Below are 57,671 nucleotides of genomic sequence, written 5' to 3'. Positions count from 1 at the left end.
CTTGCATTTTTTGATTACGGCGATGCAACCTATTCGGCGGACAACTACTATAACCGCATGTTTGGTCCAAAAGATGCAGATGGGAATAGCTATGATATAGCTGATTGGCGTCGTCGTACAGTAGAAGCCGGCGGACGTAGCACTTCCCATGAAACAGACACTTTCCGCACCGTTTTGGGTATTAAAGGCCTATTCACCAACGGTTGGGGGTGGGAACTTTCATACAACTACGGTAAGAGTACTGCCGATACATATGACACTGGTTATTACAACCTTGATCGAGTAGCTGAAGCCGTGGGCGATACCGCTTGGGTTGATAGCGATGGTGCTATCGTGCCAGAAGGAACTGAAGGCGCTAGCTTAGCCTGTGCTGATGCTGATGGTGCGGTTATCGGTGGCTGTGTGCCGTTGAATATCTTCGGTGAAGGTAGTATTGACCAAGCAGTGCTGGACTACATTTCAACGCCATATAACACCTTGTCTGATGGTTACAATGAGCAATCAATTGTTCAATTCTTGATTGACGGTGAAGCGTTTGAATTGCCCTACGGTACCGTAGGGTTTGCTGCTGGTATGGAGCATCGCGAAGAAGAAGGTGGCCAGACATACGACGCGTTGGTTCTCGGCGGCACCACAACTGCTGGTGAATCTCAGAACACTAATGGCGCATATCGTGTTGACGAAATGTTTGTGGAGTTCAATATTCCACTTCTAGACGGCGTTACTGGTGCAGAATTGCTGGAAATGGATGTTGCTTATCGTTATTTCGATTACAACACCTTCGGCAGTGATGATACTTATAAAGTAGGCCTGCGTTGGAAGCCAATTGAAGATGTGATGCTTCGTGGTACGATCTCAGAAGCATTCCGCGCTCCAAATGTTTCTGATTTGTATGCTGGGGAATTCATTACATTCCCAACAGCTGCAGATCCTTGTGTGGACCCAGCTGCGTCCGCGGCTGCAAATGGTCTGACAGAAGCGGAAGTGTCTGCTAACTGTGTTGCTAGCGGCGCGCCAGGTGGTGGCTACGACAACGGCGGTAACACGCAAGTTCGTACTTTGGAAGGTGGATATTCTGAGCTAGAACCTGAAACTGCGGATATCTACACTATTGGTTTAGTGTATGAACCTGAGTTTGTTGAAGGCTTGGCAATTACTTTAGATTACTGGAATATCGAGCTTGACAATGCAATCTCTCAAATCGGTACTCAAACGACGATGGACCAGTGTGCGTTAGCGGGTGATTTAGAAGCTTGTGACCGAATTGTTCGTCGTGCTGATGGTAATATTTCTCAAGTTGAGAACCTAAACACCAACGTTGGTTCAGTGAAAACTGACGGTATTGATTTTGAAATTCGTTACAACATGGATCCAACAGAGTATGGTGATTTCATCTTCACCGTTGGTGGTACTCAATTAAGATCTTACGACAAGACTTTGTCTGATGGCTCTACGATTGCTCACAAAGGCCGTCATGAGCAAGACAATGATGGTTTCTTTGCTGAGTGGCGTGTTAATACGACCTTAGACTGGAGTTATGACGATTACTCTGCAAATTGGCAGATGCGTTATATCTCAGGAATCGATGAGAAAGTTGAAGATGGTACAGCGATCTTTGGTGATGGCGCCTATGATTTTGAACGTTCAACAAGCTCCAATATTGTTCACGATGCGCAGTTCAATTGGGCGTTCTTGGATAATGCGACTTGGACGCTAGGTGTGAACAACGTGTTCGATAGAGATCCTGAAACAGTTTATAGCGGTTTCAATGCTAACACTGTAACGGAAGCATATGATGTCGTTGGACGTTTCTTCTACTCAAGCGTGAACTTCAAGTTCTAAAGTTGAGTTAGAATGTTTGGAGCCGCTGATTTATCAGCGGCTTTTTTGATCTTAGCCTTGTTGTCGCAAATCAAGCTTTACAGTTACTGTCAGTCGTCATTTATCGATTGGCATGTTTTATTGACATTGATGGCAAGATCTAAGAGGATTTGTCAGTTGTTGTGCGCTGTATGCACACGCTAATAATAAGAAAGACAATAGCCAAAAAAATCCCATGATCCGTCATGGAAATTCTAACGCCAATAGTTGGTTGGGAACTATGTCCAGAGTATTAAAGAAAAGCCTTATCGCTTCTGCGTTGGCTGGGGCTTTTGCCTTCGCTACCGTGAGCGCTACAGCGGAACCACTTTCTGATGTCCAGGCAGAATCGGTCCGTATTCATAAAGAAGCTGCAAAGTCACAGGATAAGATCGATAGCCTGTTCGAGCAGAGCCAAGATCTGCTTGTTGAGTATCGTGAAGTCGTCGACCAGACTGAAAATTTAAAAGTTTACAACGATCATTTACAGCGCCTTGTCAATGATCAAAATGCCGTTCTTTCTTCGCTTCAAATGCAAATAGATGGTATCGAAGAGACCCGCCAAGGTGTTGTTCCACTGATGTATCGCATGATCGATACGCTGGAACAGTTTATTGCTCTCGATGTGCCGATTCTGCTCAAAGATCGTACTGAACGTGTTGAGCGCTTACGTGATCTTATGGGACGTTCTGACGTTACCACTTCTGAGAAATATCGCCAGGTGCTAGAGGCTTACCAGATCGAAAACGATTACGGTAACAAGATTGCATCCTATCAAGGTGAACTAGAGCTTGATGGCTCCGTTGTCACTGTTGATCTTTTCCACTTGGGTCGTGTGGTTTTTGTTGCTCAGTCACTAGATCAGAAAAATGCTTGGGTTTGGGATAACGACGCCCGAGCTTGGCAAGTGCTTGGTGATGAATATCTGAATCCGATTACTCAAGCGATTCGTATGGCACGCAAGCAGGCTGCGGTCGATTTGATCAAACTACCTGTTAAAGCAGCGGAGAGTGGAAAATGAGAAAAGTTCTAGTAAGTATCTCAGTTGCTGCCGCTGTACTTTTCACAGCCTTACCAGCATCTGCAAACGTCGCGAGCCTTGACCAACTGCTCAAACAGGTGAAGCAAGATCGCATCAGCGAGCGCAAGCTGAATAAGGAACGCGAGCAAGAATTCCTTGATGAGCGAGCAGACAAACTCTCTCTATTGAAAAAAGCTAAAAGAGCGCAGGCAGCAGAAGAAGCTCGCCAAGTTAAACTGCAAAAGCAGTTTAACGCGAATGAATTAGCTTTAGTCGAAAAAGAGACTGAGTTGGAGAATGCCAAGGGTACCTTGGGTGAGATGTTTGGTGTGGTTCGCCAAGCAGCCGGTGATACCGTTGGCCGTATTTCTACTTCTATCGTTAGCGCTCAATACACAGGCCGAGGCGAGCTGCTGTCTAGATTGGCTGAAGCTAAAGAGCTACCAACCCTGAAAGAGTTGGAAGATCTTTGGTTTGCTCTTCAGACTGAAATGACAGAATCAGGCAAAGTGGTTAAATTCAACGCCGAGGTTGTCGAACTTGAAGGTGGTAGCACCGAGCAAACCGTTACTCGTGTCGGTACTTTTAACCTACTAGGTGAAGATAAGTACCTGTTGTTTGGTTCTGATACAGCAACAGTGCAGCCATTAGGTCGTCAGCCTGACGGCTACATCGTTGGCGCAGTTTCTACGTTCAATCAAGCAACTTCAGGCTTCGAACCATTGTATATCGATCCATCACAGGGATTGATTTTAGGTTTACAGACAGCGAAAGCGACGATTACAGAGCGTTATCATCAAGGTGGTTTGGTTGGTTACATTATTACCGGCGTGCTAGCGCTTGGTTTCTTGATCGCCATTGAACGCTTTATTACCTTGGGATTGATTGGTGCCAAGATCCGTCGTCAATTAAAAAATACTGATGTGCCTAATGAAGGCAACCCTCTGGGTCGTATTCTTAAGGTATATCAAGAGAACAAGGCTTCGGATACCGAAAATCTTGAACTCAAACTTGATGAAGCTGTGCTACGTGAGACTCCTAGAATCGAACGTGGTGTAGCCATTATCAAAATCTTAGCCGCAATTGCCCCACTATTGGGTCTGTTAGGTACTGTAACGGGTATGATTAAAACGTTTGAATCAATCACACTGTTTGGTACTGGCGATCCTAAAGTGATGGCAGGCTCTATCTCTATGGCATTGGTAACAACGGCTCAGGGCCTAATTGCTGCACTGCCATTGATCCTTGTGCATAGCTTGGTTGCTGCTCGCAGCAAGAGCATTGTTCAAGTACTTGACGAGCAGAGCGCTGGAATTGTGGCCGCTCATGCGGAGCAGGAGAAAGCCTAATGATGATTTACCTGATGGAGCTTTGGGAATCTGTCAGGAACTTCATCGCTACTGGCGGTGACGTCCTCTGGATCGTTGCGGCCGCGCTTTTCCTAATGTGGGTACTTATGATCGAAAGATATTGGTTCCTCTACGTTGAGTTTCCTCGTGTTCGCAACGCTATCGTTGCGAATTGGGATGCTCGCGCAGATACCACTTCATGGTACGCACACAGGATCCGTGAGGCCTGGATTTCCGAAGCGGCTGAAAAGCTGAATGCACGCATGCTGTTTATCAAAACGCTGGTGGCTATTTGTCCACTTATCGGTTTGCTTGGCACCGTTACAGGTATGATCGCGGTATTTGAGATCATGGCTGTTCAAGGTACGGGTAACCCACGTTTGATGGCATCAGGTATCTCGATGGCAACTGTCCCTACAATGGCAGGAATGGTTGCTGCATTATCAGGCGTATTTTTTAGTTCACGCCTTGAGGCCAAAGTAAAAGTGGCCCGCGAGAGTCTGATAGACAGCTTGCCGCATCATTAAAGAGAGATTTTGAGATGGCACGTAAACATAGAAGCCAAGAAGAGGAAGCCGGCATTGATATGACGCCGATGCTCGACATCGTATTTATCATGCTGATCTTCTTTATTGTGACGACCTCCTTCGTTAAGGAGGCGGGTATTGAAGTTCTTCGTCCAAAAGCATCAACTGCAACTAAGCAGAAGAATGCTAACATTTTTATCGCTGTTCGTGAGAATGGTGAAATTTGGATGGACAAGCGTATGGTTGATGTAGAGCGTGTTGGCGCTAATATCGAACGTATGCTGGCAGAGCAGCCTACTGATACTGTGGTTATTCAAGCTGACGTCGAAGCCAAACATGGTGTCGTTGTTAAAGTGATGGACCAAGTGAAGCAGGCAGGTATCGACAAGATATCGGTTGCCGCGGAGAATAACTAACTATGGTACGGTTACTGATTTCCCTATTGTTGGGCGTAGCCGTCACCTTCGGTCTGTTCGTATTTATGGCTGCTCTCATTGGAGGGGGGCCTAAACGGCACGAAGCGGGTGCTCCAACGCCCGTGATCGATATCGTGATGGATAAACCCAAATCGTCGGTACAGGAACGTCGTCGTGTTCCGCCACCGCCGCCACCGCCACCTAAACAGCCGCCTAAAGCGCCGCCAGTTGAGCCTGATCCTGTCGATAATTCTGCACCGGGTATATCGCTAGATGTACCAGCTGTTGATATATCGTCTGACGCAGGCGGAATGGGGTCGCTGAATATGGCTAAGAAGGAAGGGGACGCGACACCTAAGGTGCGCATTCCACCTGACTATCCACCTGAGGCAGCTCGAGATGGTGTAGAAGGCTGGGTTAAGCTGACTTTCACCATTGGTACCGATGGTCGTCCGAAAGATATAGAAGTGATTGAAGCCAAGCCAAAGCGCGTGTTTAACAGAAATGCTAAACGTGCTTTACGCAAGTGGGTTTACGATCCCAAATTTGAAGACGGTAAGGCAGTGGAACAGCCAGGTATTACGGTGCAACTCGACTTTAGCCTAGAGGGAGGTAAGTGATGATAAATCGTAAAACATTACTATGTGCTTTCACTCTAGTTTTTAGCTTGGTACTGACACTACCGTTAAGCCAGACGGTTTATGCCGCAGAAAAATCTGATCCTGTTGCAGAGAAGCATAAGAAACGTAAAACGTATCTTCTGTCTCCTAAAATAGGTAAAAAGGTGACTAAGGCTTTTGACGAGTATTCTACGAATAACAATATTCCAGAAGCCATCAAGATTCTTCATGATTTAGCTGAAAGGGCAAAGAAGGATTACGATAAAGCTTATGTTGACCGGTTTCTAGGCAACATGTACGCCTTGCAAGAAGGGGGCGCTGCGAAGGCGATCAAGCACCTTAAGGCTGCGGCTGAGCTTGATGTGTTAAACACATCAGAGCAAGCACAGACTTTACGCTTATTAGCTGACCTGCAAATGCAGCAGGAAAAGTTTGCCGATGCGATTAGCTCCTACGATGCATGGATGGACTTTACTGGCAAGCAGGAAGTTTCTGTCTATCTTCGTAAAGCGCAAGCGTATTATCAGATTGGTCGTTATGCCGAGATGATTGCACCCATTGATCAGGCTATCGCAGTTTCAGACAAGCCAGAGAAAAACGCCTACGTTTTGAAGTTATCAGCATATTATGAGCTGAAAGACTATAAACGTAGCGTTAAGGTGTTGGAGCAGTTGGTTAGCTTGTTCCCCGAGGATCGTCGCTGGTGGGCGCAACTCGGTATGTTCTATATGATGATTGATGAATACGGTAAGGCATTGGCTACCATGGAGCTTGCTTATAAGCAGGAACTGCTGGAGAAGCCAAATGAGATAAAAGCCTTGGCGCAGTTGTATGCGACTAATGGCATGCCGTACAAATCTGGCGTGATTCAGGACAAGTACCTTAAATCAGGTCTTTTGGAACGTAACGAGCAGAGTCTCTCAACCCTAGCGAACACTTGGCATGCTGCGAAAGAGATTGATCGCGCTGCTGAGTACTACAAAGCTGTGGCTGAGTTAACTGACAAAGCAAGTTATTGGCGTAAGCTAGCGAATCTTCAGCTGCAAAATCAAAACTATTCAGCTGCTGTCGAAGCGTACAATAAGGCATTGGAGTTGGGAGCGAAAGATCCCGGTCGTATCTACATGTCTTTAGTCGAGGCGTTCCTTTACCAAAACAAATACCGCGATGCATATGCTAGCGTGTTGAAGGCTAAGGAATATCCCAATACTAAGAAGTCAGCTACCAGCTGGACTGCTTATATTCGGGAAAAGGCAGGACGTAACGGCGTTAAGCTTTAGAATGAACGGCTTCTTCGGAAGCCGTTTTTATTTCTATTTAGTGTCTCATCGCGTGTATCGATAAACGTTCCAGTTCAAACTGGTTTTGCCCTTTTTGTTCTGCGGCGTTCGTTAATCTTTGTAGTTCAGCGAATAAAGAGTCGATTTCAATACCTGGCGATGGCAGGACGTTCAAAGCCCCGATGGCAATGTTTACTGGGGTGCCGTTTTCCTCGCTTTGGCTGATCTGCAATTGTTCTAACATAGCAAACAGTCGGTTCAGTACGGTCTCTGTACCGGATTCATTGAGATTGAAAAGGCATAGTGTAAATAGCATGGGATCGATTCGGGAAACAATGTCGGTAGCCCGATAAGTGCTGTCTTCAAGTAATCTGGCTAGCTTGTTTAGTAAAAGCTTTTGTTGTGCTTGTGGCGTGTGCGGTAGATGTGGGTCAATGAGTAAAAGCGAAAGCGATTGCTGCTCTCGAAGCTGTCGTTGCCATTCGCGTTGAAACACCTCTAAGAAGTAGGCTTTGTTGTATAAACCTGTAATAACGTCCCTAAATGCACTATTTCGATAGGAAAAAATCATAACAATCGGCTCTGAGTTTTATTATCGTAGTTAGTCCAAGTATAGAACGCAGTCGATGGATAGGTTGGAAGTAAGTGATGCAACGAATTTTTTTTACCATAGTCTTTGTACTTTTTTTATCAGGTTGTGAACCCAAATCTGACATAACTGTTCAGTCCGCTAAATCAGCTGATGAAGCCGTCACAACTTTGGTTGATGGTTACTTAGATGAAGCGCTAGCGTTAGATCCTTTGTATGCCCCATTCATGGGGGAGTATCAGTATAATGGTGTGCTGGGCAACGATCTTACCGACGCTTATTTACATGCTAGGCATGAGTTGAATGCCAGCTATGAAGAAAAGGCCGAAGCGATCCCTAGGGATAAGTTATCTGCGGCACGAAAGTTAACCTTGGATATATTTCTGTACGATCGCCAAGTCGATCTCGCAGATGAAACGTTTCCACAGCGTTTTATGCCGATTAATCAGTTCTATTCTCGCTACAGCACATTTGTGCAACTTGGCAGTGGGGAGAGCGCACAACCCTTTACTACAGAAAAAGACTATCGTGATTTTATGGCGCGCATGGCCGGCTTTGAACTTTGGGTTGATGATGTCATCGTCAGGATGCGAGAAGGGGCCGAGAGTCGCGTTGTGTTGCCGAAGATATTAGTTGAGCGAATGCTTGAGCAGATATCGTCACAACTGGTTACCGATATAGACACCAGTACTTTTGTACAGCCACTTAAGCAGCTTCCTTCATCGTTGAGCGAAGAACAACAGCAACAGCTCCAGGCGGATTATCGCAAAGCAATTTCTGAACTCGTGATCCCTTCATTTACTAAGCTCTACCGCTTTTTGAACGATGAATATCTTATGTTAGCGAGAGGCTCTGATGGGATGTGGGATCTGCCGAACGGCGCGACCTGGTATCAACATCTGGCCAATCGTCATACAACAACCGAGATGCCAGTGGAAAAGATCCACCATATTGGTTTAGGGGAAGTTGCTCGGATCCGGAATGAGATGGAAGCAGTGCGTCAACGAGTAGGGTTTACTGGTGATCTTTCAGCATTCTTGCAGCACCTGGCATCTGACCCAAGTTATTTTTTTAGTGACAAAAGTCAGCTGATCGCAGGCTATAGTGGCTTAAAAGCGCAAATCAATGCTGTACTCCCTGCCTATTTTGACGTGATGCCTAAGACCGACTATGAAGTTCGGCCCGTTGAGGCATTCAGAGAGCAGTCTGCAGCGGGAGCCTCTTACGAGCCTGGCTCTCCTGACGGTTCTCGTCCGGGTGTTTTTTATATCAATACATACAATTTGCAAGCGCAACCTAAGTGGGGGATGACCACCTTATCGTTACACGAAGCTGCCCCTGGGCACCATTTTCAAATCACTATTCAGCAAGAGTTGGACGATCTGCCTGCCTATCAGAGGTTTAGTAGTGCGACAGCCTTTGTTGAGGGGTGGGCGCTCTATGCGGAATATCTTGGAATGGAGATGGGCCTGTTTAAAGATCCCTATCAATACTTTGGAAAGTTGAGCGATGAAATGTTGCGCGCGATGCGCTTGGTTGTCGACACAGGTCTACATGCCAAAGGGTGGAGTCGAGAGCAAGCCATCCAATATATGCTGGATAATTCCGCCATGGCGAAGTCTGACGTCGTTGCTGAAGTTGAACGTTATATGGCGATCCCAGGCCAAGCCTTATCTTATAAAATTGGCCAGCTGAAAATCATTGAGCTAAGGGAGAAGGCTGAAGCTGCTTTGGGTGAGCGATTCGAGCTGCGTGAATTCCACAACCAAGTATTGCTCGATGGCAGTTTGCCGTTGGCAGTACTTGAAGAGAAGGTGAATAATTGGATTAACTCTTTTTCTTGAGTTGAAGTGGCCGCACTGGTTCAAGTGCGGCCATTTATCTGAGGTTCACTTAGAGCCAGACTCGTTTGCTACTGGCTGATAATTGGTTGAATTTCGCTTCACAGATGCCACAACGCTGCTGGGAAGGCTCCTGCAGTAAGCGTTCTAGAGTAATTGGGCTTTCGCAATCAGAGCAGATCCCGTATAGACCCAGCTCAATTTGCTGCTGTGCGGCCGCAATGCCTTCAAGTTTTCTTCTTATCTGGAAAGAGGCATCGTCATTGCACTGATAGAGAAAGTCTATCCAGTGGTCGATGCTGTTGGGCTGTTTGATATCGCCATTGGCTGCCAATGCTTGTGATGAAATGTGCAACGCCTGTGCTTGTTTACACAGGGCATCAGCTTGTTGCGATAGCATATCTTCAAACTTCTCTTGGTGCTGTTTGCTCAAAGGGCTACACATGTAAGCTACCGTTTTGACCTAATAAAAATACAAAATGTGATGTAGCTATCATAGGTAACGGCTTGGCTATTTCGGATGACCTAAATCAAATCGCTTGAATGCTGCCAAAGAACTCTGACTATTTCTTGATCTGACGTCAATTTGCGGATCCTGTTAAAGGCTTCTTTTGCTTTGGGGTGACGGAGGCCTAATTGCGCCAACCATTGCTTAGTTCGATTGGCAAAATAGGCTCTATTGCGTGAACGCATTGTCAAACGGTAGAAGTAACCCAGTTCAATTTTTATTGCTTCCCAATCATCAGGGGGGATCTTAACGCCTCTATTGGCTCCCTTTATTTGTGCTGCCAAATTGGGCATACGCAGGGCTCCACGACCTAACATGATGTCATCACAACCACTTTCGTCTCGACACTGGCGGTAATCATCAGGGCTCCAAATGTCACCGTTGGCTATTACAGGTATTTTAAGGTGCGAGCGGATTTTTCCTATGCGTCGCCAGTCGGCAGGCGGCAGGTAGCCTTGTGCTTTGGTTCGGCCGTGAATGATGAGACTGTTAGCGCCTGCGCCTTCTATCGCCAGCGCATTATCTTCCGCTAGCTGGCAATCTTCCCACCCTAAGCGAATTTTTACCGACAGTTGACTACTGGAGGGGATAGCAGCTCTAACGCTGGCAACGATACGTTCAATCTGTGCTGTGGATTGTAAAAGTATTGCGCCTCCGCGGCTTTTATTCACGGTTTTGGCTGGGCAACCAAAATTCAGGTCGATCCCTTGCGACCCTAGTGAAATTGCTCTGGCGGCGTTTTCTGCTAACAGCTCGGGATCTTGACCCAAGAGCTGTATTCTCACCGGAGTACCGCTCGGTGTCTTGCCCCCTAATGCGAGCTCAGGGCAGTAACGGCGAAAGACTCTATTCGGTAATAGACCATCAGAAACCCGAACAAACTCCGTCATGCAAAGATCGAAATTACCCCGCCTGGTCAAGAGATCGCGCATGACGTCATCCATCACGCCTTCCATTGGGGCCAAATATATTTGCATGGGTAGAAGCCGGCTTCTGTTGTTCAATTCGCAGCAGTTTAATCGCTTGTTTTAGAGGCGTCACGCGGTTCTACCTTTCTTGTTCTAAACTATGTTGATCAAAATCATTGAAAAAAAGTGAAATAAAAATCTGGCCGGTAAGGTCTTATCAAATACATCGGGGCTGTGGCTGAAGCAACGACTCGATATTAACCACAACAAAATTGTTAAATACGTAAAAAGGAAATCGTTATGAACAAGATTAAGAAGACTAGCGTTGCAGCAGCTCTGGGTGCGGTTGTTATTGGTTCATTAGCCGCTCTGCCGGCACATGCTGAAGCAAATCCATTTGCGGTGCAGGATCTGGTCGCTGGTTATCAACTTGATGGCGCTGAAGGTAAGTGCGGCGAAGGCAAGTGTGGTGAAGGTAAGAAATCAGCCAAAGAAGGTAAATGCGGCGAAGGCAAATGTGGCGGCGAAAAGAAAGCCGCTAAAGAAGGTAAGTGCGGCGAAGGTAAATGCGGTGGCGAAAAGAAAGCCGCTAAAGAAGGCAAGTGCGGCGAAGGTAAATGTGGTGGCGAAAAGAAAGCTGCCAAAGAAGGTAAATGCGGCGAAGGCAAATGTGGTGCTAAGTAACTACTAATTTTGCTGGTGGAAACGCCATGGCATACAGCCAGCAGCTGCTGGCTGTAGTTGTTTCTGGGCATTGAGAAGTTCGGGGTAGTAAGATGAAGCCTGTTGACGAAATTAAAGGCGCCGGCTTAGGGCTGCGCAGAGAAATGCTGGATGATGCACTCGCTAAGTCAGCCAATGAGGTCGATTTTTGGGAAGTCGCTCCAGAAAACTGGATGCGATTGGGTGGTAAATTCGGCAAGCAATTTCGTCAGTTAACTGAGCGTCATCAGTTTTTATGTCATGGGTTGAGTTTGTCGATTGGTGCGCCACAGCCGTTGGACTTGGAGTTTGTTCGTCAGGTCAAAGCTTTTTTGGATGCACACCAAATTTCTTTGTATTCAGAACATCTCAGCTACTGCTCCGGTTACGGTCATCTTTATGACTTGCTTCCAATACCGTTCACAGAAGAAGCCGCACTCTATGTCGCGGATCGTGTAAAACAGGTGCAAGAGATATTAGAGCGCCCATTGGTTCTCGAAAATGTCTCTTATTATGCCGCGCCCGGCCAGGAGATTAATGAGCTCGATTTTATCAATCGAGTATTGGAAGAAGCGGACTGTGAGTTACTGTTAGATGTTAATAATATCTATGTGAATTCAGTTAATCATGGCTATGATCCGGTCACTTTTTTGCGCGGACTGCCGAGCAAACGGATCTGCTATATCCATGTCGCCGGGCACTATAACGAAGCCGATGATTTAATCGTTGATACCCATGGGGCGGACGTGATTGACCCGGTCTGGAATTTATTAAAGGAGGCGTATCGATTTCATGGGGTACTTCCGACTTTATTAGAAAGGGATTTTAACTTACCGTCGATGAAAGAGTTGCTGCTAGAGGTTGATAAGATCCGCCAGATCCAGCAGAGCATGGCTGTTGAGCCCGAGGTGTTGATAGCATGAGATCATTTCAGGTTATTCAATATGAGTTGACTGAGCATATTCGTCAGCCACTCGATAACAAGCCTCCTAGCGGTATCGAAGAGCGTCGACTGAAGGTATACCGGGAACTTTTTTTTAATAATGTCAAAGGCTTCATTGATTCAGCATTCCCTGTGCTTCATTCGCTTTATCATGAGGATGAGTGGCTCTTATTGGTGCGTCAGTTTTTTGCTTGCCATGATTGCCGATCTCCCATTTTTCTCGATATCTCCAATGAATTCGTGACCTTTCTTGCTGATGAATATCAGCTTGGAGATGCCGATCCGGCATTTATGCGCGAGTTGGCCCATTACGAATGGGTTGAGCTTGCTGTGTCTGCTGCATTAGATACTGAGTCGGACGGATTTGTTGCTACAGCCCCTGAAACCTCTGAGCGACTAACGTTGGCTAATACCGCGATGGTGGTCAGCTACCGGTACCCTGTGCACCATATTAGTGTTGAGTTCCAGCCTGCAGCTGTGGGGGAACAGCCAACCTATTTAGCGGTGTATCGCGATCGTCAGGATGAGGTGTGTTTTCTAGAACTTAATGCGATGACTGCTCAGTTATTGCAAATGTTGAGTGAAACACCGGGTGGCACTATTACGACTTTAGCTGAACAGCTAATTGCTGTTGCTCCTCAGTTCAATATTGAGCAGTTAACAGGTGGAGTTGCGCAGATAGTTGCTCAGTTATCGCAGCGTGGAATTATTCGTCATTTTCATTCTGACTAATGCTTGTGACCGAGTGACTTTTTCAGTAGCATGCGCGCTTTGTTTTGATCTAGATCAATTTGATGGTGTCGTATGTCTGAGCAACCGTTTAAAGAACCCTTTAATTTTGCCTACTTTTTGGGCTTTTTAGCTGTCCTGTTAATCCCTACCTTACCTGCCACTTTGACGTGGTTTAAGCTCGTAGGTTAAACACTGTCGAGGCTTTCACAACGGTGTTAGCCTTTCCCTTTGCTGTGCCTTCCTATATTCCTCTTGCTAGTTATTTTTAGCTTCTTTTTGATGAAACTTATCTGTTCAGGGATAGGTCATACCAAGTAGTCAATGTCGATCTGTACCGATGTATTGACGTAATTTATCGATTTTGTGATGGCTGTTTTACGTTGTTGCGGCATAGAGGCTAGCGATTAGAGGTGTTTTCTCTATAATGCCCCGCGATCGCCGCTCGTAGTCACCAGATAAGGACGTGAGGCAAATGGAACAAACAGTATTGTTAGTGGATGACAACATTAAAGTGCGTAAGGCCTTAGCCTTGCAGCTTCAAATGCTCGGTGTCTATATTGAACAAGCCGGTGATGGCTTGAGTGCATTAACTTATGCACGAAAACGTAGCTTTGCGGCGGTGGTTATCGATCAACGTATGCCTATTATGGATGGTATGACGTTGGCGAAAAACATTCGTCGGCTTCCTGCCTACAGTAATACCCCTATTCTGTTGTTGAGCACGGATAGCCATTGCGAATATGATCGCCAGATAGTTGATGGCGTCCTATCCAAACCGATAAACGGTGACCTATTGCTGGAAACAATAAAGCAGTGCCACCGCTCGATGGCTGCCTAAATCTCCCTTCTGTGATGCAAGCCGGCGTGTGACTTTTTCTGCATAGTGACGTTCTATGGTAATCTTTGTTCCAATGTTTTCCTAACAACAGATTTCCATGGATCTGCAGAACCTCGCCACTATTCGTAACAATATTAAAACCATTCCAGATTACCCCAAGCCGGGGATCCAGTTTAGGGATGTCACCTCACTGATCGAGCACGGAGAGGCGTTTTCTCTGGCCATCTCTCTGTTAACTGAGCCCTTTAAAAATGCGGGTATCACCAAAGTTGTCGGTACCGAGGCTAGAGGTTTTATCTTTGGTGCTCCTGTCGCTCTTGCGCTAGGGGTTGGCTTTGTGCCGGTAAGAAAACCAAATAAGCTACCTCGCGAGACGATTGATGAGACCTATGAGCTCGAATACGGTATGGATACGTTGGAATTACACGTTGATGCCATTGAGCCAGGTGACAAAGTGCTGTTAGTTGACGACTTACTGGCGACAGGCGGCACCATTGAGGCCACGGCTAAGCTGGTTCGTCGTATGGGGGGAGAGGTTGTTGGTGCGAGTTTTGTTATCTCTTTGCCTGATATCGGTGGCGAGCAACGTTTAGTCGAGCACGGAATTGAGTGTCACTATCTATGTCAGTTTGAGGGTGATTAACACAGATGAGCTATCAGGCGTTAGCACGTACATGGCGGCCTCAAACCTTTGCTGAAGTTGTTGGCCAACCTCATGTTGTTCAGGCGATAAGTAACGGTATTGCACAACAGAGACTGCATCATGCTTTTCTCTTTAGTGGTACGCGAGGGGTGGGAAAAACCACCATCGCAAGGCTACTCGCAAAGAGTTTGAATTGTGAGCAGGGACCGACACCGACACCTTGCGGTGTATGCAGCGCCTGTATGGAGGTAAAGCAGGGCAACTTTGTTGACTTGATTGAAATTGATGCGGCGTCGCGTACCAAAGTCGAAGATACACGAGAGTTATTGGAAAACGTGCAGTATCGGCCGACTCGTGGGCGCTATAAGGTTTACTTGATTGATGAAGTGCATATGCTGTCTAAACACAGTTTCAATGCGCTGTTAAAAACTCTGGAAGAGCCGCCGCCCCATGTGAAATTTTTGCTGGCCACCACTGATCCGCAAAAATTGCCTATCACTATTTTATCCCGCTGCTTGCAGTTTAATCTTCGTAGTCTGTCGGTGGATGAGATATCAAATCATTTACGCTCGGTACTCAGTGCTGAGCAGATCCCGTTCGACAATGATGCGCTGATTGAGATCGCCCGTGCTGCTCGAGGTAGCATGCGGGATGCGCTTAGTTTGACCGACCAAGCGGTTGCTCACGGCAATGGCTCTGCGGCTTACCTGACGGTATGTCAGATGTTGGGTACGGTGCAACGTGAACAGCTGACGCAATTATTAGCCGCCATAGTCAAGGGCGATGGTTCCGCCGCGATGGCGCAAGTTGCCCACTTGGCTCAATACTCTCCTGATTTCGATAAACTGCTTTCCGAGTTGTCTGATGCGTTGCATCGTATTGCGATGTTGCAACAGATAGGTATGGATGATTCCATCGCACAGTCTGCCCTATGGCAGGGACTACCTGAATTAGCCGGTGGTATAGCCCCTGAGATGGTTCAGCTTTACTACCGTTTTATGGTCGAGGGACGTAGAGAGTTGCCACTTTCTCCTGATCCGCGGGTGGCTTTGGAAATGACGCTGTTACGTTGCCTTAGCTTTCGCCCAAAGGGAACTGAGCAGGGCGTTGAACCCAACAAGAGTGTCAGCACTTTGAGTGCTCATGCTGATAGTGTGGTAACAAGCAGTGCAGAGCCGGAAGGGGAACCCCCGGTAGCGATAGTCGAACCTAGTGCCAACAAGACCACGCCGAAACCGGTAGAGCCTTTGAATAGGCAGTCAGATCTCCCTGTCTTGGATCCACAACCGCAAGCGGTTGCCGATGAGCCGGAAAAGCCTCCGCAGCAGCCCCATGGTAGCAGTGTTCCAGTGGCAGCCTCTGCTGAGGCAGGCTCAAGTGTTGGCGTTGGTCATGACGAGCTAGAGGCGTCACCCGAGAGCGTAACTGCGCCGCTTGTGGTAGCGCCTGCGGTCATCGAGTATTCCACCACCGATAGTCATGCTGAGACAGATAACCAGAGTGGTGATGAGGAACAGTGGTCATCAAGTGACTCCGCCGCATTAAGTATGCAAGACGCACTGGTTAGGGAGCAGGAGCATATTATGTTGACTGCTACCGAGCATGGTTATTCGGGCGGTCAGCAAACATCAGCACAGCAAACCGCTGTTCAGGATGTGGCAATTCAAGATGCCCCAGCACCGAATACCGACGTTCAGAGCGGGGCGGGTAAGGCTATTGCCGCAAGAAATATTCTGCGTAGCCATAAACTGAATTTGGAGCGAAGCGGAAAAAAGCCTAAAGGGTTGGGCGCAACATCACCCAACCCGGTGATGTTAAACAGGGCACAGCCTAGCGAAACAAGTCAGCAAGAGATCACGTCACAACAGCAAGCAGTGAATGTGAATACAGCGGATGCTGATAGCGGCGGACAAAGCTCAATACCGACAAACTCTGTTAATCAAGCCGCTTCAGTGCCAGTTACGGCTGATTCGGTAAGCAAAAAAGCGCCATCAAAACGCAAATTACTGCCTACCGATGATGTGTGGAGCAAGTTGATTGAGCTTTGCGAACTCGGTGGGATCGTGCGGCAACTTGCTATCAACTCGGTACTAATTGAGCAGGGAGATGTTTGGCGTCTGGGGTTAGTGGCAGAACAAAAGCACCTGGCAACGGAACGCTTACAGGCACAGTTGGTCGAAGCATTAAGTGATCTGTCTGGGCAGCGTGTCTCTTTAGTCATCGACCTGGCTCAAGAGGACGCAGATGAAACTCCTCGGCAGATACAGCAGCGTTTAAAAAACGAGTTGTTGGAGCGAACGAAACAGATCATCAACGCCGATCTGAATGTTCAGTTTTTCGTTGAGCAGTTCGATGCCAGCGTTGATGATGATTCTATCAAGCCATTAACTTGAAATATTGAGTCGCCCTGAGTATGTTGGCGGCATCAAAAGTTCATCTGTAATGATGATAAAAATGAGGAAAGAACGATGATGAAAGGTGGCTTAGGCAACCTGATGAAACAGGCGCAGCAGATGCAGGATAAAATGCAGAAGCTGCAGGAAGAGATCGCCAATATGGAAGTCACCGGTGAAGCCGGTGCTGGTCTTGTTAAGGTCACCATGACTGGTAGTCATAGCGTACGTCGTGTTGAGATTGATCCTAGCCTGATGGAAGATGACAAAGAGATGGTGGAAGATCTGGTGGCTGCAGCCGTCAATGACGCCGTTCGTCGTATCGAGGAAACCAATAAGAGTAAGATGGCGGAAGCCACTGGTGGTATGAAATTACCTCCAGGTATGAAGATGCCTTTTTAGTAAAATACGCTCTTTATAAATCAGCCGCTTCATTGCGGCTTTTTTGTCTGTTTGATTTGCCTCACAGATTCTTATTTTCACTTTTGATCCTGATTAATTTTTGTTAAGCAATGGTTAAATTAGTGTTGTTGATTTGATACCCTGCTGCTGAATTTCCCGCCTCTGCGAGTGAGTTGGACGCTCCGTATTTCGCTCTAAGGGTTTTTACATTTCCATTGAACAGTGCAAAGGATCAGCAGTAATGATGCTAACAAAGAGTAAACTGGCTGCAGCCATAGGTATGGCTGTTGTACTTTCTGCGTGTGGTGGCGGAGGTGGTGGTAGCTCTACTCCCGTCAATCAAGCGCCAACAATCTCAGGCTCTCCAATAACGACGATCGATGAGGGCAGCAGTTATAGCTTTCTGCCTACAGCTGCTGATGCAGAATCATCACCACTTACATTCTCTATTACAGGAATGCCAGCGTGGGCTGTTTTTGATGAGCAAACGGGTCGCTCCCACGGCCACAGATCTTGGTACAACCTCTTCTGTTGTTATCTCTGTTACTGATGGCTCGCTTAGCGCGAACTTGCTGGCTTTTGAAATTACGGTTAACAATGTTGCTCCGGCTATTTCAGGTGCACCCGTGGTTCAGGTCGATGAGGGAGTGGATTACTCTTTTACACCTGTCGCGATGGATGCTGGTGGTGCGCCGCTAACATTCTCTATTGAAAATAAGCCTGATTGGGCTGAGTTCGATACGAACACTGGAGCTATTACTGGCGTCCCTGAAAGTGACGACAGCGGTGTTGTTACTTCGGTTGTCATTTCAGCCTCTGACGGAGTGGTATCTTCGTCGTTACCTCCTTTTGATATTACAGTCACAGACTTAATTACGTTAGACGGCAAAGTTATTGATGGCTATGTGTCTGGTGCTGTGGTTTTCCTCGATAAAAATCTCAACGGTCAATTGGATGAAGGGGAACCTCGTGCTGTGACCGACAATACGGGGAGCTATTCACTCGTATTGACCAGTGATGATGTGATGTTAGCAACGCAAGTTCCGTTACGAGCATTGCTGGGTGACGGTGCGGTTGATGTTGATACTGGTGAAGATTTCTCGTCTAACCCCGTTGTGTTATCCGGACTTCCGTTACCTGAGTTAGATTTTGCACAGGCTCAAGCGGAAGCGGGTGTTGTCACGCCATTTACTACCTTAGCTGTTGATGAACTGGAAGATACCTTGCACCTTGCCTTGACTGGTACAGTGACTAGCGAACAGCTCAAACAAGAACTGCTAGCGGCGAAGGCGACAGTTTCCACTTCGTTGGCTCAAAGTGCGGATGATGCGCTGTTGTTTGGTGACTTTCTTGATGATGCCGTTGCTGATGAGTTCAAATCTGAATTGGCAAAAGCTGCGATTGAGAGAACCGACGATCTGCAGGCCGCTAAAGCCAAGGCCGACGAAATAGCTCAACAACTAGAAGATAACCAAACGGTTAAAGCTGGAAAACGCCGTTATAGTTTTGTCGATTGGCATACCTCGGAGCTTCTTTACCTGGTTGAAGAGTACTCAGAGATCATCACAAAGGGTGATGCTCGAATGGTAGAGGGCGAGGCGGTTAAGTACTTCGCAGATGCTCATTACAATTTGATACTCGAAGATGGCGAGCCAGTTGCGTATGAAACGGCGCAATGGAAGGAAACTTTCTCTAGCGATGGTACTTTTGTAAGCATTTCTTCATGGCAGGTCGATAAAGACCGTGATGGTGTAATGAATTTCAAGGGGCAAAGTTACCGTGTTGGTAACTATGATGACGCCGCGCAATCTAAAGAATACATAGAGTACTTTGATGAGAGCTCACCTTCCGTTGAAGGCGCACGCGACAATGGCCGAATATTTGATGATGTTGATTTAGTTGCTGCAGTCGCTGAACAGGATTTTTCTGCGGTAGATATGGTTCAGCATCGGGTTGAATCGAAGCAGTTTAGTGAAGATGGTTTGGTTCATTTAACTCAATTTGATGAGTTCGAACCCACTGATCTTGAAACAGCCACATATAGTGAAAGTCGCACTCGCACTACCAGTCAAGCGGGCATTGTGACTCACGTCATCGAGAAAGATTGGAGCGCAGATGGCTCCGTCAACGAAGTTATTACCGAAGTTGTATCTCCTGACGGGACACGTGTCGAGACTAATGCCAAGCCTATATTTGCCAAAAGCGGTGATAGAGAACTGGAAGAGTATGCCGATTTCCGTTGGGATGGTGGTGAGCTCACCAGCTTCTGGGATGAACGTTCTGAAACTACCCGTTTGGTTGATGGTAAACGTATCACGGAATTGTCTGGGGCACGTTATGTGTTAGATCCAGAGTCTTTAACACCGGTATTTGACCTTGATGGGAATAAGATCAAATTCCAGGATTGGACAACTGTTTTTCGTACATTGAGTGACGAACGAACCACTGACTTTACGACGTACCATCACTATGCGTTACCTGCATATCCGTTTACTAAAGCTGAAGACGACATCGGCCAAGTTTTACGTGTCTGGGAGCGTGGTGAAAACGGCCTTTGGGTTGGACACGAATATCCAGAGTGGGGTACTCAAGATGTTGTTGAACTAGAGTCTCAAGTCCTTCAAGCGTTGGTAGATGATTTTTCCTTCGCAGAAATAGATGAGTCTCAGATCCCGGGGCTTAGCGGCTATAACGTACTTCGTTTTAGCGAAAGCTTCTTTGTTGACGCCGATGGACAAACGCGTACTTGGTTTTTGGTCAACAGATTTGAAGATGAATGGGTCGTGACTGAGACTGCTCTAAATGAGCTGCCTAATGGTTGGAAACTCAGACTTGTGCCTGGTGGGGTCGTTGTTCAAAAAGGGTTGTATTACTCAAGTATTCCTCTTGATAGTGTTGATACTGAGTTAGGTACATTTAGTTCTCGCATGGACTGGAACCAAGATAATGTATTCCATGGTTTCCTGAATGAAGCTGATGCAGAGAGCAAACTTGAACAGATTATTATCGCGGAAGAGGCGGCGAGACCTCGTCAAACGGTTACCGTACACTTTGCATTGCCATTGTCGATGACATATGACTTAACGGATGCCGAGGTGTTCGAACTTTACCAAGACTATGAGCTGTATGCTTGGAATGACGATAGTTGTGATGCGGTGACGGAAGTATTTGAGAAGACTATTTCTATGGACAGCGGTGTTCGTGCTGCGACAGTGGGTGACTACGGTGGCGTGTATGAAGTGTCTGCGTACACTGATAGCTCTGACTGCTTTAAGTTCCTTGTTCATGACAACTACGAAAATGCCATTGCCGGTGACTTAGTGTTTGATACCACGGAAGGTGCTGCCGGATATGTAAACTATGGTGAAAACGTTATTGCGTATGAAGCGCCGCCACTGGTTTTTGAGCCTAATGATCCGTCTGCACCAGAGGCTCCGCCGCTGGCCGAGCCTGTTGATTGCAACGCGGCAGCAACCGGTGAAGTTGGACCTATCGGACAGGATATGTGGATCCGGGGGAGTTATGTGACCGGTGATAACTTTGCTGCCACACCAGACACTCATAAGTTTGAGTATGTTGGTGATAACCGTTATCAAGTAAAAGTTGCAGAGCCTATGGCTACGGACTTTACCTTTAAGTTTGCCAGTGCTGATTGGGCCTTTGAGTATGCAGCAGGCGGTAGTGTGACGGTCGATCAAGTGACGTATCTTGAAGTGGCATCTGGAGCGCAAACTGAGAGTGAAATAAGCATTCCAGCGGCAGGTGATTATGTTTACTTGTTTGAAGTGAATGACAATCTGGATGAAGGTAATCTTTTAGTTGCGACCTGCAACTAAATTTTAGCCGTTGTCGTTAAAAAGGCCGCTATGAATAGCGGCCTTTTCTATTTCAGCAGCTTGATAATAGCTTGTTGAAACTCTTCTGACTCCGGTGCTGTGGTTGGCGGGAAGACCTGAACTGAACCATCTGTATCAACCAGGTATTTGTAGAAATTCCATTTTGGTGCACTGCCGCTGCGCTGTGCTAGTTGTTTAAAAATAGGATCGGCATCGTCGCCTCGCACACTGCTGGTGGCCAGCATGGTAAATGTAACGCCGTAATTGATGTAGCATACTTCGGCCGTGTCTTTTTCTTTATCTTCTTCCTGCCAAAAATCGTCTGAGGGTACTCCGATGACGACCAGACCCTGTGCTTGATATTGCTCGTGTATCGCCTCTAGTGTTTTGAAATGAGGAGTAAAACCGCAATGGCTCGCTGTATTAACGATAAGTACCGGCTTATTACTGGTGAGGGGGCATAGCTCAATAGAAGCGCTGCTATGTAACTTCCGGCGTTCTTGTCCGTCAAACAGGCTGTCACAGGTCGCAGCATAAAGCTCTACTGAGCAGATCAGAAAGGGTAGAATCATCCATTTTTTCATTGCGGCACTCGTTGAGTGTTTGTTATAGCTGCAGTATACGTGGCTATCGACGACAGTGATCACCTGAAAAGGAATGTTGTAAGGATCTCGACAGCAACAAGCTGCCACTGATAGATTAGCCTCCTTGTTTACAACGGTTGGTTTTATGAAGTTTTCACCGCTATTAACAGAATTAATTGAAGCTCTGCGCTGTTTACCTGGTGTGGGGCCAAAAAGTGCACAGCGTATGGCGTTTCATCTTTTGGAGCGAAACCGGCGTGGCGGAGCTGTACTTGCTGATGCTCTGCAACAAGCGTTAGATAAAGTAGGCCATTGTCAGCGCTGTCGTACTTATACCGAGCAAGATGTTTGTGATATCTGTGCCAGCCCTAAGCGTCAAGCCAGTGGTGTGCTGTGTGTTGTGGAAAGCCCCGCGGACATTGTTGCGGTTGAGCAAAGCGGCCAGTTTCATGGACGCTATTTCGTGCTAATGGGGCACCTGTCTCCCCTCGACGGGATCGGGCCTGCTGATATCGGACTGGATCAGTTACAGCGGGCATTTTCCGCAGGCGATCTGAAAGAGGTCATTTTAGCAACAAATCCGACAGTAGAAGGCGAGGCTACTGCGCACTATATTGCTGATATGGCTAACAGCTGTGGTTTACATGCGAGCCGAATCGCTCATGGTGTGCCGGTTGGTGGTGAGCTAGAGAGTATTGATGGCACGACGTTAGCCCATTCATTTGCTGGTCGTAAGCGGGTTGAGTAATGATTTGCAATTTCGTGATGTTTCATGAGAGTAAAAAGGCCGCGTAGCGGCCTTTTTCTATTTTTGTCTGGGGTTATTTTTTTATTGGAACATCAAAAGCGATCTTTGCACTGTTCGCCTCGACCGTTTTTACTCCTATCCCTTTAACCGCTTCTAGCGTCGCTAACGAGGTAAATGGGCCATACATGTTTCGATAGTCGACTATCGCTTGGGCTTTGTTCATCCCCACACCCTCCAAAGCATCAGCGATCTCTTCGGCGCTGGCTTGGTTTATCTGAACGGTTTGCTGACTGCTGCTAGCAGTAGAGCTATCGATATCGGCATCTTTTGCGATAACACTCAGACTCGTGGTGGTTAACAGGGCGGCGGAAAATGCAATAGCGTGGAATATGCGAGTACGCATAATAACTCCTCCTTGAGTATTGGTTAGTTGAATATTGTGCATCGGTTGCACAGGATCAACATCTAGCTCAAGTGGCGATAAATGCAGAATTTTTCGACAAGCTTAAAGATGAAAATATGAAGCGCCTCACAAAACAACATGTGATTAAGCCTTTGATTTATTAGTTGTAAATAAAAGGCGCATTCAAAAATGAATGCGCCTTTCAAGTGCTAGTATGCCGTTTCGAAAACAGCTTTATATTGCTAGAGCGTCAAACTCTTTTTGCCAGCGCTTCGCTTCTTTCTTCGACGGACTGCCCACCGTTTGTGACGCTTGACGAAGACGGGCGCGGCTCAGATCGGGGCCGAGTATTGCCATGGCATCAACCACCGAGAAGGTTGCCGTTGTACCGGCAATAGAGATGAAAATGGGTGCCATAAACTCTTTCATCTTTATATCCATGGCTGTTGCCAAGGACTTTAATGCTGGGAAAATATGCTCTTTATCCCAGTGGTTGAGTTGGTCCATCTTCCAAGCAACAAATTGCAGTACCTTACGCAATTGCTCTTCATCCAAGGCTAAGCCATCGAAAGCTGAGGCTGGCAGATCAAGCAGGCCGCTGTACATAAAATTGGTGAGAGGCGCGACTTGAGAGAAGCGTTCTACGCGGCTTTTAATATGGGGCAACATCTCGCGGAGATAGCTTTCGTTATAGGCCCATTTGTGGATTTCGCTAATAAAGTCATCATCACTGAGGTCTTCGCGGATCCAAAGGCCATTCAGCCAATCGAGTTTCTCAGGATCAAACACCGGACCACCTAATGAAACGCGTTTGATATCGAAGTTTGCAATCATCTGCTCCAGAGTGAATTTTTCGCTTTCATCTGGCATTGACCAACCCATGCGAGCTAAATAGTTGAGCAGCGCTTGTGGTAGATAACCCATTCGTTGGTAATAGAGGATGCTGGTAGGGTTCTTACGTTTAGAAAGCTTACTTTTATCCGGGTTACGCAGTAACGGCATGTGACCCAGAACCGGAGCTTCCCATCCTAGATAGGCGTACAGCTGGAGTAACTTTGGCGCCGAGGGTAGCCACTCTTCGCCGCGAAATACATGGGTGATCCCCATCAAGTGATCATCAACCACGTTGGCGAGAAAATAGGTGGGTAAGCCATCCTGTTTCATCAGCACTTGCATGTCGATCTGTTCCCAAGGGATCTCAACTTCACCCCGTAGGTGGTCATTAAACTTGAAGCTGCCTTGTTCAGGGATCTTCATACGTATGACGTAGGGATCACCGGTGGCCAGCCTCTGTTCGATCTCTTGCTGGGTGTGATTGAGTCCGCGGCCATCATACTTGGGGCGCAACCCTGCTTCCTGCTGTTCTTTGCGCATCTGGTCAAGTTCTTCTGGGGTGGCAAAGCAGTAAAAAGCATGGCCATCGGCAATGAGTTGCTGGGCATACTGCTGGTAAATATCGCCACGTTCACTTTGTCGGTAAGGGCCACAGTCACCGCCAGTGTCAGGGCCTTCATCCCAGTCCAGTCCGAGCCAGCGCAGTGCCTTAACAATCATCTGTTCAGATTCTGGGGTACTGCGTGCTTGATCCGTATCTTCTATTCGTAGAATAAATTCGCCGCCGTGCTGCTTAGCAAAGGCGTAGTTGAACAGAGCGATATATGCAGTACCTACGTGGGGGTCTCCAGTAGGTGAGGGGGCGACGCGTGTGCGAACCTGAGTCATTTAAGGCCTCGATTGTTTTCCAAATAGATAACCTGCTCGCGGCAGGCACTTATATGGGGCGCTATTGTATGCCAAGGGCTGCGAGCGTGCGAGAGTCTGTTGCCGCAAAGGCGGATTTATCTCTCTGTAGCTTGCTGTAAGCTAGTTCATATAATTTGCTATCGGGCTGGCTTGTTAGGTGCTGATGCTTCAATAATGTAAGATTTGCTAGTCGAGTTGTGTTGGCGACTAGGTTAAAAAGTCTTATATTCCAAAATGGAATAAAAACTAAATAAAAAGTCTTTTTTGGAATATGTGAGCTGGGTTAATTTAGCGCTATGTTAAGTCAGCATTTTCGGCTGGCGAGAGGGATTTCTTAATGAATAATATCGTTTGGCATCATCACAAGGTCACCAAGGCGGAGCGTGCAGAGCTCAAGTCGCATAAACCTGCGGTTCTTTGGTTTACCGGGTTGAGTGGCTCGGGTAAGTCGACAGTGGCTGGTTGTCTGGAAGAACTGCTCCATCACAATGGTGTGCATACCTACCTGCTAGATGGTGACAATATTCGTCACGGTCTGTGTGGTGATCTGGGATTCAGTGATAAGGATAGAGTAGAAAACATCCGCCGTATCGGAGAAGTGGCAAAGCTGTTTGTTGATGCTGGCGTGATGGTGTTAACAGCGTTTATCTCACCGTTCCGCGCTGATCGGCAAATGGTTCGTCAGCTACTTGAAGTAGGTGAATTTATTGAGGTGTTCGTCGATACACCTCTGGATGTTTGCGAACAACGCGATCCAAAGGGTCTGTATAAGAAAGCGCGCAAAGGCGATATTCCTAATTTCACTGGTATCGATAGTGAATATGAGACACCTGAGCAAGCGGAAGTGATTGTTAAAACGGCGCAGCTGAGTGTCGAAGAGTGTGCGCAACAACTGCTCAGTTATTTGGAAAGCGAAGGCTATCTGCCTGCAAAACGCTAATCCCTTAAGGAAGAGAGTATGTCTTTAGCTCAAGATAAAGAACTCCTGCTTGATGTGCTCACTGTGGCTGAGGCTGCTGGTGATGCCATCATGGAGGTCTATGAAAGAGATGACTTCGATGTACAGATTAAAGGCGATGACAGCCCTTTAACTGCGGCAGATTTGGCATCACACCAAGCCATTATGCAAGGCTTGTCCCTACTTACCCCTGACATCCCAGTGTTATCTGAAGAGTCTGATGATATCGATTGGCCGACCCGTCAGCAGTGGAATACCTATTGGCTAATCGATCCTCTTGATGGCACCAAAGAGTTCATCAAGCGGAACGGTGAGTTTACGGTCAATATTGCCCTTATCGATCAGGGTAAGCCGGTGTTAGGCGTGGTTGTCGCTCCTGTACTTGGTACCGCCTACATTGGTGGTATTGAGCTCGGTGCTTACAAAATTGAGTCAGGTAAAGAAACCGCCATTTCTGCATTGGCACCACGGCCGAGTGATACATGGGCTGTGGTGGGCTCTCGTAGTCATCAGTCAAAGGAGGTCGCAGAGTTTCTCACCAAGCTGCCGAGTCATGAGATGGTGGCGATGGGTAGCTCTTTAAAGATCTGTTTGGTCGCCGAAGGACGTGCGCACCTTTATCCTCGCTTGGGTTTGACTTCTGAATGGGATACGGCTGCGGCACATGCGGTATTGGTGGCTGCGGGTGGTGAGATGGTTGATGCAGATAGCAGAGAGCCACTTCGCTATAACCACAAAGAATCGATACTCAATCCATTTTTCATAGCAGCGAGCAGCGCCTTGCTCTCTGCAGATGCTTTTTAACGCTAGCAAAGTAGTGACTGAACCATGAAACCGTTCAATATGACCCACCTCAAGGCATTAGAAGCTGAGAGTATACATATCATCCGCGAAGTGGCGGCTGAATTCGATAACCCAGTAATGCTTTATTCTGTAGGCAAAGACTCGGCGGTGATGCTGCACCTTGCTCGTAAAGCGTTTTATCCTGGCAAATTGCCATTTCCATTACTCCATGTGGACACCACCTGGAAGTTTAAGGAGATGATTGAATTTCGTGATCGCTTCACGGATAAGCACGATATGGATCTGTTAGTGCATATCAATCAGGAAGGCGTGGATATGGGCATGGGGCCATTTACCCATGGCAGTGCTAAGCATACTGATGTGATGAAAACACAAGGCCTGAAGCAAGCCTTGGATCACTATAAGTTTGATGCGGCCTTTGGCGGTGCCAGACGTGATGAAGAGAAATCTCGAGCCAAAGAGCGGGTTTACTCGTTCCGTGATAATCATCATCGCTGGGATCCTAAAAACCAGCGACCAGAGCTGTGGGATATCTATAATGGCAAGGTTAATAAGGGCGAAAGTATCCGTGTATTCCCCCTATCTAACTGGACGGAACTAGATATCTGGCAATATATCTATTTGGAAAATATAGAGATCGTGCCTTTGTACTTCGCCGAGAAACGTCCAGTCGTTGAACGTGATGGTACCTTGATCATGGTTGACGACGAGCGCATGCCGTTGAAAGAGGGGGAGGTTCCCGAGATGAAGATGGTGAGGTTCCGTACCCTCGGATGTTATCCGTTGACGGGGGCAGTTGAATCGACTGCTACGACGTTGCCGGAAATCATCCAAGAGATGTTGCTGACTAAGACGTCAGAACGTCAGGGACGGGTGATCGATCACGATCAGGCGGCTTCGATGGAACAGAAGAAACGCGAAGGTTACTTCTAAATAGATCGAACGATAGCGACGAAAACGGAACAGTAGAATATGTCTCATCAATCAGATTTGATCGCCTCGGATATTCAGGGGTATTTAAAACAGCATGAACAGAAAGAGCTAATGCGCTTTCTGACTTGCGGTAACGTCGATGATGGTAAAAGTACCCTCATTGGTCGCTTGCTGCACGATTCCAAGATGATCTTTGAAGATCAGATGGCGTCAATTAAGAAAGATTCGAAGAAATTTAACACCACTGACGAAGAGTTCGATCTAGCCCTTTTGGTCGATGGTTTGCAGTCAGAGCGAGAGCAGGGCATCACTATTGATGTGGCGTATCGTTATTTCTCCACCGATAAGCGTAAGTTTATTATCGCTGACACACCGGGTCATGAGCAGTACACACGTAATATGGCGACGGGTGCGTCGACCTGTGATTTAGCCGTGATCCTGATTGATGCTCGTTATGGTGTGCAAACGCAAACTAAACGCCATAGCTTCATCGTCTCTCTGTTGGGGATCAAACAGGTGGTCGTGGCTGTTAATAAGATGGATTTGATGGAATTCTCTGAGACTGTGTTTGAAGAGATCCGTAGCGAGTACCTTAAGTTCGCAGAGAAGCTAGAGATCCCTCATATTAAGTTTGTGCCACTGTCCGCCCTTAAAGGCGATAATGTTGTCGAACGAAGTGAGCAGACGCCTTGGTATCATGGTGAAACTCTCATGGGGATGATGGAAAGTGCTGAAATTACGGCGGCACGTAATTTCGATGATTTCCGCCTGCCAGTTCAGTATGTCAATCGCCCCAACCTAGATTTCAGAGGTTTTGCTGGCACTATCGCCGGTGGTGTTGTTCGTGTCGGTGACGAGGTGGTCGCGTTACCATCTGGTAAGCAGTCTCGCGTGAAGACGATCACCACGTTTGATGGTGAATTGGAAGAAGCGTTTGCTAGTCAGGCGATTACCCTGACATTGGAAGATGAAATTGACGTGAGTCGTGGCGATATGCTGGTTCACGCCAATAATCGTCCACAGGTAACAGATGCCCTTGATGTCACCATTGTTTGGATGGCGGAAGAGCCGATGTTGCCGCGTAAACAGTATGATTTTAAGTTAGCGACTAAGACGACAGCGGGCAGTGTTTCAGAGATCGACTATCAGATTGACGTGAACACCATGGAGCACAATGACGCCGTGCGCCTTAACTTGAACGAGATTGGCCGGTGTCAGGTTAACCTGAATCAGCCGGTGGCATTTGATAGTTATCAGAAGGTCAAAGGTTGTGGCAACTTTGTCATTATTGACCGATTGACCAATGTGACGGTCGGTGCTGGTATGGTGGTTGGTGCCGGGAAACGTGCGGAAAAGAGTCGTTCTGATTTCAGTGATTTTGAACTGGAGCTTAATGCGCTCGTACGTAAGCACTTCCCCCATTGGGAAGCGAAAGATCTGCTCGACATCGTGAAGTAGATCCGATGACGCTAACGCAGTGGACGGTGCTCGGTTTGTTTGGCTTTCTGCTTGCCGGATTGCTATTTACCCGTGTCCGTCCTGCTTCGTTATTTGGCATCGTATTGATTGCCGCGTTAGGTTTGTCGCTTGTTGACCAAGCGGAACTCATTAATAACGCGGTTAATCCAGGCCTCGTCACTCTGTTGTTATTAATGAGTGTGTCACTGGGTTTGGAAAAGACCAGTTGGTTAAAACGGCTTTCCCATAAGCTAATCTCCACGAGCTATTTTGTTACCTTACTGCGCTTAATAGGTTTTACCGCGATTACTTCAGCGTTTCTTAATAACACTGCGGTAGTGGCTTCACTCATTCCTTCACTGCGCAACAATGGCATTCACGCGCCTTCTAAGCTGCTTATCCCTTTGTCTTATGCCGCCATACTGGGTGGCACCATGACCTTGATTGGCACATCAACCAATCTGATCGTTGATAGCTTAATCATCGATGCTGGTGCGCCAGGATTCGAATTTTTTGATTTTTTCTGGGTCGGCCTTTCTCTGGTTGTTGCTGGTGGAGCCACCCTCCTGTGTGTTAGTCATTGGCTTCCCTTGCATGAACAGAAAGAGGGGGAGTTCAAGCGCTATTTCATTGATGCCAAAGTGGCTGCTGACTCACCACTGATTGGTAAGAGTGTGCTCGAAAATGGCTTGCGTAACATGGAGTCACTTTTCCTAGTGGAGATCGTTCGTGATGAGCACCTGATTAGCCCTGTGACACCCCAAGTGTTGATTGAAGCGGGTGATCGTTTGGTGTTTTCCGGTGACGTCAGCAAACTCTATCAACTCAAGCAGTATGATGGCTTGAATATGTTTGCTGAGAGTAACGGTCTCCCTTCGGAAAACTTAATTGAAGTGGTGGTGACACCTACGGCATCGGTAATTGGACGCACCCTTAAGCGCGCTGGTTTTCGAGCCCGTTTTGATGCTGCCGTTGTGGCGATGCGTCGCGGTGGTGAGCAGATCAGCGGTAAGTTGGGTGATGTGAAAATACGAGCAGGTGACAACTTAGTGTTGGCTGTCGGGCCTGATTTTACTCAACATCGTAATATCGCTAAGAACTTCTTTATCGTCAGTGGCATTCGGTTACCAAAGGCGCTTACCCGGTTGCAGGAGTGGGCTATTTTGGCCGGCTTTGTTACTGTCATTGGTCTGGCTGCGCTCAATCTCCTATCGCTGCTCTCTGGATTGATCTTTTTGTTGGCGGGCATGTTGGCCATTAAAGTGTTAAACACCAATGAAATTAAGCGACGTTTTCCTTTTGAGCTTTGGTTAATCGTGACAGCTGCGCTGACGCTAGCCAAGGCTGTTGAAAATAGTGGCCTGGCCGAGTTACTGGCGCTTTATGCTGAGCGTGTGTTTGCTGGACAAGAGGTGTGGTTGGCATTTGTTGGTGTGTATTTGATGACTTTGGTGATGACCGAGTTAGTCACGAACAATGCTGCAGCTGCATTGACCTTTCCGCTAGCCTATGGCCTGTCTATGGGCTTCGATGTGAATTTGATGCCCTTTGCCTTAGCTGTGGCATTTGGCGCTAGCGCCAGCTTTGTCAGCCCTTATGGCTATCAAACTAACTTAATGGTTTTTAATACGGGCCGCTATCAGCTTATTGATTTTATTAGGGTAGGGCTGCCTATTTCCGTTGTTTACAGTCTTGTCGTTATTTTTCTTGTTCCACGCCTGTTCCCATTCTGAATTGATACTTCTGTGCACTGATATGGCGCATTAGCGAAGACTATTAAAATTTGATGAGACTTAAGTCACATTTTAGCTTAACGAATCTGTCACATTCGGCGTATAATCTTCTCAACTTCACCTAATTGTAAGTAAGGACACGTAAATGATAAGGAAAGCAGTGATTCCGGTTGCCGGTCTGGGGACCAGAATGCTTCCCGCCACCAAAGCCATCCCGAAAGAGATGCTGCCGATCGTCGATAAGCCTTTGATCCAATACGTTGTAAATGAATGTGTTGCTGCAGGGATCAAAGAGATCGTTTTGGTGACTCACGGCAGTAAGAACTCAATTGAGAACCACTTTGATACTTCCTTTGAACTTGAAGCGACGCTGGAAAAGCGTGTTAAGCGCCAGTTGCTCGATGAAGTGCAAAGTATTTGTCCGAAAGATGTCACCATTATGCACGTGCGTCAGGGGACGGCTAAAGGACTTGGCCATGCTATTTTGTGCGCCCGCCCTATGGTTGGCGATGCGCCTTTCGCCGTAGTGCTGCCAGATGTCATTATTGATGATGTTAAGAGTGATCTTACTCGCGACAACATGGCTGAAATGGTGCGTATGTTCAAGGACACCGGTTGTAGCCAAGTGATGATGGAAGCTGTACCTGACGAAGATGTTTCTAAGTTTGGTATTGCCGACGTGAAAGGGCACGAGTTGCAGCCTGGCGAATCAGCGCCGATGACAGCTATCGTTGAGAAGCCTGCTAAGGAAGATGCTCCTTCGAATCTCGCCGTCGTTGGTCGTTATGTTTTAAGTTCTGATATTTGGGACATTCTTGAGTTTACCCCGGCAGGTGCAGGCGACGAAATCCAGTTAACAGATGCGATTGCTGTACTGATGAAGCAGCAGCAAGTTAATGCTTATTATATGAAAGGGCAAAGCCACGATTGCGGTAGTAAGCTTGGCTATATGAAAGCCAATGTCGAGTACGCACTGCGTCATAAGGGGCTGGGTAAAGAGTTTGCCGAGTACCTGAAAGAGGTTACAGCTAAGCTGTAAAAACTCCCTTTAGGTTGGTTCGATTAGTGCGTTCCGCACTAATCGGCTTTTCTATCAAATAAGTGGATCTCCCATGACGATATTAGTAACTGGTGGTGCTGGGTATATTGGCAGCCATACAGTGGTTGAGCTATTGAATGAAGGCCAAGATCTGGTCGTTGTTGATAATTTATCAAATTCGTCAGATGTTTCTCTGGCACGAGTTGAGCAGATCACTGGTAAGAAAGTGCCTTTCTATCAGGTCGATATTTTGGATCGTGAAGCTTTGCGAAAAGTGTTCCAATTACACGATATCTCCGCTGTGGTGCATTTTGCTGGATTGAAAGCTGTTGGGGAGTCCGTTCAGAAGCCGCTCAGCTACTACATGAATAACGTCACAGGTACGATAGTGCTTTGTGAAGTGATGGCAGAGTTCGGCGTTAAGAACCTGGTATTCAGTTCATCGGCCACGGTTTATGGTGATCCGGCATCGGTGCCTATCCGAGAAGACTTTCCTACCAGTGCCACCAATCCTTATGGCCGCAGTAAGCTGATGGTTGAGGAAATATTACGAGATCTATATGTCTCCGATAATAGTTGGAATATTGCTTTGTTACGTTACTTCAACCCGGTCGGCGCTCACGAAAGCGGCTTGATTGGTGAAGATCCTAATGGTTTACCAAACAACCTGATGCCTTATATTTCGCAAGTCGCGGTTGGTAAGCTTGAGCGGTTGAACGTGTTTGGTGATGACTACCCAACGCAGGATGGCACAGGCGTAAGAGATTACATTCATGTGGTGGATCTGGCGGTTGGTCACTTACGTGCCCTGGATAAGCTGACTACTTCACCAGGCGTCGTTACATATAATCTTGGTACTGGCTGTGGTTACTCAGTACTACAGATGGTGAAAGCGTTTGAAACTGCCAGTGGTAAATCGGTGCCATATACTTTGGCGCCAAGGCGGGCTGGAGATATCGCTGAGTGTTGGGCGGATCCTGCGTTAGCCAGTGAGGAACTTGGGTGGCAAGCGACGAGAACGGTTGAGAATATGACCGCAGACACGTGGCGCTGGCAATCAGCCAATCCCCATGGATATGCTAAAGCATAGGCCTTGGCATTGCTGAATTCGCATCAACGTTGTAGTTTGGTGTCGTAACAATTGAGATTAAATAGCTCGGGTTTTCCGAGCTTTTTGCTGATTTATAATGGGAAAGAATGATGAAATTTCTTGTGACAGGTGCGGCAGGCTTTATCGGTTTTCATACATCGATGCGTCTATGTAATGAAGGACACGAGGTCGTTGGTTTAGATATCGTTAACGACTATTACGATGTGAACTTAAAGCTTGATCGTCTGCGCATGTTAGACAAGTTGGTGAACTTTCGTCATGTCCGAGTGGCACTGGAAGATCGAGACGGTATTGCCAAGCTGTTTGCTAATGAGAAGTTTGATCGTGTTATTCATTTGGCGGCCCAAGCAGGGGTGCGTTATTCCCTAGAGCATCCGTTTGCTTATACGGATGCGAATATCACAGGTACACTGACCATTCTGGAAGGGTGCCGCCATAACGATGTTGAACATCTGGTATATGCCTCTTCCAGCTCTGTTTATGGGCTGAACACCACCATGCCGTTTGCAACGCATAACAATGTTGATCATCCGGTGTCTTTGTATGCAGCAACCAAAAAAGCAAATGAATTGATGGCACATACCTATAGTCACCTTTACGGTATGCCTACCACGGGGCTGAGATTCTTTACTGTATACGGCCCATGGGGGCGTCCAGATATGGCGCTGTTCTTGTTCACTAAGGCGATTTTGGAAGGGAAACCTATCGACGTATACAATCACGGAAAAATGCAGCGTGATTTCACTTATGTTGATGATATTGTTGAAGGGATCGTCCGTATTCAGGATCAGCCCGCAGCACCGAACTCGAGCTGGTCTGGCGCCGCGCCGCAGCCTCATTGTTCAAGTGCCCCTTATAAAGTCTTTAATATCGGTAATCATCAACCGGTAGAGTTAGAGCATTTTATTACTTGTATTGAGAAAGCGTTGGGTATGGAAGCTGAGCGTAACTATATGCCGATCCAACCGGGCGACGTGCCTGCTACTTACGCTGATATCGAAGATTTAAACAAATCGGTAGGTTTTCATCCGTCGACGCCGATTGAAACTGGGATCCAGAATTTCGTCGATTGGTATCGTGATTACTACCAAGTATAAAACGATGACTGTTCGCATATAAGATGAGCGGCTTCCTCAAGGTAAGCCGCTTTTTTTATTTAGAATTTGTTAGTTCTCGCGGTGGTGATTGAGAAACAATTCCGTGAGTCGTTGTGTGCCTGGACCAACGTTGTCGGGGGTGGGTTGTACCAGACTAAGGACGACGGATTTTTTTTTGCTCCCAGAGAGAGACAGGCGCGAGAGCTTACCCTGTTGCACCTGCTCAGTGACAATATGTGGTGGTAGCCAAGCAAATCCAATCCCTTGTAGCAAAAGATCCAGTGCCTCATAGAAATTGTCGACCGTCCATCGCTGTTCGGATTTCAGCCAACCCTGTTCTTCTTTTGGTTGCTTTCCGGTGTCTCGGATCACCAGTTGCAATGATTTTTCCAAGTGCTGCGATTCCAGTGGTACCTCATTGTTGAGGGGATTATCTGGGTGGCAGACCAGCCAAAGCTCTCCACTGCAGAGCGGCTGGCCAAGATAGCCTTTGGGTACATGATTGACGATGGCTAGGTCGACCTCTCCCGAGACAACCGCCTCTTGACCACCAGATAGGACGACGCGTTGAATATTGATCCGTGAGCCGCGACTTTCAGGCTCGAAAAAAGCCAGCACCTGATTGAGGGCTTCTGTTGGATAGATTAATTCAACAGCGAGTCGGATCTCCGGCTCCCAGCCCATATCAATGTTTTCAGCCAGGTTTTCGAGTGATTCGATATTTTCGGTCAGCTGTCGCGAGCGCCGGAGCATCACTTCTCCAGCCTTAGTAAGGAAAGCCTTTCGGCCTCTGACCTCTAATAGCTGGACACCTAATAGCGTCTGCATCTTGGCGACAGCGTGGTTTAACGATGATTGACTCTTGCTGAGTCGTTCGGCTGCTTTGGCGTAACTGCCAGCATCAACGACGGCTTGCAAGATACGCCACTGTTCCAAAGTAGTGCGGGGACGGTATTGTGTCATTTCTCTACTTCCATTTTTGCAATGAGACAAAAGGGCGTGACATGCCTTTACCTACATCCATGTGAGCTGATCATATTGTAACTATTCAATTTTGTTGCACAAGGGCAACCGTGTCAGTGGCGCAATAAGGATTTGGCGAGGCCACTTGCGAGTGGATCATCGATCTGGTCGAGCGCTGCTAAATCAATTAGGGATTGTTGTGCCGTAGCCCCTCTGAGTTGATGCAACGCCAGCATAATATCGCTAATGGTGATTTCTCCTCGCTGGTAGCGGTTTGCGATGCGTTTAGCTAACGCATATTGCCACAGCGCGCGATAGCTCAAGCTATCTGCTGTAGCAAGCGTCAACATAGCGTATGGCAAGGATGCTAACGGGGCATCAACAAGATGGCGGTTATCTCCTAGCAGGCGCATGTTTAAGGACGTTAGGTCGGTCATGCTCAGATTATGCTGATGGTATACATAAGCCAATTTGGCGATTAGCACACGTTTGAGTAATTTCACCGGAGGGGGGGGGGTAAAACTGTTTGGCTTGGTTATCTGGTTAAGTAATCGCTCTTCAAACCCTTCCAGATCCGGGTAGGGAGATGAAGAAAAGTCAGGGTGTGTCGGGTGAAACAGTATGCCGTAGATCGCTTTTAATATGCTGCTATCTACTTTTGACGTAGTAACCGGCTGGGATCTATTGGTACTGATGAGCATGGCACCTGACTGAAATCCGGCTACAGGGTAACGTAAACGACTCGTCGCTAAGCCCGGATCAGGGCTCGATAGATCAAGGTAAATTTCGCCAAAGATCAGCCCCTCTTCATCGGTGAGTTGCCACACCGCCATATGACTTTGCCAGATCGGCAGATTTACTTTTTTGCCTCTGATCCCTAGCGCTTTGGACCAGTACAGAAGCTGTTTATTAAATATAATTCCGCTTGGGATTATCTCTTTTGTCGGTGATTCTTTGGCTGCTATTGCTTGATGCCGCCAGTGATCCCATGGTTTAAACTGTTGCTTAGTTTTCGTGGATACTTCGACCGTGAGGGCTCGTTCTAGGGTGGTGAGAAAATCCCTGACCTGTTTACGTTCGAGGAGCGCATCCCGTTGCCTATAGTGTGACCAGCTGGCGTAGCCCATTTGCGTCGCCAATGAGAGTCGAGCAGCCAACAAACGGTTAAGTTGTTTTCTCGCGGCTTTGCCGCCACGTTGTTGATAGGCTCGATAAACGAAGGCTCGGCATTCGCTGCGATAGGCTGAGCGCATAAAGCTGAGATAACGACTGGGTTCGGAAAAATCGACCGTTATTGCGAGCTGTTCACTTAACTGCTGTGTTCGTAAGGGCGTTTTTTCAAGACATTTTTTAGGCAGTGTTATTGGCAAGTCTTGTTGGAGCGCGCGTTTAAAGCTTAGTCGCGCCGCGTTTATCTCCTCTTTGGTTGCTGCTGGGTAATTTTTCTGCCACAGCCCAGGGTACTCCTTTCGCCATTGATGCTGTTGCCATGACGCAGCCGGGCTTTCATGTTTCGACTGGAGAAATGGAGCAAACCAATGATCACTGTTGCCATTGTGCCATTCTGTTATGGCTAGGTTGATAGATAGGCGGCAATAACCAGCGGTTTCTCGCCAATGAGGATCGGGATGTGTGCGCTGCAATTGCTCGACTTGAGCCAATAGATCGAAAAAAGGCGTCATCCAGATCCCTAACTTGCGCCCTGCATCTGCGCCGTGATCGGCTGTAAACCTTGGCCCATTCATCATTAGGTCGACCGCTTGGCTGCAACGCTGGCGCAATAGATCTGCACTTTGCCACTCCGCCGCCAGTGCTGGACGCTGCGCGCTCGAAGCTGATGCGGATGAACAGCTCCAAACGAAACACAGTAGCAATGCCCATAGGAAGGGGGCAGGACAGCTCGGGAAGAGGCGCCTTAAGCTCATTCCGGTCGATTAGCGATGATGATTGATCTTTTTGGCGCAGGATGACCTTCTACTGTTTTGCTTTGGTCATTCCGGTCTAAATAGTTGTTTAGCGACAACCGGTCCATCCAATCTGTACTGCGTTGTTCGTCAACAGTGGTGACATTTATATCAACGGTACGAATATTTACCATGCCGCAGCGTTTCAGCCAGTGCTCTAAGGCCTCACTGCTGGGTACAAACCAGACATTGGGCATTTGTGCGTAGCGCTCACCCGGCACCAGCACCTGATCTTTATCGCCATCGATGACTAATGTTTCCAGCACCAGTTCACCGCCCGGACGGAGTTGTGATTTCAGCTGAAACAGATGGTCAATTGGCGAGCGGCGATGATAGAGCACGCCCATGCTAAACACCGTATCAAATGCTTTCAGTTCTGGCAGCTCTTGGATCCCTAATGGCAGCAGGTGGATCGGGTTAGTTTTTGGCGCAAAGTGTTTAATTGCCAAAAATTGTACTAAAAATAGCTGCGTGGGATCGACGCCGATAACCCGTGCTGCGCCTTCGCCCAACATACGCCACATGTGATAACCACTGCCACAACCGACATCTAACACGTTGCGATCTGTCAGTGAGCTGATATGCGGAAGTAGCCGCTCCCACTTCCAATCTGAGCGCCATTCCGTATCGATATCCATACCATATAGTTGGAAAGGCCCCTTGCGCCAGGGCATCAGTTGCTTCAGCAAGCCGGTCATACGGGCTCTATCTGAGTTGCTAGCCTCGGCTTCACTACCAAAGGTGACACTGTGTTTGAGGTCGTTGGAAGTACTACTTAATTCAGGCAGTTTGCTGACCACCCGTAACCAACTGTCTAATTCACCGTGACGTTGTTCTTTTTGCCAACGGGTTAATTGTGCCGGCGCGGTTTGTAACCAATGGCTAAGCGGTGAGCCGATAATGTCAGCGTAGAAATCTTCAAACAGTTGTTGATCTTGAGAAGCATGCATTGCTATTTGATCGCCAGTAATGAGGTGAAATTAAAGCATTGAAACCACGTGGCTACATGTTTGAAGCCGATTTCATTTAAGCGTTCCGTATGTAACTGAGCGGTGTCGGTTCGCATCACGTTTTCTAAGGCTGTGCGCTTTTGGCTGATTTCCAATTCGCTGTAACCATGGGCACGTTTGAAATTGTGGTGTAGTTCGGTCAGCAGGTCGTCGACCGATTGGTCATCAAAACGTATTTTTTCTGATAGCACCAATAGCCCTCCGGGCTTTAGCCCCTGGTAGACCTTGGTTAACAGAGCCGCTCTTTCATCTGGTGGCAAAAATTGTAGAGTGAAGTTTATCACCACCATCGAAGCATTCTCGATCGCGATTTCTCTGATATCGTCAAGCACCACGGTTACCGGCACGTCTGAACGATAGGCGCCGAGGTTACGCTGACAGCGCTCAATCATCGCTTGCGAGTTATCAACAGCGATCATGTTGACTCCTTGCTGGCTGATATTGCGCCGCATTGCCAAGGTGGCAGCCCCTAAAGAGCAGCCTAGATCGTAAACCTGTGATTGTTCCTGAATGTAGTGCTTGGCCAGTTCGCCGATTGTGGAGATGATGTTGGTATAACCAGGCACTGAGCGCTGGATCATGTCAGAAAAGACATCTGCAACCCCTTCATCGAAACGAAAGTCACCAATGTTACTTAAGGGATGAGAAAAAATAGTGTCTTTATTTTCCATGGATTACAAAGCGATCGAGTTAGCAGTATGGAGCAGCTATTGTAACTCATTCTTCGACTTCGCGGCGAGCCACTTATCACTAACCCGTGTGTCTCAGCCTTCTGGTTGCACTAACCTTTTTACTATTTAGATATATTATCCGCTTCCAGTTATACTGAGCCAATAGCCTTTTTGTTGTTGCTTTGTATTTTCTGCTTGTAGGGAGCAAATAGCCGTATTTATTGCTGCATGTTTGTGGTCGGCACTTAAGAAATTCAAAGGTTTATAATTCAACGCGTTGGTCGGTGCATTAGGTAGTCGTACTGAGAAGTCAAAGGAATGCGATGTTTGCGCGAACTCTATTAGCTGTTTTAATCTACTTATTCTGTTTTATGGCCCAGCCCTTTGTGGCCGCACAGGATAAGCCGCTGGTTATTGTGACCAGTGCAGAGACCTATCCTTATCACTTTGCTATAGATGGTCAGCCACGGGGGATGTTGGTTGATCTTTGGCGGCTATGGTCCGAGAAGACCCATACTAAGATCGTGCTCGTTTCTGCGTCCTGGGTTGATAGCCTCGAGATGATCCGTAGCGGAACGGCAGATATCCATGCCGGTATGGCTGTTAATGAACAGCGCGCGACCTACTTGGCCTTTGCCGATTCTCTGGCGACCGTACACTCCAATATTTTTGTTCACCGTTCGCTGCCAGATATTAAGCAGCCGGAACAACTGCGTCCCTACTTAGTCGGTGCGGTAAAAGAAGCCAACCATGTGACGATGTTGAATCGTCTTTACCCACACCTTGCTATCGCAGAGTATGACCGCCAGTTCAGTGTTTATGATGCTGCGATGCGTGGGGAAGTATTAGCTTTTACGGGCTTGGATCGGGTTTCATCGCAATATGAACAGGTATTAGAGTTAGAGCAGCGATTTCCCAACCACCGTAAACTGACTTATCACACCACGTCTCTTCACCCCTCTGTTCAGTCAGACAATGATGCTTTACTGGCTAAAATCAATGATGGCTTTAAGCTGATTTCCGACGAGGAGAGAGCAGCAATCAATCGCCGTTGGTTCGGAACATCCGGTGAGCAAGCTGGCATCATGATCGCCATTTTACCGGACGCACCACCTTACATGATGCTGGATGAGGACGGTGTGCCCAGTGGCATGTTGGTCGATATATGGAAGCTTTGGGGTGAGCGTAATGGTTATGAAGTTAACTTTATGGTGCAGGAAAAACACACGCTGGATAGCCAGATGGACATGCAGCTGGTGGATATTGTTTCTGCATTACCCAGCGCCGAGAATGATAGCCAGGCTTTAGAGCCAGCAAATCAATTAATGACGCTCAAAGTGCAGTTCTATACACCTGAAAATTCAGGTGTTAATGCATTAAGCCAGGTCAGCGAATTACCCATTGGAGTTTTAGAGCAAGCGAGCTATTTACCGCAGCTTACCAGCCAATATCCCAAGTTAAGCTTTAGTTATTTTTCAGACCATTTCGAGTTAATACAAGCGGCAATTAGTGGTGAAATCGCTGGCTTTTTCGGCTTATCTAACTTGACGGAATATGTCCTTATTCAACGCAATCAACTTAACCAATTTCGGCGTTTGGACAACCCCACCTTTGCCGCCGAAGTGCTCGCCTTGGTCGGCAAGGGCAATGAGAATCTTAAACAAAGAGTGCAGCTAGGTTTTGAAGCTGTTGAACTCTCTGATTTAGCAGAGATTGAGCAACGTTGGATACTTGCTCCTCAGGATCGCTATTTTGAGAATCTGCCACTGTCGGTCGAACTCAGTGACGTGGAGAACCGCTGGTTATCTAGTCACCCTGTAATCCGTATGGGGGCCGTTAAGGACTACTCGCCATTTGAGTTCGTTAACGAAGTTGGCGAGTTCGCTGGGGTTAATGCAGATCTGGTTGAGTGGTTGGAAAGCCGTACAGGATTGCGAATTGAGGTGGTGCTTTTCGAGCATTGGCAGCAAGTGCTTGAGGCTGCTATGCGGCATAAAGTCGACTTTGTCGCCGCTATCAGCGATACACCGGAGCGTCGACAATCACTGATTTTTTCAGATGGGTATTGGCCAACCCCATGGGCGATAGCGATACGTGAAGAGGAGCTTTTAGTTTCTCAACTCAGCCAGTTGCGAGGTCGCACGCTGGCGGTCATCGCTGGCTATCAAGTGATCCCCTGGATCAGGCGAAATCATCCAGAAATCGAATTGAAAGTATATGAATCGGGGGCTGAAGCGCTGCAGGCTGTATCTTCCGGTGAAGTGTTCGGAGCGTTAGATAACCTTACTGTTGCCGTTTCCATGGTGAGGGAATTGAGCCTGAGTAATCTGAAACTGTCTACTTTGCACGATATTAAGCAAGAGTCTTCTCAATTCGGTATTAGAAAAGATTGGCCTGAGCTCAATAGTATATTGAATAAAGCATTACTGATGTTGACGGAAGACGAGCGCCGCAAAATTCTATCTAAATGGTTAGATTTGACCATTGAACAAGGGGTTTCTAGTGAGAAAGTCTGGCGCATCAGTGTCCAGATTGGTGCCTTGGTTATCGTGGTGATGACATTGATGGTCTTGTGGAACCGTCGCTTAAATAAAGAGATTGAACGTCGTCGAGCCGCAGAAGAAACGATCCGCCATTTGGCTCGCCATGATGAACTAACTGGCTTAGCTAATCGGCGGCAGTTTGAGGAACAGATTCTAGGGGCGCTAGAGAACCATGCGCGAACTAAGAATCTTATGGCTTTGATGTTTATTGATCTGGATGGGTTTAAAGAGATTAATGACCAACATGGTCATGGTGCTGGCGATCAGGTACTCAAAGAGGTAGCAAAGCGTTTTCAGGGAGTAGTGAGGCGCTCTGATACGTTAGCGCGTTTTGGTGGCGATGAGTTTGTTGTTTTAGCAACTAACTTGCATCACCGTCTGCACGCGGCTGAATTGGCGAAGAAGCTCATTTTTGCCCTTGAAAAGCCATTCAAGGTAGGGGATGCCAAGTGTTCCTTAAGTGCCAGTATTGGTGTGGCAGTCTATCCGGAGGATGGTGAAACGCCTGATGTCTTGTTACGGGTGGCGGATAGCTTGATGTATAAGATTAAGCAGCAAGACAAGAACGGTTACCTATTGAGTTAAATTATCTGTTATGTAGCAGCCGGTCGCGTGACAACTGATGCCGTTTGCATATAATGCCTCACTGTCCGTCAATCTTTATCTGGCGAAGCGGGGGAACAACGGCAATGCCTATTTATGAGTACCAATGTGGGTCGTGCGGCCATCAGTTAGAGAAACTCCAACGTATCAGTGATGCGCCTTTGGTGGATTGTCCCGATTGTGCGGCCCCTGCGCTGAAGAAGTTGATTTCTGCAGCTGGTTTCCGGCTTAAAGGTAGTGGCTGGTATGAGACTGACTTTAAGAGTGGCAGTAAGAAAAACGTGGCTTCGGACAGTCATTCGAAATCGAACTGATTTGAGCCAACGTTTTAGTTTGAATGATATTTAATCAATTTATGCGCTGCCTCCAAGGCGGCGCATCTTTATTCTGAACAACAGGAAAGTACACATGCGCAGCCATTATTGTGGAGAGGTTAACGAATCACTGATTGGCCAAGAGGTCACCTTGTGTGGCTGGGTTAATCGTCGTCGTGATTTGGGGGGAGTGATCTTTCTGGATCTGCGTGATCGAGAAGGTATCGTTCAAGTTGTTTACGATCCGGATATCGAAGATGTATTCGCTCTAGCAAATACCCTGCGTAACGAATTTTGTGTCAAAGTGACGGGCAAAGTCCGTCCGCGCCCTGAAGGGCAGATCAATAAAGAGATGGCCAGTGGTGGCATTGAATTACTGGGTTTGCAACTTGAGATCCTTAACGCCGCTGCACCGCTGCCGTTGGACTTTAACCAACAGAATAGTGAAGAACAGCGCTTACGCTTCCGCTATTTGGATCTACGCCGGCCAGAAATGAGCGAAAAGCTTAAGTTCCGTGCCAAAGTGACTAATGAAGTTCGCCGCTATATGGAAGAGGCGGGCTTTATGGATGTAGAAACTCCCATCTTAACGGCGGCAACGCCTGAAGGCGCACGAGATTACTTAGTGCCTAGCCGCACTCACAAAGGCAAATTCTTCGCTTTACCACAGTCACCACAGTTGTTTAAGCAGCTGCTGATGATGTCCGGCGTTGACCGTTACTATCAGATCGTTAAATGTTTCCGTGATGAAGATCTTCGTGCTGATCGTCAGCCTGAATTTACTCAAATTGATATCGAAACTTCATTTATGTCTGCGGATCAAGTGATGGCGGTAACGGAGCAGATGATCCGTCAGTTGTTCACGAAATTGATGAATATTGATTTAGGTGATTTCCCGCGGATGACCTACGAAGAGGCGATGCGTCGTTTCGGTAGTGATAAACCCGATCTGCGTATTCCGTTAGAGTTGGTCGATGTCGCTGAACAGGTTAAAGCGGTCGATTTTAAGGTGTTCGCTGGCCCGGCGAATGATGACAATGGCCGCGTTGCAGCCATTCGTGTTCCTGCAGGTGCCGATAAATTCAGCCGGAAACAGATTGACGAGCTGGGTAAATTTGTTGGTATATACGGTGCCAAAGGTCTGGCATGGATGAAAATTAATGATCGTGCCGCCGGGCTGGAAGGGGTGCAATCTCCTGTTGCTAAGTTCTTCTCTGCTGAACAGATGGAAGCATTGCTTGCTCAAACTAACGCTGAAAGTGGCGATATCCTGTTCTTTGGTGCAGATAATAAAGTGGTCGTTACCGAAGCAATGGGCGCGTTGCGAATCAAACTAGGTGAAGACCTTGGGTTGGTTGCCGATGAATGGCGTCCGTTGTGGGTTGTTGATTTCCCAATGTTCGAGGAGGCTGATGGCCGTGCTCATGCGCTGCATCATCCGTTCACCGCACCATCAAATGCAACCGCAGCGGAACTGGAAGCTAACCCTTACGGTGCGTTATCCGATGCGTATGACATGGTATTAAATGGCTGCGAAGTTGGCGGTGGCTCGGTACGTATTCACGACCAAACTATGCAGGCCACTGTTTTCCGTATTCTTGGGATCAGTGATGAAGAAGCCCGTGAGAAGTTTGGTTTCTTGTTGGATGCGCTGCAGTATGGTGCGCCACCACATGCGGGTTTAGCGTTTGGTTTAGATCGTTTGGTCATGTTGATGTGTGGTGCCGACACTATCCGAGACGTGATGGCATTTCCAAAAACTACTACCGCAGCATGTCCATTGACCGATGCACCTGGAAAAGCAAATCCGGAGCAGTTGGTTGAGCTGGGTATTGCGTTGGTAGCGAAGGAAGATGCTAAATAGTGAGTTACAAGCGCCCTGAATCTGTCCTGGTAGTGATCTACCGTGAGGATTTCAGAGTGCTGCTTATGCGAAGGTTGGACCTGCCAACCTTCTGGCAATCTGTTACCGGCTCATTGGAAGTGGGCGAGCTACCGATTCGTGCGGCGGCGAGAGAGTTAAAAGAGGAAACCGGTATTGATGTGGCGATGTTGCCTTCAGTGTTAGAGGATGCGGACGTTCAGGTTCGCTATCTTTTGTACCCTGAATGGCGTCATCGATATGCGTCGGGCACCACCCACAATCTTGAGCATTGGTTTTATCTTCGAGTACCGGTCACCACTGAGATCCAGCTGTCGGCGACAGAACATCTTGAGTATGTATGGCTGGACTTCGAGCATGCGATACGCAAAGTTAGCTCTTCGAGTAACCGCGATGCCTTGATCACTTTGCAAAAACGGCTCACTAAGTAATGTCTGCAGAGCTTCTTAGTTAGGTATAGAAAAGCATCGCCACAAGACGGTGCAGTAAGCGTGGAGAATAGATATGGCTGGTCATAGTAAATGGGCGAACATCAAACACCGTAAGGCAGCTCAGGATGCCAAGCGGGGAAAGATTTTTACCAAGCTGATCCGTGAGATCACCGTTGCTTCGCGGGAAGGTGGTTCTGACGCCGACAGCAATCCTCGTTTGCGTGCCGCTATCGACAAAGCACTGTCCAATAATATGACCCGTGATACGGTTGAGAGAGCGGTTAAACGCGGTGCCGGCGAGCTCGATGGCCAAGAGTTGGAAACTATCATCTACGAAGGGTATGGCCCCGGTGGCACAGCAGTGATGGTGGAAACGATGACGGATAATCGTAATCGTACGGTTTCAAATATCCGCCACCTGTTTACCAAAGCCGGCGGTAATTTAGGCACCGATGGCTCCGTCGCCTATCTATTCAGTAAGAAAGGGGTTATCTCTTATTCTGAAGGTCTCGACGAAGATGTGGTGATGGAAGCAGCTCTTGATGCCGGTGCAGAAGATGTCGAAACCAATGATGATGGTTCGATAGATGTCTACACTTTGCCGGAAGATTTTGGTGGCGTGAAAGATGCACTGGATGCGTCAGGTTTAGCAGCGGTTAACGCGGAGGTCACTATGATTCCGTCGACCAAAGCTGAGCTAGATTTAGCCACTGCTGAGAAATTTTTCCGTCTGGTCGATGGACTTGAAGATGATGATGATGTGCAGGAGGTATATCACAATGCCGATATTACCGACGATGTTATGGAACAGCTAGGTTAACCCTTTTGAGTATTATTCTTGGTATCGATCCCGGCTCGCGGATCACCGGTTATGGTGTGATTAAGCAGTTGGGTGCCAAGTTTAGTTATTTGGGGAGTGGCTGTATCCGCATCACTGCGCCAGAGTTGCCTGAACGATTACGTATTATCCATGATGGTGTCAGTGAGTTGATTCAACAGTTCCAACCTGACGAGTTTGCCATCGAGAGAGTGTTTATGGCTCGCAATGCTGACTCCGCATTAAAGCTTGGTCAAGCACGTGGCGCGGCCATTGTGGCGGCCGCTTGTCGTGATATTCCTGTATACGAGTACTCTGCCAGAGAGGTTAAACAGGCTGTGGTTGGTACTGGTGGGGCGGATAAAACTCAAGTCCAGCACATGGTGAAGCAAATCTTGTTATTACCAGCGACCCCACAAGCGGATGCGGCTGATGCTTTAGCTATCGCCCTTTGCCATAGCCATACGCGACAAAGTTTAATCGCCATGTCGGGCAAGGTGTCGGGGCAGGCGCGAGGGCGTTGGCGTTAGACTTGTTGTATCGCTAACGCTCAGTTAGCCTGTATCTTCAGTTAATTTCACGTTAACTGATTGTCTTGCTCTTCTCGCTATAGAATTAAGGAATCACTTTGATAGGACAGCTTCGCGGAACCATTATCTCTAAGCAACCCCCAGATCTTCTGTTAGATGTTGGTGGGGTAGGATATGAGGTCCAGTTACCTATGACCAGCTTTTACCAATTGCCGGAGGTGGGAGCCGAAGCTACAGTGGTGACCCATTTTGTGGTTAGGGAAGATGCTCAGCTGCTATTTGGCTTTTGTGCTTTGCATGAAAGAGCGATGTTTCGTGAGCTGATAAAAACGAATGGTGTTGGGCCGAAACTCGCCCTCGCCATTCTATCTGGAATGTCCGCAGAACAGTTTGCCCAAGTTGTACACCACGGCGATATCACATCATTGATGAAGTTACCTGGTGTTGGCAAGAAGACCGCAGAACGCTTGTTAGTGGAAATGAAAGACAGGCTTAAGGATTGGAATGCACAGCCTGTTGATTCTGCCGCAGACGGATTCGCATTGAGTGGACAAGTTGAAGATACTTTCGTGCGTCCTGTGGATGCGACGGAAGATGCCGTTGCCGCGCTTATCGCACTGGGCTATAAACCAGCGCAAGCTAGCCGTGCCGTTGGCAAGGTAGCGGTTGAAGGGATGAGTAGCGAAGCGCTGATCCGCGATGCATTACGAAACATGCTGTAAGGGTTAATAATGATAGAAGCTGATCGACTGATACAAGGTACAACGCTTCACGAAGAAGAAGCTGTAGATCGCGCGATCCGCCCTAAGCTTTTGTCCGACTATACAGGGCAGCCCCATGTTGTGGGGCAAATGAACATTTTCCTTGAGGCTGCTCGTAGACGCGGCGAAGCCCTAGATCACCTGCTTATTTTCGGCCCGCCCGGTTTAGGTAAAACGACACTGGCTAACATTGTTGCCAATGAGATGAATGTGAGCATAAAGACCACTTCAGGTCCTGTGTTGGAAAAAGCAGGGGACCTCGCGGCACTGTTGACCAACTTAGAGCCCAATGATGTGTTGTTTATTGATGAGATACATCGTTTAAGCCCTGTCGTTGAAGAGGTCTTGTATCCAGCAATGGAAGATTATCAACTGGATATCATGATTGGTGAAGGCCCTGCCGCACGCTCAATTAAACTTGATTTGCCGCCGTTTACACTGATCGGCGCAACAACCCGAGCTGGTTCACTGACCTCTCCACTGCGTGATCGTTTTGGCATCGTCCAACGCCTAGAATTCTACACTGTGGATGAATTAACTAAAATTGTGCAGCGCTCTGCGGCTCATTTAGGAATGGAATTGGTGCCGACTGGCGCAAAGGAGATTGCACGTCGGAGCCGCGGTACCCCTAGGATATCTAATCGCTTGCTGCGTCGGGTAAGGGATTATGCAGAGGTGAAAGCTGCGGGGAATATAGATGATGCCGTTGCCGCCAAAGCTTTGGATATGTTGGATGTCGATGATGCCGGTTTTGATTTTATGGATCGAAAACTACTTCTAGCACTGATCGACAAATTTGATGGCGGCCCGGTCGGACTGGACAACTTAGCCGCCGCTATCGGAGAAGTAAAAGAAACCATTGAAGATGTGTTGGAGCCCTACCTGATACAGCAAGGTTTTTTGCAACGAACCCCGCGTGGCCGGTTAGCTACCCAGAGAGCATATTTGCATTTTGGCTTGGATCGTCCAGCTAGCTAAGTACGCCTACTACTATCGAATATGGCTATAAAATCCAGACAAAAAAAACCCGCGAAACTCGCGGGTTAAATGAACTATATCATTCACGGGGAAGCGCCAAAATGGCAAAATCCAGAACTGATACAAAAGAGGCAAAGCCTCGATTCCAGGGAGAGAAGACACTCACCGCAATCATCAGAATATGATGATCAAAAAACTACAAGTAGTTGTCTTCAACTGCCGACCATTTTAGGTGCGAGCGCGCAGCTAAACAAACGAGTTATTTTAGCGTTAGTCATGAAAAAAACTAATGTCAAAGTTGTTTTTTAGGCGGCGGCGCACTCTCTTTTTTGTATTTATCTTTTTGTTTTTACTGGCTTTTATTTTCACCTGTGTGTTATGTATTCAGGTGTAAGGCATATTTATGCAGTTACTTATATTTGCGTTAAAAGATGGATGGTTGGTCATGACGCTGCATCGTGCCAGCGTAGTTTGGTAAATTGATTGAGATCAATTTACTACACTCTATTTAACTGTTTTAGATGATGTTGTGGGTAAGCTTTTGTTTTTATTAAAGTGATGTTTTTTTGCTTGCTTTGGGTGTTTTTTAGTCGAGTCCGATCACATTATCTCCTCAGAACGTTTTGGGCTTATCATCCGTGGGGAACTTTCTGTATAGTTAGCTGCCATCAATACAAATAAAAATTATTTTGTCTGATTGGACTTTGGCAGGGCAGCCTTGAGCGATACGATCTTCAATTGGCCAGTACGTGTTTATTATGAAGACACTGATGCTGGTGGCGTGGTTTTCTACGCCAATTATCTTAAGTTCTTTGAGCGAGCTCGTACTGAGTGGTTACGCTCCCTCGGTATCGAACAGGATGGTCTGTTGGCCGAGGGTGTTGCTTTTGTTGTTCGTTCGGTACAGATGGAAAATTTGTCTTCAGCCAAATTCAATGATCAGCTTAGCGTTTCTGCCGAGATATCTGAACAAAAGAGGGCGAGCTTGATTTTTAAGCAAGCCATCGTTGATCAGAGCAATCGGCTAATTGCTACGGCAGAGATTAAAGTTGTTTGCGTGGACCTGAACCGCGCCAAACCAATCGCTATTCCAAAACAAGTCGCAGGAGTTTTGCCCCGTGTCCACTGAAATATCGTTTCTTGAACTGATCTTTGATGCCAGCTTACTGGTGCAATTGGTCATGCTAATCCTTTTAGCGATGTCCGTGCTCTCCTGGGGGATGATTTTCCAACGCGCTAAAGCTTTGAAAGAAGCTCAGGATAATGCCGACCGTTTTGAAGATCGTTTTTGGTCAGGTGTCGACTTAAATAAGCTCTATCAGGAAGTGAGTGCGAGAAGTGCTGAGGCGAAGGGCATGGAGCAGATCTTTAAATCTGGTTTTAAGGAGTTTGCGCGCTATCACCAAGGAGGCTCGTATACCGGTGTCAGTGCGGTAGAAGGTACGGATAGGGCGATGCGTGTGGCACTCTCCAGAGAGGTTGATGAACTTGAGCAACACCTGCCTTTTATGGCTACGGTTGGCTCAATTAGTCCTTATATCGGTCTTTTCGGTACGGTGTGGGGAATTATGAATGCTTTTGTTGCCTTAGGTAGCATGAATCAAGCGCAGTTGACCTTGTCACTGGTCGCTCCTGCGATTGCTGAAGCCTTGATTGCGACAGCGATGGGACTATTTGCTGCGATCCCTGCGGTCATCGCCTACAACAAGTTCAGTCACCAAGTTGAACGCTTAGAAAATAGCTATGGCAACTTTATGGAAGAGTTTTCAAGTATCCTGCATCGGCAATCCGTTGCCCGCGAGCAGGAGTAACTGGACATGAGTTATCAGCGTAAACGGCGGAAGCCCAAAGCTGAGATTAACGTAGTGCCATATATCGATGTCATGTTGGTATTACTGGTCATCTTTATGGTAACTGCACCGTTAATTACGCAAGGGGTGAAGGTAAACCTGCCTAAGCAGGATGCCAATCCGCTACTTGAAGATGCTAAACCGCCAATCATTGCCACTATTGAGTCGGATGGCACCTATTGGTTTACTGATGATAAAGGCTCTTCAGAAGAGTTACCGAAAGATGATTTGGTGGCTCGGATTGCCGCTATCGTTGAACTTGCACCAGCTACCCATGTGGTTGTGAAAGGCGACGCGAAAGTACCGTACGGCTATGTCGTTGCACTGATGGCCGATTTGGAAAACGCAGGTATCGAAACCGTCGGTTTAATGACAGATCCGAGCGGGGGATAAGACGGAGTGTCTGAGCGTCCACTACACCATTTCGTCATCATTTCTGTTCTTGCCCACGTGGTCTTGGGGTTAGTGCTATTTGTCAGTGTTCAATTTACCAAGCCCGATAAGCAGGCGCAGCAGGTTAACACTGCGCCGATCCAAGCGGTGACCGTTGATCGCAAGTTAGTTGAGCGGCAGTTGCAGAAATTAGATGATCAGAAGAAAGCGGCTGAGCGAGCTGAGCAACGCAAGTTAGATGAGAAAAAGCGTAAAGAAAAAGCAGCAGAGGATAAGCGTAAAGCCGAAGATGCGAAGCGGAAGAAGCAGGCTGAAGAGAAAAAGCGTAAACAAGCTGAACGCAAAAAGGCTGAGCAGGAAGCAAAGAAAGCCAAAGCATTGGCGATAAAGAAAGAGAAGGATCGTAAGGCAAAAGAGCAAGAACGCCAGAAAGCGGAAGAGGCGGCCAAGAAAGTTGAAGAAGAGCGGAAAAAACAGGAAGTTGCTCGTCGCAAAGCTGAAGAAGCAGCAAAGAAGAAAAAGCTAGAGGAAGAGCGAAAGCAGAAGGCGGCTGAAGCGGAGAAGAAACGCAAAGCTGAAGCGGAACGTAAGCGTAAAGAGGAAGAGCGCCAACGCGCCGAGCTTGAGCAGATGATGATGGCTGAAATGGCCGCAGAGCAAGCTCAGATATCCGAACAACGGCAGCAGATGATTTTGTCTGAGCGAGCGAAATATGAAGCGATGATCCGACAGAAGATCCAGCGCAACCTTAACGCTGACGGTCTGCAAGGCAAGACCTGCCGAATTTACTTGAAACTGGCACCAGGCGGCTTAGTACTTGATGTGCGACGTCTTGAAGGGGAGCAAGTGGCTTGCAGTGAAACCATACGCGCGGTGCGTAAGGCTGAGCCTCTTCCTGTCTCTAAAGATCCCGAAGTATTTTCACAGTTGAAAGAGATTAACCTTTCACTAGATATTGATAATTAATACAGGACTCACAATGAATCGATTTCTCACAGCCTCTGTATTCTTGTTGTTTGGCTATGTAAACAGTGCCTATGCTGCCTTGGAGATAGTGATCACCGAAGGAATGTCTGAGGCCAGACCGATAGCGGTGGTGCCTTTTAAGAGTTTGGACGGCAAGGTGCCGCCAACAGACATCGCTGATGTGGTCGCTAATGATTTGCGCCGCAGTGGCCGTTTTAATCCTGTTGCTATTCAACAAATGCCGCAACAACCTTATTTAGCTAATCAAGTAGATTTTAATGCTTGGGCGATATTGGGCGTCGAGGCGGTTCTAGTTGGTAGTGTGAAACAGCAAGCCGATGGTAATTTTGTCGTTAACTACGAACTGGTGGATGTCATTGAGGGGAAAGAACTCAATGGTGGCAAGCCGATGCTGAAAGATCGGCAGCTGGTTGAAAGTAAAGAATTTATTTTGACTCAAGGTCAGCGAGTCGTGAAATCTAGACAGATGCGGCAATACGCCCACCTGATTTCGGACCGGATCTATTTGAGTTTGACTGGGGAGCGAGGTGCGTTTTTAACCCGTATTGCCTATGTGGTGGTGAATCACGACGCCAAGGTACCGTTTCAACTAATGGTCGCCGACTATGACGGTTACAATGAAACGCCTTTGGTTCGTAGCAAAGAACCAATTATGTCTCCTAGTTGGTCTCCTGATGGCAAAAAGTTGGCATATGTCACTTTTGAGAAACGTAAGTCTGAAATATTTATCCAGGATATCTATACCGCAAAACGCACTAAATTAACCTCCTTCCCGGGCATCAATGGTGCACCTAACTGGTCGCCAGATGGAAAAAAAATGGCAATGGTTTTGTCGAAAGATGGTAGCCCCGACATTTATGTAATGGATATTGAAACCAAAGCGTTAACTCAAGTAACCAGTCATAGAACCATTGATACCGAGCCTTCATGGACACCTGACGGAGAATCGTTAGTGTTTAGCTCAGAGCGGGGTGGTAAACCTCAGATTTATCGCGTACATTTAGCAACTGGCAAGGTCACGCGTCTGACTTTTGACGGTGAGATGAACCTAGGAGGTTCTATTTCGCCAAACGGTGATGAGCTGATCGTGGTTAATCGAACTAACGGTCGTTATCATATTGCCAAACAGGATTTGACTTCAGGAGCGTTGCAAGTACTGACACAAACCCGGTTGGATGAATCACCTAGTCTTGCCCCGAATGGAAGTATGATTATTTACAGCACGTTGCACGGTGAACGGCAAGTGTTAGGAATGGTCTCTATCGACGGGCGATTTAAGGCTAGGCTGCCAGCGGCGAATGGTGAGGTTCGAGCTCCTGCGTGGTCTCCATATTTGTACTAGGTCTAACAATAATTAATCGAAAGGAACGTAAGAATGCGTCTCAAAGATCTGCTTAAGGGTGTTGTTGTTGCGCTGCCACTGTTTGCTTTGATGGCTTGTTCTTCTACTTCTGATGAAGTAGATACAACGTCAGAAACTGCGACCACTGAGCAGACAACTACGGTGGTTGAAGATACTACGACTGAAACCAACGTAGTTGAGCCAGTATTGACGCCTGAACAAGAGCGTGAAATGCAGCAGGCAGAACTGCGTAAGCAGCACATCATCTACTTTGAATTTGATCAGGCAACGGTGCAAAACCGTTTTGCTCAGATCCTGGATGCACACGCCGCCTACCTGCGCGCTAACACTCAGGTGAAAGTATTGATCGAAGGTCATGCAGATGAGCGTGGTACGCCAGAGTACAACATCGCCCTAGGCGAGCGTCGTGCTAAAGCCGTGGCTATGTACCTGCAGGGTTTGGGTGTGCTTGATTCACAAATCTCTATCGTCTCTTACGGTGAAGAGAAGCCTGTTGATACCAGCCGCACTGAAGCCGCATTCGACAAGAACCGCCGTGCAGTTCTGGTCTACTAAGAAGTAAATACTATGAAGTACGCAGTTATAGGCGTACTGCTCAGTGTTTCCTTGATCCCGGCGCAGTCTCTCGCAGAGCCTGCGCCGGTTAAGGATCTGGGGGGTGCTTCGGAGCAGAAGGTCGCCGCGTTAGAACAGCAGTTGGTGCAAAGTAATCGCTTGCAACTCCAGACGCAACAGAGCCTCCAAGCTTTGCAATCCGAGGTGGATGAGCTAAGAGGTATGCTGGAAACACAGAATCACCAGATGCAGCAGATCTTGCAACGTCAGCGTGAATTGTATCAAGAGTTGGACCGGCGATTGGCGAATAGCCCGGTGACAACGCCTACTGTGCCTGACAGCACCGCGGGTGGAGTTAGTCCGGCGGAGGGTTTGACTGAAACTGCTGCGTATGAAAAAGCCGTTAATCTGGTTTTAAAAGATAAGCAGTATGATCAGGCGATACCTGCTTTTTATGATTTTATTAATCAGTATCCGGCATCGGACTTAACCCCCAATGCACGTTATTGGTTAGGTCAGTTGTTGTTTAATAAAGGCCAACGTAAAGACGCTAATGCGCAGTTTGAAGCCGTGGTAAATCAATATCCTAATTCACCTAAGCGTGCCGATGCGATGTTGAAAATGGCAATGATCTCGCAACTGGACGGTGACAATACCGGTGCGAAGAATTGGTACAACCGCGTGATCAAGGAATATCCAGATTCTCCTAGTGCACAAATTGCTCGAACTAAGGTTTCTTCGCTCAAATAACAAGCGAACGCGTTGAAAAGTGTGAAAAACAGCAAATAAGCTATTGCAACCGGCTGCCAAATAAGTATTATTAGCCGCCGTCGCCGAGGGGGGCTAAGCTTAATCCTCGAGGCGCATGATGGGTCGTTAGCTCAGTTGGTAGAGCAGTTGACTTTTAATCAATTGGTCGCTGGTTCGAATCCAGCACGACCCACCATCATTTCTCAGTCTGCTGAGAGAAAAACAGGCCAGATACACCAACCTCTTGCCTGTTATCATACCGCAAGGTATCGCGAGAATTTGAGTTGGGTCGTTAGCTCAGTTGGTAGAGCAGTTGACTTTTAATCAATTGGTCGCTGGTTCGAATCCAGCACGACCCACCATCTCAAATTACCGTTTTAGCTTTTAGAATGGGTCGTTAGCTCAGTTGGTAGAGCAGTTGACTTTTAATCAATTGGTCGCTGGTTCGAATCCAGCACGACCCACCATTCTAGATAATTTCCTCCACACAATACCTCGTTTTAAAACAGCTGCTATTTCTATCTTTAATCGTTAGAGCCATTGGCGTTCCTGTAGTTGCTTCGCGTATAATCTCAGCTATTGAAGTGACCATGAGTAATTCCGTAATGAGCCAGATCGATATTCTCGAGCAGTCTAGCTATCCGTTCCCGCCAAAGCCCGTTCCGTTAAGTGAGTCTGAGCAATTGGCCTATAAAGAACGTATTAAGCAGTTGCTCAAAGAGAAGAATGCTGTCCTGATAGCCCATTACTACACCGATCATGAGATCCAGGCGTTGGCTGAGGAGTCAGGTGGGTTTATCGGCGACTCTTTGGAAATGGCTAAGTTTGGTGCTAATCATCCCGCAGACACTGTGATTGTTGCCGGTGTGCGCTTTATGGGGGAAACAGCCAAAATTCTCAGCCCAGAAAAGCGTATTTTGATGCCGACGCTTGAAGCCACCTGCTCTTTAGATCTTGGTTGTGAAGAGAATGAGTTTGAAGCTTTTAAAGCGCAGTATCCTGATCACACCGTGGTTGTTTATGCTAATACATCTGCAGCCGTTAAAGCTAAGGCTGATTGGGTAGTGACCTCAAGCATTGCATTAGATGTGGTTGAGCATCTCGATAGTGACGGGCAAAAAATACTGTGGGCACCAGATCGCCATCTGGGCTCATATATTGCCAAACAAACCGGTGCCGAGATGGTGATGTGGCAGGGGGCCTGTATTGTTCATGATGAATTTAAGAGTCGGGCTCTGTTGGATTTGAAAAAACAATACCCAGATGCAGCTGTGCTAGTGCATCCTGAATCGCCGGCGAGTGTGGTTGATATTGCGGATGCTGTTGGCTCGACCACGCAGTTGATTAAAGCCAGCCAAGCGCTACCAAACACACAATTTATTGTTGCGACAGATAAAGGGATCTTTTATAAGATGCAGCAACTGTCACCTGAGAAGGAGTTCATTGAAGCGCCTACCGGTGGTAATGGCGCAACCTGCCGCAGCTGTGCTCATTGTCCGTGGATGGCGATGAATGGACTTAAAGCGGTCGAAGAGGCTCTTATCGGTGATACTGAAGGGCATGAGGTGTTTGTTGAGGACGAGCTCCGTGAGCAGGCGTTGGTGCCGCTTAATCGCATGGTGAATTTTCAAAGCACGCTTTGATCTCTGTCTTATTTTTATTCCGTGATTGGTTGTGAATCGGGTCGGCTATGGATAATCTGCTTTATTGGTTTTTAACAAAAACATAACAAAGTAGCTTAAACATGGAAGTCACTCGTTTTTTTCTAGCTGTTGCCGTGTTGGCCTTATTCGTTAGCGGGTGTACATCAACGGCACATAACGTCAGTGATGTGCAAAGCAGTCCGAATAATTTTGGCTTGTTGCCAGGTGAGCATGAAGTTATTTCACGTTCCGACGGTATGCACAAAGAGCTTTCCGAAAACGGCGTGCTACTTGCTGCTGATAATGAGTTACAAACCTACCTAGATACGCTGCTTTTTAGCTTGCTTTCCGCTGAAGAAAGGCAGGCGAATATTTATCACATCTATTTGACTCGTTTACCCGACTTCAACGCATTCGCCATCGCTAACGGCAATATCTATCTAAATATAGGTTTGGCTGCCGGCTTAAAGAGCCCGGAACAACTCGCGTTTGTGATGGCCCATGAAATTGAACATATTAATCGGCGCCATTCCTATAAAACGTATTACGACACCAAACAGTCCTTGGAGCTAGCAAGTACGCTGGATATTTTTTTACTGGGTACCAAGCTTAGCTATCTAGGAGCCTATAGCTCTCTTGCTTCTACCAGCCGGGAGTTTGAACTGGACGCTGATACGCAAGCGTTAGCTAGATTGCAGCGTGCAGGATATGCAACGTGCCTCGGGCCATCGGCGTTAATGCGAATTAAAGAGGTGATGCCAGCTAGTAATAATGCTGATTCGACGTTTGCATCCCACCCGCATATAGACCTTCGTATCGAGGAGCTGTCGGCATATTACCGAACGGACTGTTCGAATGATAAAAATCAAAAAGAGTTTAAGAAGATACGGCAGAAGATTTTCGCTTTAGCGATTGAATCAATGCTGCATAGTGATCTGCCCTTAATGGCGCAGAGAACACTCTCTTATGCTCCGGACTTGCTGCCCGGCTGGAAAGCCCACCAATTGGCAGCACTATTACATTTTCAGTTGGCACAACAGCCCATAGCTGCTGGTAAAGAAAAGGCTGCATGGCAAGGACGCGATTTTACTGATGAGGATGCTGCGCCTTATCAATCGGCTGTGGAAGAGAACTCAGTGATTGCTATCACAGAGGCCAAGGCGGCGCTCGCCCTAAATCCTAACGAAGCGCAGCTTTATAAGACGCTGGGGACGGTAACTTACTATAGCGAACCGGTGGAAGCCATCGCTGCTTTCCAAAACTACTTAGCGTTAAAACCCAAGTCACGTGATGCCAAGTATGTGCGCTATCAAATTGAAAAATTGATGAAAACGAAGGAAGTGTTGTAATGAAGTGGGTGCCAAAACATTGTTTAGTTGCTCTTTTAACACTGTTATTTGCTGCTGGCTGCGCGCAACAGCAAACCTCTGTCAGAACTCACCCTGATTTTGCGAATAATAGAGTCAATATTGAGCGAATTGCAGTAGTGCCACCTATTGTTGAATTCCATACCGTGGAGTTCTCCGGTGAAGGGGTGAGGAATTTAGAGCAGGAAGCAAGGTTTGAAAAGTTGCTTATTGAACGAGCAGTATTAGCATTGCAAAATCGCGGCTACACACCCGTGGTAGTCGATAGGGAAGAGGTTAGTCATGAGCTGGCTAACTTTAATGTCGATTTAGGAAAGCTGCGGCAGCAGTATCAGCAAGCGAGTGAGCGTTTGTACAAGCAGCACCATGTGAGCTTTGAAGAGTCTGTGTCTTTTCAAGAGTCAGTCGGCGAGGCTGCCTCGATTGTGGCCAGCTATGCCGATGCTGATGCAGTATTGTTAATGCGTTACAGTGGCTTTGAGAAAACTGGCGGCGCATTGGCTAAAGATGTCGCTGTGAGCGTACTGGTGGGGTTGCTAACGGGGTATGTCCCAGTTCAAGAAGCGGAAGGGGAGTTTATCGAAGTCGCGGTTCTTGATGGCGTTACTGGTAACGTATTGTGGGTGAATGCGGCGAGTAAAGCCCAGGCAAATAACTCTGCATTATCCGAAGCGTTTACCGCATTACAGGATGATATTGATACTTTGCCTAGCGAGGCTCCCACAATGGTTAATGCCGAATTGACGGAAGCTGATGTTAACTTGGTTGAAGAATCATCAGAAACTGAAGAAATCAGCCTTTAACCCTCACTTTATGCATCGACCGCGTTGACGCCGTCGATGCATTTACTTAATATACGCCGCGCCTTAAGGGCTGGTTTTGTTGTAGATTAATGGGTTTTTTATTCCGCAACGCATAGTGAGCTGACACGCTAAACAGCAGACAATTTGTAAATTGGTGAGGTGTCCGAGTGGCTGAAGGAGCACGCCTGGAAAGTGTGTATACGGCAACGTATCGAGGGTTCGAATCCCTCCCTCACCGCCATATTATAAAAGGCCGCTATGACTAGCGGCCTTTTGACTTTCTAAATGACGCTGCGATACCTCATGGGAGGGTGAGAACTCTCGTTGGGTTCGCGCCGAGCGCAGCGAGACAACATCGCGTAGCGATGGCCCGAAGGGAAGGCGCTAGCGCCGTATCATCCCTCCCTCACCGCCATATTATAAAAGGCCGCTATGACTAGCGGCCTTTTGACTTTCTAAATGACGCTGCGATAC

General features: G+C 47.4%; 54 protein-coding genes, 4 tRNA genes and 1 other RNA gene (1 of these 59 running past the window's edge). 49 read left to right on the top strand and 10 right to left on the bottom strand.

Annotated features, from left to right (window positions below):
* From EZV61_RS17720 to EZV61_RS17690, 7 genes are all read left to right on the top strand, one after another.
* Positions 1-1,842 carry the 3' portion of a TonB-dependent receptor domain-containing protein gene (locus tag EZV61_RS17720; protein ID WP_131417323.1) on the top strand. Its footprint begins 1,158 nt before the window's first position, so the window shows 1,842 of its 3,000 coding nt (coding positions 1,159-3,000); its start codon lies beyond the left edge, outside the window; its stop codon occupies positions 1,840-1,842.
* A gap of 259 nt (positions 1,843-2,101) precedes the next feature.
* On the top strand, positions 2,102-2,881 hold the full coding sequence (locus EZV61_RS17715; protein ID WP_131417321.1) for a DUF3450 domain-containing protein: 780 nt from the start codon (positions 2,102-2,104) through the stop codon (positions 2,879-2,881).
* Entirely contained in the window at positions 2,878-4,230 is a 1,353-nt protein-coding gene (locus tag EZV61_RS17710; protein ID WP_131417319.1) for a MotA/TolQ/ExbB proton channel family protein, read from the top strand. Before EZV61_RS17715 ends, EZV61_RS17710 begins: the two co-directional genes overlap by 4 nt.
* A gap of 2 nt (positions 4,231-4,232) precedes the next feature.
* Positions 4,233-4,757 carry a MotA/TolQ/ExbB proton channel family protein gene (locus EZV61_RS17705; protein ID WP_114338621.1) on the top strand — a complete coding sequence of 175 codons (525 nt, stop codon included), beginning with the start codon at positions 4,233-4,235 and terminating at the stop codon, positions 4,755-4,757.
* Positions 4,758-4,771: 14 nt separating this feature from the next.
* Positions 4,772-5,173 carry an ExbD/TolR family protein gene (locus EZV61_RS17700; RefSeq protein ID WP_114338404.1) on the top strand — a complete coding sequence of 134 codons (402 nt, stop codon included), beginning with the start codon at positions 4,772-4,774 and terminating at the stop codon, positions 5,171-5,173.
* A gap of 2 nt (positions 5,174-5,175) precedes the next feature.
* Positions 5,176-5,793 carry an energy transducer TonB gene (locus EZV61_RS17695; RefSeq protein WP_131417317.1) on the top strand — a complete coding sequence of 206 codons (618 nt, stop codon included), beginning with the start codon at positions 5,176-5,178 and terminating at the stop codon, positions 5,791-5,793.
* On the top strand, positions 5,793-7,073 hold the full coding sequence (locus EZV61_RS17690) for a tetratricopeptide repeat protein (RefSeq protein WP_131417315.1): 1,281 nt from the start codon (positions 5,793-5,795) through the stop codon (positions 7,071-7,073). Before EZV61_RS17695 ends, EZV61_RS17690 begins: the two co-directional genes overlap by 1 nt.
* A gap of 37 nt (positions 7,074-7,110) precedes the next feature.
* Here EZV61_RS17690 and EZV61_RS17685 read toward each other — a convergent pair whose 3' ends face one another.
* Positions 7,111-7,644 carry a GGDEF domain-containing protein gene (locus tag EZV61_RS17685; RefSeq protein ID WP_131417313.1) on the bottom strand — a complete coding sequence of 178 codons (534 nt, stop codon included), beginning with the start codon at positions 7,642-7,644 and terminating at the stop codon, positions 7,111-7,113.
* A 77-nt stretch (positions 7,645-7,721) separates the two neighbouring features.
* On the opposite strand from EZV61_RS17685, the gene EZV61_RS17680 reads away from it, so the two are divergent.
* Complete coding sequence (locus EZV61_RS17680; RefSeq protein WP_131417311.1) at positions 7,722-9,506, top strand: DUF885 domain-containing protein; 1,785 nt, start codon at positions 7,722-7,724, stop codon at positions 9,504-9,506.
* A 49-nt stretch (positions 9,507-9,555) separates the two neighbouring features.
* Here EZV61_RS17680 and EZV61_RS17675 read toward each other — a convergent pair whose 3' ends face one another.
* Positions 9,556-9,948: a TraR/DksA C4-type zinc finger protein gene (locus EZV61_RS17675; protein WP_131417309.1), complete on the bottom strand. Its 393-nt coding sequence runs from the start codon at positions 9,946-9,948 to the stop codon at positions 9,556-9,558.
* An 80-nt stretch (positions 9,949-10,028) separates the two neighbouring features.
* A complete protein-coding gene (locus EZV61_RS17670; protein ID WP_131417307.1) occupies positions 10,029-10,988 on the bottom strand; it encodes a tRNA-dihydrouridine synthase in 960 nt (319 codons plus the stop codon).
* A gap of 231 nt (positions 10,989-11,219) precedes the next feature.
* Between EZV61_RS17670 and EZV61_RS17665 the strand changes: the two genes are divergently transcribed.
* The 9 genes from EZV61_RS17665 to EZV61_RS17630 all read left to right on the top strand — a co-directional run bounded on the left by EZV61_RS17665 (position 11,220) and on the right by EZV61_RS17630 (position 21,408).
* On the top strand, positions 11,220-11,603 hold the full coding sequence (locus EZV61_RS17665) for an HvfA family oxazolone/thioamide-modified RiPP metallophore (RefSeq protein WP_131417305.1): 384 nt from the start codon (positions 11,220-11,222) through the stop codon (positions 11,601-11,603).
* A gap of 92 nt (positions 11,604-11,695) precedes the next feature.
* Entirely contained in the window at positions 11,696-12,544 is an 849-nt protein-coding gene (locus EZV61_RS17660; protein ID WP_131417303.1) for an HvfB family MNIO-type RiPP peptide maturase, read from the top strand.
* Entirely contained in the window at positions 12,541-13,296 is a 756-nt protein-coding gene (locus EZV61_RS17655) for an HvfC family RiPP maturation protein (protein WP_131417301.1), read from the top strand. The genes EZV61_RS17660 and EZV61_RS17655 overlap by 4 nt, the downstream gene beginning before the upstream one ends.
* Before the next feature lie 472 nt (positions 13,297-13,768).
* Positions 13,769-14,134: a response regulator gene (locus tag EZV61_RS17650; RefSeq protein WP_114338414.1), complete on the top strand. Its 366-nt coding sequence runs from the start codon at positions 13,769-13,771 to the stop codon at positions 14,132-14,134.
* Positions 14,135-14,231: 97 nt separating this feature from the next.
* The gene (gene apt, locus EZV61_RS17645) at positions 14,232-14,777 is read left to right on the top strand and encodes an adenine phosphoribosyltransferase (protein WP_131417299.1); all 546 of its coding nucleotides are present in this window, start codon (positions 14,232-14,234) and stop codon (positions 14,775-14,777) included.
* Between the two features lie 5 nt (positions 14,778-14,782).
* On the top strand, positions 14,783-17,170 hold the full coding sequence (dnaX, locus tag EZV61_RS17640; RefSeq protein WP_131417297.1) for a DNA polymerase III subunit gamma/tau: 2,388 nt from the start codon (positions 14,783-14,785) through the stop codon (positions 17,168-17,170).
* A gap of 75 nt (positions 17,171-17,245) precedes the next feature.
* Positions 17,246-17,572, top strand: a complete 327-nt coding sequence (locus EZV61_RS17635) for a YbaB/EbfC family nucleoid-associated protein (protein WP_114338417.1) — start codon at positions 17,246-17,248, stop codon at positions 17,570-17,572.
* Between the two features lie 241 nt (positions 17,573-17,813).
* Positions 17,814-18,122, top strand: coding sequence for a hypothetical protein (locus EZV61_RS19495; protein WP_165569656.1), 309 nt, complete (start codon positions 17,814-17,816; stop codon positions 18,120-18,122).
* Positions 18,052-21,408, top strand: coding sequence for a putative Ig domain-containing protein (locus tag EZV61_RS17630; protein WP_131417295.1), 3,357 nt, complete (start codon positions 18,052-18,054; stop codon positions 21,406-21,408). Before EZV61_RS19495 ends, EZV61_RS17630 begins: the two co-directional genes overlap by 71 nt.
* Positions 21,409-21,455: 47 nt before the next feature.
* On the opposite strand, the gene EZV61_RS17625 is transcribed toward EZV61_RS17630, so the two are convergent.
* Complete coding sequence (locus EZV61_RS17625) at positions 21,456-21,992, bottom strand: glutathione peroxidase (RefSeq protein WP_131417293.1); 537 nt, start codon at positions 21,990-21,992, stop codon at positions 21,456-21,458.
* 145 nt (positions 21,993-22,137) lie between these two features.
* Here EZV61_RS17625 and recR point away from each other — a divergent pair, with 145 nt between their 5' ends.
* Positions 22,138-22,740: a recombination mediator RecR gene (gene recR, locus EZV61_RS17620; protein WP_114338420.1), complete on the top strand. Its 603-nt coding sequence runs from the start codon at positions 22,138-22,140 to the stop codon at positions 22,738-22,740.
* Between the two features lie 73 nt (positions 22,741-22,813).
* On the opposite strand, the gene EZV61_RS19690 is transcribed toward recR, so the two are convergent.
* Both EZV61_RS19690 and gltX read right to left on the bottom strand, forming a co-directional pair.
* Positions 22,814-23,143: a ComEA family DNA-binding protein gene (locus EZV61_RS19690; protein WP_130565287.1), complete on the bottom strand. Its 330-nt coding sequence runs from the start codon at positions 23,141-23,143 to the stop codon at positions 22,814-22,816.
* Between the two features lie 234 nt (positions 23,144-23,377).
* Complete coding sequence (gene gltX / locus EZV61_RS17610) at positions 23,378-24,865, bottom strand: glutamate--tRNA ligase (protein WP_131417291.1); 1,488 nt, start codon at positions 24,863-24,865, stop codon at positions 23,378-23,380.
* A gap of 358 nt (positions 24,866-25,223) precedes the next feature.
* Here gltX and cysC point away from each other — a divergent pair, with 358 nt between their 5' ends.
* The 8 genes from cysC (at position 25,224) to EZV61_RS17570 (ending at position 34,019) form a co-directional block, all read left to right on the top strand.
* Positions 25,224-25,826: an adenylyl-sulfate kinase gene (gene cysC, locus EZV61_RS17605; protein WP_114338423.1), complete on the top strand. Its 603-nt coding sequence runs from the start codon at positions 25,224-25,226 to the stop codon at positions 25,824-25,826.
* An 18-nt stretch (positions 25,827-25,844) separates the two neighbouring features.
* A complete protein-coding gene (cysQ, locus tag EZV61_RS17600; RefSeq protein ID WP_114338424.1) occupies positions 25,845-26,648 on the top strand; it encodes a 3'(2'),5'-bisphosphate nucleotidase CysQ in 804 nt (267 codons plus the stop codon).
* A gap of 24 nt (positions 26,649-26,672) precedes the next feature.
* Positions 26,673-27,581 carry a sulfate adenylyltransferase subunit CysD gene (cysD, locus tag EZV61_RS17595; protein WP_114338425.1) on the top strand — a complete coding sequence of 303 codons (909 nt, stop codon included), beginning with the start codon at positions 26,673-26,675 and terminating at the stop codon, positions 27,579-27,581.
* Between the two features lie 39 nt (positions 27,582-27,620).
* Positions 27,621-29,039: a sulfate adenylyltransferase subunit CysN gene (gene cysN / locus EZV61_RS17590; protein WP_131417289.1), complete on the top strand. Its 1,419-nt coding sequence runs from the start codon at positions 27,621-27,623 to the stop codon at positions 29,037-29,039.
* A 5-nt stretch (positions 29,040-29,044) separates the two neighbouring features.
* Positions 29,045-30,772: an SLC13 family permease gene (locus tag EZV61_RS17585; protein WP_130565292.1), complete on the top strand. Its 1,728-nt coding sequence runs from the start codon at positions 29,045-29,047 to the stop codon at positions 30,770-30,772.
* A gap of 145 nt (positions 30,773-30,917) precedes the next feature.
* Positions 30,918-31,811 carry a UTP--glucose-1-phosphate uridylyltransferase GalU gene (gene galU / locus EZV61_RS17580; protein ID WP_114338428.1) on the top strand — a complete coding sequence of 298 codons (894 nt, stop codon included), beginning with the start codon at positions 30,918-30,920 and terminating at the stop codon, positions 31,809-31,811.
* Positions 31,812-31,884: 73 nt separating this feature from the next.
* Positions 31,885-32,901, top strand: a complete 1,017-nt coding sequence (gene galE / locus EZV61_RS17575) for a UDP-glucose 4-epimerase GalE (protein ID WP_131417287.1) — start codon at positions 31,885-31,887, stop codon at positions 32,899-32,901.
* 110 nt (positions 32,902-33,011) lie between these two features.
* Complete coding sequence (locus EZV61_RS17570) at positions 33,012-34,019, top strand: NAD-dependent epimerase (RefSeq protein ID WP_131417344.1); 1,008 nt, start codon at positions 33,012-33,014, stop codon at positions 34,017-34,019.
* Positions 34,020-34,088: 69 nt separating this feature from the next.
* Here the strand turns inward: EZV61_RS17570 and EZV61_RS17565 are convergent, their stop codons facing one another.
* The 4 genes from EZV61_RS17565 to cmoA all read right to left on the bottom strand — a co-directional run bounded on the left by EZV61_RS17565 (position 34,089) and on the right by cmoA (position 38,627).
* Positions 34,089-34,982, bottom strand: a complete 894-nt coding sequence (locus tag EZV61_RS17565; RefSeq protein WP_131417285.1) for a LysR family transcriptional regulator — start codon at positions 34,980-34,982, stop codon at positions 34,089-34,091.
* A 113-nt stretch (positions 34,983-35,095) separates the two neighbouring features.
* A complete protein-coding gene (locus EZV61_RS17560) occupies positions 35,096-36,907 on the bottom strand; it encodes a gluzincin family metallopeptidase (protein ID WP_131417283.1) in 1,812 nt (603 codons plus the stop codon).
* Positions 36,904-37,896 (bottom strand): tRNA 5-methoxyuridine(34)/uridine 5-oxyacetic acid(34) synthase CmoB, encoded by a 993-nt coding sequence (cmoB, locus tag EZV61_RS17555; protein ID WP_131417281.1) that lies wholly within the window; start codon positions 37,894-37,896, stop codon positions 36,904-36,906. The genes EZV61_RS17560 and cmoB overlap by 4 nt, the downstream gene beginning before the upstream one ends.
* 2 nt (positions 37,897-37,898) lie before the next feature.
* Positions 37,899-38,627: a carboxy-S-adenosyl-L-methionine synthase CmoA gene (cmoA, locus tag EZV61_RS17550; RefSeq protein WP_131417279.1), complete on the bottom strand. Its 729-nt coding sequence runs from the start codon at positions 38,625-38,627 to the stop codon at positions 37,899-37,901.
* A gap of 323 nt (positions 38,628-38,950) precedes the next feature.
* On the opposite strand from cmoA, the gene EZV61_RS17545 reads away from it, so the two are divergent.
* The 23 genes from EZV61_RS17545 (at position 38,951) to EZV61_RS17435 (ending at position 57,612) form a co-directional block, all read left to right on the top strand.
* Positions 38,951-41,755 carry a transporter substrate-binding domain-containing protein gene (locus EZV61_RS17545; protein WP_130565299.1) on the top strand — a complete coding sequence of 935 codons (2,805 nt, stop codon included), beginning with the start codon at positions 38,951-38,953 and terminating at the stop codon, positions 41,753-41,755.
* Between the two features lie 104 nt (positions 41,756-41,859).
* Positions 41,860-42,087 (top strand): FmdB family zinc ribbon protein, encoded by a 228-nt coding sequence (locus tag EZV61_RS17540; RefSeq protein WP_114338436.1) that lies wholly within the window; start codon positions 41,860-41,862, stop codon positions 42,085-42,087.
* Between the two features lie 94 nt (positions 42,088-42,181).
* On the top strand, positions 42,182-43,951 hold the full coding sequence (gene aspS / locus EZV61_RS17535) for an aspartate--tRNA ligase (protein ID WP_131417277.1): 1,770 nt from the start codon (positions 42,182-42,184) through the stop codon (positions 43,949-43,951).
* Positions 43,951-44,400: a dihydroneopterin triphosphate diphosphatase gene (gene nudB, locus EZV61_RS17530; protein WP_131417275.1), complete on the top strand. Its 450-nt coding sequence runs from the start codon at positions 43,951-43,953 to the stop codon at positions 44,398-44,400. The genes aspS and nudB overlap by 1 nt, the downstream gene beginning before the upstream one ends.
* Before the next feature lie 73 nt (positions 44,401-44,473).
* Positions 44,474-45,220 (top strand): YebC/PmpR family DNA-binding transcriptional regulator, encoded by a 747-nt coding sequence (locus tag EZV61_RS17525; protein WP_114338439.1) that lies wholly within the window; start codon positions 44,474-44,476, stop codon positions 45,218-45,220.
* Positions 45,221-45,225: 5 nt separating this feature from the next.
* A complete protein-coding gene (gene ruvC, locus EZV61_RS17520) occupies positions 45,226-45,747 on the top strand; it encodes a crossover junction endodeoxyribonuclease RuvC (protein WP_131417273.1) in 522 nt (173 codons plus the stop codon).
* Positions 45,748-45,845: 98 nt separating this feature from the next.
* On the top strand, positions 45,846-46,469 hold the full coding sequence (gene ruvA, locus EZV61_RS17515) for a Holliday junction branch migration protein RuvA (RefSeq protein WP_130565302.1): 624 nt from the start codon (positions 45,846-45,848) through the stop codon (positions 46,467-46,469).
* 9 nt (positions 46,470-46,478) lie between these two features.
* The gene (gene ruvB, locus EZV61_RS17510; RefSeq protein ID WP_114338442.1) at positions 46,479-47,486 is read left to right on the top strand and encodes a Holliday junction branch migration DNA helicase RuvB; all 1,008 of its coding nucleotides are present in this window, start codon (positions 46,479-46,481) and stop codon (positions 47,484-47,486) included.
* 718 nt (positions 47,487-48,204) lie between these two features.
* Entirely contained in the window at positions 48,205-48,615 is a 411-nt protein-coding gene (ybgC, locus tag EZV61_RS17505) for a tol-pal system-associated acyl-CoA thioesterase (protein WP_131417271.1), read from the top strand.
* Positions 48,605-49,297: a protein TolQ gene (tolQ, locus tag EZV61_RS17500; protein WP_114338444.1), complete on the top strand. Its 693-nt coding sequence runs from the start codon at positions 48,605-48,607 to the stop codon at positions 49,295-49,297. The genes ybgC and tolQ overlap by 11 nt, the downstream gene beginning before the upstream one ends.
* Positions 49,298-49,303: 6 nt before the next feature.
* Positions 49,304-49,729 carry a protein TolR gene (gene tolR / locus EZV61_RS17495; protein WP_131417269.1) on the top strand — a complete coding sequence of 142 codons (426 nt, stop codon included), beginning with the start codon at positions 49,304-49,306 and terminating at the stop codon, positions 49,727-49,729.
* A gap of 6 nt (positions 49,730-49,735) precedes the next feature.
* Positions 49,736-50,695: a cell envelope integrity protein TolA gene (tolA, locus tag EZV61_RS17490; RefSeq protein ID WP_114338446.1), complete on the top strand. Its 960-nt coding sequence runs from the start codon at positions 49,736-49,738 to the stop codon at positions 50,693-50,695.
* Between the two features lie 13 nt (positions 50,696-50,708).
* Positions 50,709-52,058 carry a Tol-Pal system beta propeller repeat protein TolB gene (gene tolB / locus EZV61_RS17485; RefSeq protein ID WP_114338447.1) on the top strand — a complete coding sequence of 450 codons (1,350 nt, stop codon included), beginning with the start codon at positions 50,709-50,711 and terminating at the stop codon, positions 52,056-52,058.
* A gap of 33 nt (positions 52,059-52,091) precedes the next feature.
* On the top strand, positions 52,092-52,634 hold the full coding sequence (gene pal, locus EZV61_RS17480; protein WP_114338448.1) for a peptidoglycan-associated lipoprotein Pal: 543 nt from the start codon (positions 52,092-52,094) through the stop codon (positions 52,632-52,634).
* Between the two features lie 12 nt (positions 52,635-52,646).
* On the top strand, positions 52,647-53,384 hold the full coding sequence (gene ybgF / locus EZV61_RS17475) for a tol-pal system protein YbgF (protein ID WP_114338449.1): 738 nt from the start codon (positions 52,647-52,649) through the stop codon (positions 53,382-53,384).
* 120 nt (positions 53,385-53,504) lie between these two features.
* Positions 53,505-53,580: transfer RNA gene (locus tag EZV61_RS17470), tRNA-Lys, on the top strand.
* A gap of 90 nt (positions 53,581-53,670) precedes the next feature.
* Positions 53,671-53,746, top strand: a tRNA-Lys gene (locus EZV61_RS17465).
* Between the two features lie 29 nt (positions 53,747-53,775).
* A tRNA-Lys gene (locus tag EZV61_RS17460) sits at positions 53,776-53,851 on the top strand.
* 138 nt (positions 53,852-53,989) lie between these two features.
* A complete protein-coding gene (nadA, locus tag EZV61_RS17455) occupies positions 53,990-55,027 on the top strand; it encodes a quinolinate synthase NadA (protein WP_114338450.1) in 1,038 nt (345 codons plus the stop codon).
* A gap of 101 nt (positions 55,028-55,128) precedes the next feature.
* Positions 55,129-56,376: a M48 family metallopeptidase gene (locus EZV61_RS17450; protein WP_131417267.1), complete on the top strand. Its 1,248-nt coding sequence runs from the start codon at positions 55,129-55,131 to the stop codon at positions 56,374-56,376.
* Positions 56,376-57,197, top strand: coding sequence for a hypothetical protein (locus EZV61_RS17445; protein ID WP_131417265.1), 822 nt, complete (start codon positions 56,376-56,378; stop codon positions 57,195-57,197). Before EZV61_RS17450 ends, EZV61_RS17445 begins: the two co-directional genes overlap by 1 nt.
* A 153-nt stretch (positions 57,198-57,350) precedes the next feature.
* Positions 57,351-57,438 (top strand) — tRNA-Ser (locus EZV61_RS17440).
* Between the two features lie 50 nt (positions 57,439-57,488).
* A non-coding RNA gene (locus tag EZV61_RS17435) (RtT sRNA) lies at positions 57,489-57,612 on the top strand.
* Positions 57,613-57,671: the final 59 nt, after the last annotated feature.

The sequence above is a fragment of the Corallincola luteus genome (assembly GCF_004336975.1).
Lineage (GTDB): Bacteria > Pseudomonadota > Gammaproteobacteria > Enterobacterales > Neiellaceae > Corallincola > Corallincola holothuriorum.
This window is presented reverse-complemented; position numbering and strand designations above follow the sequence as displayed.

Excerpts from the sequence above, each read along its gene's own strand:
- EZV61_RS17715 (WP_131417321.1), top strand. The coding sequence starts at position 2,102 with ATGTCCAGAGTATTAAAGAAAAGCCTTATCGCTTCTGCGTTGGCTGGG.
- EZV61_RS17710 (WP_131417319.1), top strand. The coding sequence starts at position 2,878 with ATGAGAAAAGTTCTAGTAAGTATCTCAGTTGCTGCCGCTGTACTTTTC.
- EZV61_RS17705 (WP_114338621.1), top strand. The coding sequence starts at position 4,233 with ATGATTTACCTGATGGAGCTTTGGGAATCTGTCAGGAACTTCATCGCT.
- EZV61_RS17700 (WP_114338404.1), top strand. The coding sequence starts at position 4,772 with ATGGCACGTAAACATAGAAGCCAAGAAGAGGAAGCCGGCATTGATATG.
- EZV61_RS17695 (WP_131417317.1), top strand. The coding sequence starts at position 5,176 with ATGGTACGGTTACTGATTTCCCTATTGTTGGGCGTAGCCGTCACCTTC.
- EZV61_RS17690 (WP_131417315.1), top strand. The coding sequence starts at position 5,793 with ATGATAAATCGTAAAACATTACTATGTGCTTTCACTCTAGTTTTTAGC.
- EZV61_RS17685 (WP_131417313.1), bottom strand. The coding sequence starts at position 7,644 with ATGATTTTTTCCTATCGAAATAGTGCATTTAGGGACGTTATTACAGGT.
- EZV61_RS17680 (WP_131417311.1), top strand. The coding sequence starts at position 7,722 with ATGCAACGAATTTTTTTTACCATAGTCTTTGTACTTTTTTTATCAGGT.
- EZV61_RS17675 (WP_131417309.1), bottom strand. The coding sequence starts at position 9,948 with ATGTGTAGCCCTTTGAGCAAACAGCACCAAGAGAAGTTTGAAGATATG.
- EZV61_RS17670 (WP_131417307.1), bottom strand. The coding sequence starts at position 10,988 with ATGCAAATATATTTGGCCCCAATGGAAGGCGTGATGGATGACGTCATG.
- EZV61_RS17665 (WP_131417305.1), top strand. The coding sequence starts at position 11,220 with ATGAACAAGATTAAGAAGACTAGCGTTGCAGCAGCTCTGGGTGCGGTT.
- EZV61_RS17660 (WP_131417303.1), top strand. The coding sequence starts at position 11,696 with ATGAAGCCTGTTGACGAAATTAAAGGCGCCGGCTTAGGGCTGCGCAGA.
- EZV61_RS17655 (WP_131417301.1), top strand. The coding sequence starts at position 12,541 with ATGAGATCATTTCAGGTTATTCAATATGAGTTGACTGAGCATATTCGT.
- EZV61_RS17650 (WP_114338414.1), top strand. The coding sequence starts at position 13,769 with ATGGAACAAACAGTATTGTTAGTGGATGACAACATTAAAGTGCGTAAG.
- apt (WP_131417299.1), top strand. The coding sequence starts at position 14,232 with ATGGATCTGCAGAACCTCGCCACTATTCGTAACAATATTAAAACCATT.
- dnaX (WP_131417297.1), top strand. The coding sequence starts at position 14,783 with ATGAGCTATCAGGCGTTAGCACGTACATGGCGGCCTCAAACCTTTGCT.
- EZV61_RS17635 (WP_114338417.1), top strand. The coding sequence starts at position 17,246 with ATGATGAAAGGTGGCTTAGGCAACCTGATGAAACAGGCGCAGCAGATG.
- EZV61_RS19495 (WP_165569656.1), top strand. The coding sequence starts at position 17,814 with ATGATGCTAACAAAGAGTAAACTGGCTGCAGCCATAGGTATGGCTGTT.
- EZV61_RS17630 (WP_131417295.1), top strand. The coding sequence starts at position 18,052 with ATGAGCAAACGGGTCGCTCCCACGGCCACAGATCTTGGTACAACCTCT.
- EZV61_RS17625 (WP_131417293.1), bottom strand. The coding sequence starts at position 21,992 with ATGAAAAAATGGATGATTCTACCCTTTCTGATCTGCTCAGTAGAGCTT.
- recR (WP_114338420.1), top strand. The coding sequence starts at position 22,138 with ATGAAGTTTTCACCGCTATTAACAGAATTAATTGAAGCTCTGCGCTGT.
- EZV61_RS19690 (WP_130565287.1), bottom strand. The coding sequence starts at position 23,143 with ATGCGTACTCGCATATTCCACGCTATTGCATTTTCCGCCGCCCTGTTA.
- gltX (WP_131417291.1), bottom strand. The coding sequence starts at position 24,865 with ATGACTCAGGTTCGCACACGCGTCGCCCCCTCACCTACTGGAGACCCC.
- cysC (WP_114338423.1), top strand. The coding sequence starts at position 25,224 with ATGAATAATATCGTTTGGCATCATCACAAGGTCACCAAGGCGGAGCGT.
- cysQ (WP_114338424.1), top strand. The coding sequence starts at position 25,845 with ATGTCTTTAGCTCAAGATAAAGAACTCCTGCTTGATGTGCTCACTGTG.
- cysD (WP_114338425.1), top strand. The coding sequence starts at position 26,673 with ATGAAACCGTTCAATATGACCCACCTCAAGGCATTAGAAGCTGAGAGT.
- cysN (WP_131417289.1), top strand. The coding sequence starts at position 27,621 with ATGTCTCATCAATCAGATTTGATCGCCTCGGATATTCAGGGGTATTTA.
- EZV61_RS17585 (WP_130565292.1), top strand. The coding sequence starts at position 29,045 with ATGACGCTAACGCAGTGGACGGTGCTCGGTTTGTTTGGCTTTCTGCTT.
- galU (WP_114338428.1), top strand. The coding sequence starts at position 30,918 with ATGATAAGGAAAGCAGTGATTCCGGTTGCCGGTCTGGGGACCAGAATG.
- galE (WP_131417287.1), top strand. The coding sequence starts at position 31,885 with ATGACGATATTAGTAACTGGTGGTGCTGGGTATATTGGCAGCCATACA.
- EZV61_RS17570 (WP_131417344.1), top strand. The coding sequence starts at position 33,012 with ATGAAATTTCTTGTGACAGGTGCGGCAGGCTTTATCGGTTTTCATACA.
- EZV61_RS17565 (WP_131417285.1), bottom strand. The coding sequence starts at position 34,982 with ATGACACAATACCGTCCCCGCACTACTTTGGAACAGTGGCGTATCTTG.
- EZV61_RS17560 (WP_131417283.1), bottom strand. The coding sequence starts at position 36,907 with ATGAGCTTAAGGCGCCTCTTCCCGAGCTGTCCTGCCCCCTTCCTATGG.
- cmoB (WP_131417281.1), bottom strand. The coding sequence starts at position 37,896 with ATGCATGCTTCTCAAGATCAACAACTGTTTGAAGATTTCTACGCTGAC.
- cmoA (WP_131417279.1), bottom strand. The coding sequence starts at position 38,627 with ATGGAAAATAAAGACACTATTTTTTCTCATCCCTTAAGTAACATTGGT.
- EZV61_RS17545 (WP_130565299.1), top strand. The coding sequence starts at position 38,951 with ATGTTTGCGCGAACTCTATTAGCTGTTTTAATCTACTTATTCTGTTTT.
- EZV61_RS17540 (WP_114338436.1), top strand. The coding sequence starts at position 41,860 with ATGCCTATTTATGAGTACCAATGTGGGTCGTGCGGCCATCAGTTAGAG.
- aspS (WP_131417277.1), top strand. The coding sequence starts at position 42,182 with ATGCGCAGCCATTATTGTGGAGAGGTTAACGAATCACTGATTGGCCAA.
- EZV61_RS17525 (WP_114338439.1), top strand. The coding sequence starts at position 44,474 with ATGGCTGGTCATAGTAAATGGGCGAACATCAAACACCGTAAGGCAGCT.
- ruvB (WP_114338442.1), top strand. The coding sequence starts at position 46,479 with ATGATAGAAGCTGATCGACTGATACAAGGTACAACGCTTCACGAAGAA.
- tolR (WP_131417269.1), top strand. The coding sequence starts at position 49,304 with ATGAGTTATCAGCGTAAACGGCGGAAGCCCAAAGCTGAGATTAACGTA.
- tolB (WP_114338447.1), top strand. The coding sequence starts at position 50,709 with ATGAATCGATTTCTCACAGCCTCTGTATTCTTGTTGTTTGGCTATGTA.
- pal (WP_114338448.1), top strand. The coding sequence starts at position 52,092 with ATGCGTCTCAAAGATCTGCTTAAGGGTGTTGTTGTTGCGCTGCCACTG.
- ybgF (WP_114338449.1), top strand. The coding sequence starts at position 52,647 with ATGAAGTACGCAGTTATAGGCGTACTGCTCAGTGTTTCCTTGATCCCG.
- nadA (WP_114338450.1), top strand. The coding sequence starts at position 53,990 with ATGAGCCAGATCGATATTCTCGAGCAGTCTAGCTATCCGTTCCCGCCA.
- EZV61_RS17450 (WP_131417267.1), top strand. The coding sequence starts at position 55,129 with ATGGAAGTCACTCGTTTTTTTCTAGCTGTTGCCGTGTTGGCCTTATTC.
- EZV61_RS17445 (WP_131417265.1), top strand. The coding sequence starts at position 56,376 with ATGAAGTGGGTGCCAAAACATTGTTTAGTTGCTCTTTTAACACTGTTA.